The sequence below is a fragment of the Maricaulis sp. ABE4_448 genome, assembly GCF_056160825.1.
Genome location: NZ_JBSWXX010000001.1, coordinates 1,221,901 through 1,276,266 on the forward strand (window position 1 = coordinate 1,221,901; position 54,366 = coordinate 1,276,266).

General features: G+C 65.1%; 60 protein-coding genes and 1 tRNA gene (2 of these 61 cut by a window edge). 22 read left to right on the top strand and 39 right to left on the bottom strand.

Features of this window, described 5'->3' with window-relative positions; translation table 11 throughout:
* Both ACXAJV_RS05950 and sigJ read left to right on the top strand, forming a co-directional pair.
* A protein-coding gene (locus tag ACXAJV_RS05950; protein ID WP_475083014.1) for a hypothetical protein crosses the window boundary here: on the top strand, positions 1-845 show its 3' portion. It extends 85 nt beyond the left edge of the window; the window shows 845 of its 930 coding nt (coding positions 86-930); its start codon lies off the left edge, out of view; it ends in the stop codon at positions 843-845.
* Positions 842-1,717, top strand: coding sequence for an RNA polymerase sigma factor SigJ (gene sigJ / locus ACXAJV_RS05955; protein WP_475083017.1), 876 nt, complete (start codon positions 842-844; stop codon positions 1,715-1,717). Before ACXAJV_RS05950 ends, sigJ begins: the two co-directional genes overlap by 4 nt.
* Here sigJ and ACXAJV_RS05960 read toward each other — a convergent pair.
* From ACXAJV_RS05960 to ACXAJV_RS05970, 3 genes are all read right to left on the bottom strand, one after another.
* Positions 1,714-2,124 (bottom strand): hypothetical protein, encoded by a 411-nt coding sequence (locus ACXAJV_RS05960; RefSeq protein ID WP_475083019.1) that lies wholly within the window; start codon positions 2,122-2,124, stop codon positions 1,714-1,716. The two genes, sigJ and ACXAJV_RS05960, sit on opposite strands and share 4 nt — an antisense overlap.
* Positions 2,125-2,174: 50 nt before the next feature.
* On the bottom strand, positions 2,175-2,600 hold the full coding sequence (locus tag ACXAJV_RS05965; RefSeq protein ID WP_475083021.1) for a hypothetical protein: 426 nt from the start codon (positions 2,598-2,600) through the stop codon (positions 2,175-2,177).
* 112 nt (positions 2,601-2,712) lie between these two features.
* The gene (locus ACXAJV_RS05970; protein ID WP_475083023.1) at positions 2,713-3,936 is read right to left on the bottom strand and encodes an NADP-dependent isocitrate dehydrogenase; all 1,224 of its coding nucleotides are present in this window, start codon (positions 3,934-3,936) and stop codon (positions 2,713-2,715) included.
* A gap of 205 nt (positions 3,937-4,141) precedes the next feature.
* Between ACXAJV_RS05970 and ACXAJV_RS05975 the strand changes: the two genes are divergently transcribed.
* On the top strand, positions 4,142-5,581 hold the full coding sequence (locus ACXAJV_RS05975) for a hypothetical protein (RefSeq protein ID WP_475083025.1): 1,440 nt from the start codon (positions 4,142-4,144) through the stop codon (positions 5,579-5,581).
* Positions 5,578-6,318 (top strand): RNA methyltransferase, encoded by a 741-nt coding sequence (locus ACXAJV_RS05980; protein ID WP_475083028.1) that lies wholly within the window; start codon positions 5,578-5,580, stop codon positions 6,316-6,318. The genes ACXAJV_RS05975 and ACXAJV_RS05980 overlap by 4 nt, the downstream gene beginning before the upstream one ends.
* Here the strand turns inward: ACXAJV_RS05980 and ACXAJV_RS05985 are convergent.
* Complete coding sequence (locus tag ACXAJV_RS05985) at positions 6,315-7,358, bottom strand: serine hydrolase domain-containing protein (protein ID WP_475083030.1); 1,044 nt, start codon at positions 7,356-7,358, stop codon at positions 6,315-6,317. The two genes, ACXAJV_RS05980 and ACXAJV_RS05985, sit on opposite strands and share 4 nt — an antisense overlap.
* A 320-nt stretch (positions 7,359-7,678) precedes the next feature.
* On the opposite strand from ACXAJV_RS05985, the gene rpsD reads away from it, so the two are divergent.
* Complete coding sequence (gene rpsD, locus ACXAJV_RS05990) at positions 7,679-8,296, top strand: 30S ribosomal protein S4 (RefSeq protein ID WP_475083032.1); 618 nt, start codon at positions 7,679-7,681, stop codon at positions 8,294-8,296.
* A gap of 106 nt (positions 8,297-8,402) precedes the next feature.
* On the opposite strand, the gene ACXAJV_RS05995 is transcribed toward rpsD, so the two are convergent.
* A complete protein-coding gene (locus tag ACXAJV_RS05995; protein ID WP_475083034.1) occupies positions 8,403-9,626 on the bottom strand; it encodes a potassium/proton antiporter in 1,224 nt (407 codons plus the stop codon).
* A 415-nt stretch (positions 9,627-10,041) separates the two neighbouring features.
* Here ACXAJV_RS05995 and ACXAJV_RS06000 point away from each other — a divergent pair, with 415 nt between their 5' ends.
* A complete protein-coding gene (locus tag ACXAJV_RS06000) occupies positions 10,042-10,422 on the top strand; it encodes a hypothetical protein (RefSeq protein ID WP_475083037.1) in 381 nt (126 codons plus the stop codon).
* Between the two features lie 30 nt (positions 10,423-10,452).
* On the opposite strand, the gene grxD is transcribed toward ACXAJV_RS06000, so the two are convergent.
* From grxD to ACXAJV_RS06015, 3 genes are read right to left on the bottom strand one after another with little or no spacing between them, the layout of a single operon-like run.
* Positions 10,453-10,782 (bottom strand): Grx4 family monothiol glutaredoxin, encoded by a 330-nt coding sequence (gene grxD / locus ACXAJV_RS06005; RefSeq protein WP_475083039.1) that lies wholly within the window; start codon positions 10,780-10,782, stop codon positions 10,453-10,455.
* Between the two features lie 32 nt (positions 10,783-10,814).
* Positions 10,815-11,636, bottom strand: a complete 822-nt coding sequence (locus ACXAJV_RS06010) for an aldo/keto reductase (RefSeq protein ID WP_475083041.1) — start codon at positions 11,634-11,636, stop codon at positions 10,815-10,817.
* A 6-nt stretch (positions 11,637-11,642) separates the two neighbouring features.
* Positions 11,643-11,879, bottom strand: coding sequence for a BolA family protein (locus ACXAJV_RS06015; RefSeq protein WP_475083044.1), 237 nt, complete (start codon positions 11,877-11,879; stop codon positions 11,643-11,645).
* 121 nt (positions 11,880-12,000) lie between these two features.
* Here ACXAJV_RS06015 and ACXAJV_RS06020 point away from each other — a divergent pair, with 121 nt between their 5' ends.
* Together ACXAJV_RS06020 and ACXAJV_RS06025 are read left to right on the top strand one after the other, a co-directional pair.
* The gene (locus ACXAJV_RS06020) at positions 12,001-12,510 is read left to right on the top strand and encodes a YHS domain-containing (seleno)protein (RefSeq protein ID WP_475083045.1); all 510 of its coding nucleotides are present in this window, start codon (positions 12,001-12,003) and stop codon (positions 12,508-12,510) included.
* Positions 12,511-12,596: 86 nt separating this feature from the next.
* Positions 12,597-13,541: a M20/M25/M40 family metallo-hydrolase gene (locus tag ACXAJV_RS06025; protein ID WP_475083047.1), complete on the top strand. Its 945-nt coding sequence runs from the start codon at positions 12,597-12,599 to the stop codon at positions 13,539-13,541.
* Positions 13,542-13,731: 190 nt separating this feature from the next.
* On the opposite strand, the gene purL is transcribed toward ACXAJV_RS06025, so the two are convergent.
* From purL to purC, 4 genes are all read right to left on the bottom strand, one after another.
* A complete protein-coding gene (gene purL, locus ACXAJV_RS06030; RefSeq protein ID WP_475083050.1) occupies positions 13,732-15,960 on the bottom strand; it encodes a phosphoribosylformylglycinamidine synthase subunit PurL in 2,229 nt (742 codons plus the stop codon).
* A gap of 5 nt (positions 15,961-15,965) precedes the next feature.
* Positions 15,966-16,628 carry a phosphoribosylformylglycinamidine synthase subunit PurQ gene (gene purQ, locus ACXAJV_RS06035; protein WP_475083052.1) on the bottom strand — a complete coding sequence of 221 codons (663 nt, stop codon included), beginning with the start codon at positions 16,626-16,628 and terminating at the stop codon, positions 15,966-15,968.
* A 15-nt stretch (positions 16,629-16,643) separates the two neighbouring features.
* Positions 16,644-16,883, bottom strand: a complete 240-nt coding sequence (purS, locus tag ACXAJV_RS06040; protein ID WP_271185951.1) for a phosphoribosylformylglycinamidine synthase subunit PurS — start codon at positions 16,881-16,883, stop codon at positions 16,644-16,646.
* 456 nt (positions 16,884-17,339) lie between these two features.
* Positions 17,340-18,095 (bottom strand): phosphoribosylaminoimidazolesuccinocarboxamide synthase, encoded by a 756-nt coding sequence (purC, locus tag ACXAJV_RS06045; RefSeq protein ID WP_475083054.1) that lies wholly within the window; start codon positions 18,093-18,095, stop codon positions 17,340-17,342.
* 253 nt (positions 18,096-18,348) lie between these two features.
* Here purC and ACXAJV_RS06050 point away from each other — a divergent pair, with 253 nt between their 5' ends.
* The gene (locus ACXAJV_RS06050) at positions 18,349-18,672 is read left to right on the top strand and encodes a DUF1476 domain-containing protein (RefSeq protein WP_475083056.1); all 324 of its coding nucleotides are present in this window, start codon (positions 18,349-18,351) and stop codon (positions 18,670-18,672) included.
* A gap of 44 nt (positions 18,673-18,716) precedes the next feature.
* Here the strand turns inward: ACXAJV_RS06050 and ACXAJV_RS06055 are convergent, their stop codons facing one another.
* The 12 genes from ACXAJV_RS06055 to sfsA form a co-directional block, all read right to left on the bottom strand.
* Positions 18,717-19,160: a hypothetical protein gene (locus ACXAJV_RS06055; RefSeq protein WP_475083058.1), complete on the bottom strand. Its 444-nt coding sequence runs from the start codon at positions 19,158-19,160 to the stop codon at positions 18,717-18,719.
* A gap of 75 nt (positions 19,161-19,235) precedes the next feature.
* A complete protein-coding gene (locus ACXAJV_RS06060) occupies positions 19,236-19,796 on the bottom strand; it encodes a pyridoxamine 5'-phosphate oxidase family protein (protein ID WP_475083060.1) in 561 nt (186 codons plus the stop codon).
* Positions 19,797-20,028: 232 nt separating this feature from the next.
* A complete protein-coding gene (gene purB, locus ACXAJV_RS06065) occupies positions 20,029-21,330 on the bottom strand; it encodes an adenylosuccinate lyase (protein WP_475083062.1) in 1,302 nt (433 codons plus the stop codon).
* 289 nt (positions 21,331-21,619) lie between these two features.
* On the bottom strand, positions 21,620-22,273 hold the full coding sequence (locus ACXAJV_RS06070) for a hypothetical protein (protein ID WP_475083065.1): 654 nt from the start codon (positions 22,271-22,273) through the stop codon (positions 21,620-21,622).
* 8 nt (positions 22,274-22,281) lie between these two features.
* Entirely contained in the window at positions 22,282-23,505 is a 1,224-nt protein-coding gene (locus tag ACXAJV_RS06075) for a threonine synthase (RefSeq protein ID WP_475083068.1), read from the bottom strand.
* 115 nt (positions 23,506-23,620) lie between these two features.
* Complete coding sequence (locus tag ACXAJV_RS06080; protein WP_475083072.1) at positions 23,621-24,760, bottom strand: alpha/beta hydrolase; 1,140 nt, start codon at positions 24,758-24,760, stop codon at positions 23,621-23,623.
* A gap of 123 nt (positions 24,761-24,883) precedes the next feature.
* Positions 24,884-25,156, bottom strand: coding sequence for a hypothetical protein (locus ACXAJV_RS06085; RefSeq protein WP_475083075.1), 273 nt, complete (start codon positions 25,154-25,156; stop codon positions 24,884-24,886).
* A gap of 36 nt (positions 25,157-25,192) precedes the next feature.
* On the bottom strand, positions 25,193-25,873 hold the full coding sequence (gene radC, locus ACXAJV_RS06090) for a RadC family protein (RefSeq protein WP_475083077.1): 681 nt from the start codon (positions 25,871-25,873) through the stop codon (positions 25,193-25,195).
* 3 nt (positions 25,874-25,876) lie between these two features.
* Positions 25,877-26,716, bottom strand: a complete 840-nt coding sequence (map, locus tag ACXAJV_RS06095; protein WP_291886840.1) for a type I methionyl aminopeptidase — start codon at positions 26,714-26,716, stop codon at positions 25,877-25,879.
* Between the two features lie 87 nt (positions 26,717-26,803).
* A complete protein-coding gene (locus ACXAJV_RS06100) occupies positions 26,804-28,486 on the bottom strand; it encodes a M20/M25/M40 family metallo-hydrolase (protein ID WP_475083080.1) in 1,683 nt (560 codons plus the stop codon).
* Positions 28,487-28,563: 77 nt separating this feature from the next.
* Positions 28,564-29,028 carry an acyl-CoA thioesterase gene (locus ACXAJV_RS06105; RefSeq protein ID WP_475083082.1) on the bottom strand — a complete coding sequence of 155 codons (465 nt, stop codon included), beginning with the start codon at positions 29,026-29,028 and terminating at the stop codon, positions 28,564-28,566.
* Complete coding sequence (gene sfsA, locus ACXAJV_RS06110) at positions 29,025-29,732, bottom strand: DNA/RNA nuclease SfsA (protein ID WP_475083085.1); 708 nt, start codon at positions 29,730-29,732, stop codon at positions 29,025-29,027. The genes ACXAJV_RS06105 and sfsA overlap by 4 nt, the downstream gene beginning before the upstream one ends.
* Positions 29,733-29,797: 65 nt before the next feature.
* On the opposite strand from sfsA, the gene ACXAJV_RS06115 reads away from it, so the two are divergent.
* The 3 genes from ACXAJV_RS06115 (at position 29,798) to ACXAJV_RS06125 (ending at position 32,816) form a co-directional block, all read left to right on the top strand.
* Positions 29,798-30,580 (top strand): competence/damage-inducible protein A, encoded by a 783-nt coding sequence (locus ACXAJV_RS06115; protein ID WP_475083088.1) that lies wholly within the window; start codon positions 29,798-29,800, stop codon positions 30,578-30,580.
* A gap of 390 nt (positions 30,581-30,970) precedes the next feature.
* Complete coding sequence (locus tag ACXAJV_RS06120; RefSeq protein WP_475083091.1) at positions 30,971-32,653, top strand: vWA domain-containing protein; 1,683 nt, start codon at positions 30,971-30,973, stop codon at positions 32,651-32,653.
* A 76-nt stretch (positions 32,654-32,729) separates the two neighbouring features.
* Positions 32,730-32,816, top strand: a tRNA-Leu gene (locus ACXAJV_RS06125).
* A 115-nt stretch (positions 32,817-32,931) separates the two neighbouring features.
* Here ACXAJV_RS06125 and ACXAJV_RS06130 read toward each other — a convergent pair.
* Positions 32,932-33,114, bottom strand: a complete 183-nt coding sequence (locus ACXAJV_RS06130) for a hypothetical protein (protein WP_475083094.1) — start codon at positions 33,112-33,114, stop codon at positions 32,932-32,934.
* A gap of 217 nt (positions 33,115-33,331) precedes the next feature.
* On the opposite strand from ACXAJV_RS06130, the gene ACXAJV_RS06135 reads away from it, so the two are divergent.
* Positions 33,332-34,798: a M61 family metallopeptidase gene (locus ACXAJV_RS06135; protein WP_475083097.1), complete on the top strand. Its 1,467-nt coding sequence runs from the start codon at positions 33,332-33,334 to the stop codon at positions 34,796-34,798.
* 60 nt (positions 34,799-34,858) lie between these two features.
* Here the strand turns inward: ACXAJV_RS06135 and ACXAJV_RS06140 are convergent, their stop codons facing one another.
* Positions 34,859-35,395 carry an SgcJ/EcaC family oxidoreductase gene (locus tag ACXAJV_RS06140; RefSeq protein ID WP_475083100.1) on the bottom strand — a complete coding sequence of 179 codons (537 nt, stop codon included), beginning with the start codon at positions 35,393-35,395 and terminating at the stop codon, positions 34,859-34,861.
* A gap of 112 nt (positions 35,396-35,507) precedes the next feature.
* Here ACXAJV_RS06140 and ACXAJV_RS06145 point away from each other — a divergent pair, with 112 nt between their 5' ends.
* The 3 genes from ACXAJV_RS06145 to ACXAJV_RS06155 all read left to right on the top strand — a co-directional run bounded on the left by ACXAJV_RS06145 (position 35,508) and on the right by ACXAJV_RS06155 (position 38,067).
* Positions 35,508-36,326, top strand: a complete 819-nt coding sequence (locus tag ACXAJV_RS06145; RefSeq protein ID WP_475083103.1) for a LytTR family DNA-binding domain-containing protein — start codon at positions 35,508-35,510, stop codon at positions 36,324-36,326.
* 99 nt (positions 36,327-36,425) lie between these two features.
* Positions 36,426-37,571: a site-2 protease family protein gene (locus ACXAJV_RS06150; RefSeq protein WP_475083105.1), complete on the top strand. Its 1,146-nt coding sequence runs from the start codon at positions 36,426-36,428 to the stop codon at positions 37,569-37,571.
* Positions 37,572-37,614: 43 nt separating this feature from the next.
* Entirely contained in the window at positions 37,615-38,067 is a 453-nt protein-coding gene (locus ACXAJV_RS06155; RefSeq protein WP_475083107.1) for a GFA family protein, read from the top strand.
* Positions 38,068-38,081: 14 nt separating this feature from the next.
* Here ACXAJV_RS06155 and ACXAJV_RS06160 read toward each other — a convergent pair whose 3' ends face one another.
* The 4 genes from ACXAJV_RS06160 to ACXAJV_RS06175 form a co-directional block, all read right to left on the bottom strand.
* Positions 38,082-38,336, bottom strand: coding sequence for a hypothetical protein (locus ACXAJV_RS06160; protein WP_475083109.1), 255 nt, complete (start codon positions 38,334-38,336; stop codon positions 38,082-38,084).
* Positions 38,337-38,382: 46 nt separating this feature from the next.
* Positions 38,383-39,093, bottom strand: coding sequence for a hypothetical protein (locus tag ACXAJV_RS06165; protein WP_475083112.1), 711 nt, complete (start codon positions 39,091-39,093; stop codon positions 38,383-38,385).
* Positions 39,094-39,155: 62 nt separating this feature from the next.
* Positions 39,156-41,282, bottom strand: coding sequence for a TonB-dependent receptor (locus ACXAJV_RS06170; protein WP_475083114.1), 2,127 nt, complete (start codon positions 41,280-41,282; stop codon positions 39,156-39,158).
* A 70-nt stretch (positions 41,283-41,352) separates the two neighbouring features.
* A complete protein-coding gene (locus tag ACXAJV_RS06175) occupies positions 41,353-41,772 on the bottom strand; it encodes a hypothetical protein (RefSeq protein ID WP_475083117.1) in 420 nt (139 codons plus the stop codon).
* Between the two features lie 127 nt (positions 41,773-41,899).
* Between ACXAJV_RS06175 and ACXAJV_RS06180 the strand changes: the two genes are divergently transcribed.
* The 4 genes from ACXAJV_RS06180 to ACXAJV_RS06195 all read left to right on the top strand — a co-directional run bounded on the left by ACXAJV_RS06180 (position 41,900) and on the right by ACXAJV_RS06195 (position 44,557).
* Positions 41,900-42,523 carry a DNA-3-methyladenine glycosylase family protein gene (locus ACXAJV_RS06180; protein WP_475083120.1) on the top strand — a complete coding sequence of 208 codons (624 nt, stop codon included), beginning with the start codon at positions 41,900-41,902 and terminating at the stop codon, positions 42,521-42,523.
* Complete coding sequence (locus tag ACXAJV_RS06185; RefSeq protein WP_475083123.1) at positions 42,520-43,170, top strand: hypothetical protein; 651 nt, start codon at positions 42,520-42,522, stop codon at positions 43,168-43,170. Before ACXAJV_RS06180 ends, ACXAJV_RS06185 begins: the two co-directional genes overlap by 4 nt.
* 92 nt (positions 43,171-43,262) lie before the next feature.
* Complete coding sequence (locus ACXAJV_RS06190) at positions 43,263-43,439, top strand: hypothetical protein (protein ID WP_475083125.1); 177 nt, start codon at positions 43,263-43,265, stop codon at positions 43,437-43,439.
* Between the two features lie 155 nt (positions 43,440-43,594).
* Positions 43,595-44,557, top strand: coding sequence for an NAD(P)H-dependent flavin oxidoreductase (locus ACXAJV_RS06195; protein WP_475083127.1), 963 nt, complete (start codon positions 43,595-43,597; stop codon positions 44,555-44,557).
* A 43-nt stretch (positions 44,558-44,600) separates the two neighbouring features.
* On the opposite strand, the gene ACXAJV_RS06200 is transcribed toward ACXAJV_RS06195, so the two are convergent.
* The 6 genes from ACXAJV_RS06200 to ald all read right to left on the bottom strand — a co-directional run bounded on the left by ACXAJV_RS06200 (position 44,601) and on the right by ald (position 48,570).
* Positions 44,601-44,828 (bottom strand): hypothetical protein, encoded by a 228-nt coding sequence (locus tag ACXAJV_RS06200; protein ID WP_475083129.1) that lies wholly within the window; start codon positions 44,826-44,828, stop codon positions 44,601-44,603.
* Positions 44,829-44,859: 31 nt separating this feature from the next.
* Positions 44,860-45,264, bottom strand: a complete 405-nt coding sequence (locus ACXAJV_RS06205) for an SRPBCC family protein (protein WP_475083131.1) — start codon at positions 45,262-45,264, stop codon at positions 44,860-44,862.
* Positions 45,261-45,584 (bottom strand): ArsR/SmtB family transcription factor, encoded by a 324-nt coding sequence (locus ACXAJV_RS06210; RefSeq protein WP_475083134.1) that lies wholly within the window; start codon positions 45,582-45,584, stop codon positions 45,261-45,263. The genes ACXAJV_RS06205 and ACXAJV_RS06210 overlap by 4 nt, the downstream gene beginning before the upstream one ends.
* A gap of 117 nt (positions 45,585-45,701) precedes the next feature.
* The gene (locus ACXAJV_RS06215; protein ID WP_475083137.1) at positions 45,702-46,367 is read right to left on the bottom strand and encodes an HAD hydrolase-like protein; all 666 of its coding nucleotides are present in this window, start codon (positions 46,365-46,367) and stop codon (positions 45,702-45,704) included.
* 172 nt (positions 46,368-46,539) lie between these two features.
* The gene (locus ACXAJV_RS06220) at positions 46,540-47,331 is read right to left on the bottom strand and encodes a hypothetical protein (RefSeq protein WP_475083140.1); all 792 of its coding nucleotides are present in this window, start codon (positions 47,329-47,331) and stop codon (positions 46,540-46,542) included.
* A gap of 120 nt (positions 47,332-47,451) precedes the next feature.
* A complete protein-coding gene (ald, locus tag ACXAJV_RS06225; protein ID WP_475083142.1) occupies positions 47,452-48,570 on the bottom strand; it encodes an alanine dehydrogenase in 1,119 nt (372 codons plus the stop codon).
* Between the two features lie 205 nt (positions 48,571-48,775).
* Between ald and ACXAJV_RS06230 the strand changes: the two genes are divergently transcribed.
* On the top strand, positions 48,776-49,261 hold the full coding sequence (locus tag ACXAJV_RS06230; RefSeq protein ID WP_271185986.1) for an Lrp/AsnC family transcriptional regulator: 486 nt from the start codon (positions 48,776-48,778) through the stop codon (positions 49,259-49,261).
* Here the strand turns inward: ACXAJV_RS06230 and ACXAJV_RS06235 are convergent.
* Positions 49,258-49,821 (bottom strand): hypothetical protein, encoded by a 564-nt coding sequence (locus ACXAJV_RS06235; RefSeq protein ID WP_475083144.1) that lies wholly within the window; start codon positions 49,819-49,821, stop codon positions 49,258-49,260. The two genes, ACXAJV_RS06230 and ACXAJV_RS06235, sit on opposite strands and share 4 nt — an antisense overlap.
* A 10-nt stretch (positions 49,822-49,831) precedes the next feature.
* Positions 49,832-53,371: an ankyrin repeat domain-containing protein gene (locus ACXAJV_RS06240; RefSeq protein WP_475083146.1), complete on the bottom strand. Its 3,540-nt coding sequence runs from the start codon at positions 53,369-53,371 to the stop codon at positions 49,832-49,834.
* 130 nt (positions 53,372-53,501) lie between these two features.
* Between ACXAJV_RS06240 and queF the strand changes: the two genes are divergently transcribed.
* Positions 53,502-53,963: a preQ(1) synthase gene (queF, locus tag ACXAJV_RS06245; protein ID WP_475083148.1), complete on the top strand. Its 462-nt coding sequence runs from the start codon at positions 53,502-53,504 to the stop codon at positions 53,961-53,963.
* A 251-nt stretch (positions 53,964-54,214) separates the two neighbouring features.
* On the opposite strand, the gene ACXAJV_RS06250 is transcribed toward queF, so the two are convergent.
* A protein-coding gene (locus tag ACXAJV_RS06250) for a nitroreductase family protein (protein ID WP_475083151.1) crosses the window boundary here: on the bottom strand, positions 54,215-54,366 show its end. 475 nt of this gene lie beyond the right edge of the window; 152 of the gene's 627 nt are visible here — the last part of the coding sequence; its start codon lies off the right edge, out of view; its stop codon occupies positions 54,215-54,217.

Below are 54,366 nucleotides of genomic sequence, written 5' to 3' on the forward strand. Positions count from 1 at the left end.
TCGACGGCACGGCAGGTGTCAGTGCGACCGGCGGATACAATCTGCATTTCATCGTCGATATCGGCTTTGCCTTTCTGGTCTCTGCCGGGGCGATGGCGGCCGGCGTCTGGCTGCGACGGCGCAGCCTGATCCTGGCCGGGCTGGCCTGGCCGCTCCTGCATGCCGCTTTCCACCTCGCAGGCCTGGCCATGCACGGAGCGGTGTCGCGCGCCGCCTGGGTGGTCGAGACCGGCGGTGTGATCCTTCCGGCGCTGATCCTGGTGTTTCTTGCCCTCCGGGCTCCGCTTTCGGGACTGGGGACAGGGATGCCGCGCCTGGTGCATACGGCGCTGCGGCGTTTCGAGGCGCAGTGGTCCTACGATGCGACCTATCTGCACCGGCTTGTCGATACGGTGCCCGACAGCGTGCCCTTCCTGACGGCATTGCAGGGCTTGTCGGGTCTTTCCACCGGGCAGGCCCCGTCCGCGCTGCTTCATGGCGCCTCGCTGGCGGCGTCACTACAGGAGGATTGCGGGCCGTGCGCGCAGATCACGATCGACAAGATCTACGCCGATGGCGCCGATCCGGATTCAGTGCGTGCGCTCATCCGGCGGGACTTCGGGCTGGCCGACCCGGTGTCCGCGCTGGGGTTCAGCTATACGGCCGCGGTCCTGGCAGGTGAGGCGGAAGCGATGGAGATGCGTGACGAAATCGTCGAGCGCTACGGCGAGGCTGCCCTGTCGGAACTGGCGCTGGCGGTCGTCGTCTCGCGCACCTATCCGACGATGAAGAAGCTGACGGGCTTCGGCGCGGCCTGCCAGAGGCTTGACGTGGCCGGCCAGACAGAAACAGTGGCAGCCGCATGACCGTCCCTCGAACCGATCTGTCGGCCTTCCAGGCCGAACGTCCCCGCCTGATCTCGATCGCCTATCGGATGCTGGGCGAACGGGCGGCGGCCGAGGACGTGGTACAGGATGTCTGGCTACGCTGGGACCGTGCCGATACCGGCGGTGTTGCCAATCCGCAGGCTTGGCTGACCGCCGTTACCACGCGGCTGGCGATCGATGCCTTGCGCAAGACGCGGGTGCGCCGGGAGGCCTATACGGGGCCCTGGCTACCCGAACCTTGGCTGCACGATCCTGCAGACGATCTGCTGGAGCGCATCGAGACGGCACAGCAGGCTGAACTCGCCCTTCTGTGGGCGATGGAGGCCCTGACGCCGCGCGAGCGCGCGGCCTTCATTCTTCACGAGGCCTTCGACACGGGATACGAGGCGCTCGCCGGGATTCTCGATACGACGGAAGCGGCCTGCCGCCAGCTGGTCTCGCGCGCCCGGCGCAAGACGCGCGGCGGGCCGGCACGCGCGGGAAGTGCGCCGGAGGCCATCATGGAATTGCTGGCCGGTATCATGACGGCTTACGCCAAGGGCGATATCCGGCAGATTGCGGCGCTGCTGTCCGAGGACGTGGTTGCGATCAGCGACGGCGGTGGCAAGGCGCGGGCCGCTCTGCGTCCGCTGATGGGGGCGGCCGAAACCGCGCAGGTCATGCATGCCCTGGCGACGCGAAAGCCCCCAGACCGGGCGCCGGATCTGATCTGGATGAATGGCCGTCCGGCGATCGGTATTCTCGACGGGGGCGCGAGTGACTTCCTGTTGACCGTCACACCGGCAGCGGACGATCCCTCCCGCATCGGCTGGATCTATGTGATGCGAAACCCGCTGAAGCTGCCGCTCTAGGTCGCTGTATTGCTCACGGTGCGGACGGCGGAAAGCCAGGCGCGGGCCTGCGTTTCGTGCTGGAAGACGCGTTGTTCTGTGGTCAGCCTGTTGCGGCTGGAGAACTCCCAATAGGTCAGCGTGGCCTTGGACAGCGGATCGTTGCAGACGATGGCTGCGCGGCGTTTGTGTGCAGGTTTGGCATCGTCATTCTCGCGCATCGTGTCCATCAAGCGGCTCACCGAGTCCGCCCTGATATCGCTGAGCGAGACGTGGTCCAGAATGGTCAGGAAGTCGTAATCGTCTGACCAACCGGGCTGGATCCGGGCCATGGCGAACATGGACAGGAGTTTGTCGGGCGCGAGCTTTCCCGAAATGCGGTAGACGCACAGATCGTTCTCCGCTTCGAAATCGATGCTGAAATTCACCCTGCGTCCCCGATTTTGTCAGCGGGAAGTTCTCTATCAAAACTGTTTGATTATCGGTCCTGGGCGCCCAAAATCAAGGTCGCGCGTTCCTCCTCGACGGTTTCCAGCGCTTCGCTGAATTCTGTCGCCGGGACAACGGGTCGTGACATGGTGAAGCGGCCGGACCATCCGCGCGTCCGCCAGATACCGGCTACCGTATTCCCATCGGCACTCAGTTCGCCCGTATAGGCCACCGAATGGACGGCGCCGCCCGTGCCGTCATACGTCTTGGTGAAGGAGACGACGCCGTCCCTGCACGTACCCTGGACATGGGCAAACAGGCGCATGGCACCGCGCATTGCGAAGGTATTGGGCTCGTCGGTCCGGCCGGTCAGCAGGCCGCCGCAATCATCGATGCTGGCGATGAACGTTACGGGCGCTTCGCCGAGCGGATAACCATACTCGCCGAACCAGACTCCGGTCAGATCGATTGTCATCTTGGCCCCTTGCGCAATCGAGTGGTGTCGGTTGGGGCCACAGCCGTCAAGGGCAATAAAAAAGGGCGAAGCTTTCTGGCTCCGCCCTTTTCCGGTTCGTTCGATCGAAGGATCAGCCCCAGTTGGCCATCGCCTTCTGGAAATTCTCGTCGACCTTGTTGAGGAAGCCCTCGGTGGACAGCCAGCCTTGCTGCTCGCCCACCAGGAGCGCCAGGTCCTTGGTCATGTAGCCGGCTTCCACCGTCTCGATGATCGTGTCCTCCAGCGTCTTGGCAAACTTCTGAAGGTCTTCATTGCCGTCCATACGGCCGCGATGGGTCAGGCCCTGCGTCCAGGCGAAGATGGAGGCGATGGAGTTTGTGGAGGTCTGCTCGCCGCGCTGGTGCTGGCGATAGTGGCGGGTGACCGTGCCGTGGGCGGCTTCCGCTTCCACCGTCTTGCCATCGGGAGACATCAGCACCGACGTCATCAGGCCCAGCGAGCCGAAGCCCTGCGCCACGGTGTCGGACTGCACGTCGCCGTCATAGTTCTTGCAGGCCCAGACGAAGCCGCCGGACCATTTCATGGCCGCGGCAACCATGTCATCGATCAGGCGGTGCTCGTAGGAGATGCCCTTGGACTGGAAGGCGTCCTTGAACTCCGCGTCGAAGACTTCCTGGAACAGGTCCTTGAAGCGGCCGTCATAGGCCTTGAGGATGGTGTTCTTGGTGGACAGGTAAACCGGCCAGCCACGCTGCAGGCCGTAATTGAACGAGGCGCGCGCGAAGTCGCGGATCGACTCGTCCAGATTATACATGCCCATGGCGACGCCGGCGCTCGGGAAGTTGAAAATCTCGTACTCGACCTCGTCACCGCCGTCTTCCGGAGTGAATTTCATGGTCAGTGTGCCCTTGCCCGGCACCAGGAAGTCAGTGGCGCGATACTGGTCGCCGAAGGCGTGACGGCCGATCACCATCGGCTGTTGCCAGCCCGGAACCAGGCGCGGAATATTGGAAATCACGATCGGTTCGCGGAAGACGACGCCGCCGAGGATGTTGCGGATCGTGCCATTCGGCGAGCGCCACATCTTCTTCAGGTCGAATTCCTCGACGCGGGCCTCGTCCGGTGTGATTGTCGCGCATTTCACGCCGACGCCGTATTCCTTGATCGCGTTGGCGGCATCGATGGTGATCTGGTCATCGGTCTCATCGCGCTTGGTGACCGAGAGGTCGTAGTATTTCAGATCAATGTCGAGATAGGGCAGGATCAGCTTGTCCTTGATCATCTGCCAGATGATGCGGGTCATCTCATCGCCGTCGAGCTCGACGACCGGGGTATCGACTTTGATCTTCGCCATGGGTGTTCTGCTTTCTTTTCGGACGTACGGGAGGTGCGCCCGCAGGCGCACGAGAGAATTTGCGCGCTCTCTAGCATCGGTCATTGAGTCAAGGAAGGCCCGGCCTGAAAAAGCGCGCGCCTGTCCGCCACCGTAACTTTCTCTCCGCCTTCGAACATTGTTAACTGCCGCTGGCGCCGGGGGGCGTATCGGCACGGGACGCATAATGACAATCATTCGGATCGGATTTGCACTGGCGCTCGCCATGATCGCTTCGGCCTGCGACGGCGCGGGCGGCGCGGCGGAGGACAGCGCGGCCCTGATCGAGGGCACCGGTGTGACGGCAACGGTTTCGGAACGGGCCGATGGCCGTTTCGACATCGAATACGTCTTCGCGGCGCCGCAGACCGCGATGATCTTCAGCCGGTCTACGGGCGATTATCGCGTGGGCGCCTGGGAGATCGCGGAGGAGGGGGCACGTCTGGAGCGCCTCAACGGTTTCGATACGCTGGTATTCGATGCGCCCGTATCCCGGGTCTCGCTGGTCGCCGAGCCGCGTTTCGTCAATCCGGAGGGCGATTACAGCCCCTTCGTCGACTTCTCCGATGGTGGTCTCGCCCTGTTCACCGGCCAGTTCGACCTGATGCCCGTGGCAGACGCCGACGCTGCCGCTGCGCTGGACGGCCGTCTTGATCGCTGGCGCGGCGAACAGCCTGTGCTCGGTGTCCGGGTCCGCTCCGGCCGGCGGATGGTGTTCGACGGCGCCGTTCGTGAGAGCGCGATAGAAGACGTGTCGCTCGGCGGTGGGAGTTTCGTCTATCTGGGCGATGGCGAGATCGTTGAAGGGCGCAGCTATATCGGCGTCATCGACCGGGGCTTGCCGGACTGGGTGCTCGCATCCATCGATCGGGACATGGAGGCGATCTTTGCGCTCTATGAAGCGCGCTGGCAGCGTCCGCTCGACGAGCGGGCCGTGCTCTATTTCGCCTTTGGCGGCTACGACAATCCGGGCTTTTCCAACAAGGGCGGCGTCTCCGGATCGGTGATCATGCTGGACTCGTCCGGTGAGGCGATGCGGACGGAATCGCCACGCCTGCGCAACTATCTCAACTGGTTCTTCGCCCATGAAGTGGCGCACCAGTTCCAGAATGCCAGCGGCGCCCGCAATGGCGACACGGCGGACAGCTGGATCCATGAGGGTGGCGCCAACACGATGGCGAATGCGCTGGTTGCCGGCATGACCGAAGAGCCTGACACTTATATCGATACCGCCTACGCCCAGGCTTGGACGAATTGCCTTCCGGCCTTGCAGAACGGTCCATTGCGCGGCGCGGGAGCTCGCGGCTATTTCGGCGCATATTACGATTGCGGCGCGCTCGTCTCATTGATCGCAGAAGCGGGCGCACCGGACGGGGACATCTATGCAATCTGGCAGGCGATGCAGTCGGCTGCGCTCGACATGGACGAGCCCGTCAGCGCTGACCTCTTCTTCGCGGCCATGTCGGGGCTGGGAGCTGAAGCGGATCTTGTCCGGCAATTGCGCCGGATCGTGATCGAGGGCGTCGCCGATCCGGCCGGCGAACTGCGCGCAGCGATGGACTTGGCGGGCCTTATGCCGGAGTTCGACGAAAACGGCCAACTGACAGGGTTTGTGCACAATCCATGACTGAGACTCCCGCCTTCATCCTCCACACGCCTCAGCTGGGCGAGAATATCGGCGCGGCGGCGCGCGTAATGGGGAATTTCGGCCTGCCGGAGCTCGTGGTGCTCGATCCGCGCGATGGCTGGCCGAACGACAAGGCGATCACGATGTCAGCGGGCTCACCGGTCCTCGGCAATGCGCGCGTGGAATACCGTTTGACCGATGCCACCCACGACTTCAACCGCCTTTACGCCACCACGGCGCGGCCGCGCGGCATGGAGAAGCCGGTTCTCACTGCCCGCCAGGCGGTTGCCGAGATGCGGGCCGCCATCGCCGCTGGCGAGCGGGTCGGCGTGATGTTCGGCGGCGAGAAGTCCGGACTGCCCAATGAGGCGGTGACCATGGCCGACGCCATCATCACCCTGCCGGTGGATCGCAGCTTCTCCTCGCTCAACCTGGCCCAGGCCATCGCCGTGATCGCCTATGAGTGGAAAGCCGAGGAAGCGACGCCGGCGGAATTCGAGCCGGTCTCGGACATCGCCAAACGCGAAGATCTCGAACGCATGTTCGAGCATTTCGAAAGCGAACTCGACCGTGCCGGCTTCTTCCATCCGCCGTCCAAGACCCCGCTGATGGTCCAGAACCTGCGCAATGCCTTCATCCGCGGCCGCTGGACCGAACAGGAAGTGCGCACCTTCCGTGGCGCCGTGAAGGCCCTGACCCTGGGGCGCGGCAAGGCGCGGATCGTGCGCGAGGACTAATCCTCCGTCAGCGCCCCGAACAGCTCGAAGGCAAAGTCGGGCGCTTCGAAATCCTTGTGATTGCCCTGAACGGCGAGGGTCAGATCCGATCTGCTGTCATGAATGACTGCCGACCGGTAGCCGCCGAAATCGCCGCCATGGGAGATGCGGTAGCCGCCGTCTTCATGGAAGCGCACATAGATGCCCAGCCCGTAGCCGCGTGTGCCGGCCTCGTCGAACGCATTGAGACCGGCCCGCATGATGGCGCCTTCTGCTGCGAAACGGCCCTCATCGCCCAGCGCGCGGTACAGCGTGCCGAGGTCGTCCGGCGTGGTGACCCAGCCGCCGCCTGTCCATTCATGATCGAGATTGGACTTCAATGTGCCGCGACGCGCGGTGGCCTGACGGCCGAACAGGCCGCGTGTATGTCCGGCCGCGAGATGCTCGAAAGTCCGGCCCTGCAGGGGCTCGGTGCTCGTCGTGCCCAGCGGTTCGATCACAAGGCGTTGCGCGAGGTCATAGAACGCTTCGCCGGTTGCGGCCTCGATGGTCAGGCCGACCAGGATGTAGTCGGTATCGGAATAGGAAAAGTGCGCGCCCGGTTCGCCCTCGGCCGCATCGCCCGCGACAAAGCCGACCAGCTCGTCGGGGGAATAGCCGCGATTGCCGCGGGTCAGGCCGGCAAGGAAGAAGTCGACGTCTTCCAGATAGTCCGGCACGCCGGCGGAATGGTTGAGCAGCATGCGCAGAGTGAGGCGGTCTGCATTGGCCAGCCTGTCCCACCAGTCCCGCTCTGCCAGCCAGGTCGAGACCGGCGCGTCGAGGTCAAGCGCGCCTGTTTCGGCGAGCTGAACCGCGACCAGGGCGGTGATCGTCTTGCCGACACTGCCGGACAGGAAACGCGTGTCGCTACCCACGGGGAGGTTTTCGCGCGGGTCGGCGAGGCCAGCGTGCAAGTCGATCCGCTGGCCATGCGCTTGCAGGAGGGTGACCGACAGGCCCGGTGTCTCGCCGTCTTCGACGGCGGCATTCATCTGTGACCGGGCGAGCTCTGCCAACACGGCCGGATCAGCGGCCTCTGCAGGAGTCGCGGCGAGGAAAAAAACAATCGGTATAATCAGGCGCATAGGGGTGCCTAAAACCGGGGGTGGGCGGGGTCAAGGCCAGGTGTCGTTGCCGCAGGCCCGCAGCGGCTTGGCGATCCTGCCGCCGCACCGGCAGCGCACCCATTGACTTCCCTGTCCTGGCAGGTAAAACCCCCGCTTCCCTCGCCGGGGCCTGCCCCCGGATCGTTTCACTTTAACGGGACGATGCGTGGACCGCCGTTTTGATCGCGTGCTGATGGGGGAGAGCGCGCCGGGCCGCATCGAATAGAGAGAACATGTCGAAGCGTCATTCGCAGAAATACAAGATTGACCGCCGCATGGGTGAGAACCTGTGGGGCCGTCCGAAGTCTCCGGTCAATTCGCGTTCCTACGGCCCGGGCCAGCACGGTCAGCGCCGCAAGGGCAAGATGTCCGATTTCGGCCTCCAGCTGCGCGCCAAGCAGAAGCTGAAGGGCTATTATGGTTCCATCACCGAAAAGCAGTTCCGCCGCACCTATGACGAGGCTTCGCGCCGCAAGGGTAACACGACGGAAAACCTGATCGGCCTGCTGGAAAGCCGCCTGGATGCGATCGTCTACCGCGCCAAGTTCGTGCCGACCGTCTTCGCTGCGCGTCAGTTCGTGAACCACGGCCACGTCAAGGTGAACGGCGTGAAGACCAACATCCCGTCCTTCCGCTGCAAGCCGGGTGACGTGATCGAGGTTCGTGACCGCTCGCGTTCCATGGCCCTGGTGCTGGAAGCGCTGGAAAGCGCCGAGCGCGACATCCCGGATTATATCGACCTGGATCCGAAAGCCATGAAGGCCACCTTCGTGCGCATGCCGGAATTCGCCGAAGTGCCGTATCCGGTGCAGATGGAACCGAACCTGGTCATCGAATTCTACTCCTCGTAAGAGGACGAAATCCGACCTGGAAAACAGGCCGCTCCGGTTCGCCGGGGCGGCCTTTTTCTGTTCAGGTGCTGCCGGCCCCGGAAGGGGGCAATATGACGAGGTGTTCCTAGCCGCGCGGGGTATCCGGCCCGCTTGCCGCGTCGGCCTCATCGCTTTCCAGGCCGAGCCATCGCGCCGACAGGCCTGCTGTCAGCCCGTGCACAAGCAATGAGATGACGACGATCACGAATACCAGGTCGAAGAAGACCGGCGTGATCGGGCCCGGGCTGACCACCGGGAAGATTGCCAGGAAGATCGGTACCGAGCCGCGCATGCCCATCCATCCGATATAGGCTTGTTCGCGCCACGGGATACGGGTTGGCAGCAAGCAGGCAAAAACGGCGAGCGGGCGGGCGACGAGGATGAGGGCCGCGGCCAGGATCAGGCCGCTGACGATGACAGCGCCCAGCGTGGTCGGGGTCACGAGAAGCCCCAGCAGGACGAAAAGGCAGATCTGCGCGATCCAGGACAGACCTTCATGGAAATGGATGGCGCGTCGCGGCGGTGCGGCGCCATGATTGGCGACGACGAGGCCGAACAGATAGACCGCCAGGAAACCCGAGCCGCCGGCCAGTCCGGTGCCTGAAAACAGGGCGAGACCGGTGGCAAGCAGAAAGGGGGAGGCGAGCCCGGCCGGCAGGCGCAACCAGGCGAGAAGCTTGGAGGCCAGCCAGCCTCCGCCCAGGCCCAGCAGCGTGCCGAGGCCGAGCTGTGCGGCCAGAACGGGCAGGGTATCGACCAGGGCGCCGGGCGAGAGGCCCGCGCCGGCATCGACGATCTCGACAAAGCTGATTGTCAGAAAGATTGCGACCGGGTCGTTGATCCCGGATTCGACCAGCAAGGTCTGCCGGGGCCGTTGCGGCAGCCGGATACCGCCATGGCGCAGCGACATGAAGGTGGCGGCCGCATCCGTGGAACTGACAACCGCCCCGAACAGGAGCCCTTCCGCGAGCGGGGCTTGCAGCAGGAGGCTGTAGGCCGCACCAACCAGCGTGGCCGTCAGGACGACGCCGGGGCCGGCGAGCAAGCCAGCTGGCAGGGCTGCAGCCTTGACGTCTTCGAAGCGTGTATCGAGCCCGCCGGACAGGAGAATGAGGGCAAGGCAAACCGAGCCGACCGAATAGGTGAGCGCAAAATCTTCGAATTGTATGCCGCCGGGGCCGTCCTCTCCCAATGCCATCCCGACGAGGAGGAAAACCAGGAGGATCGGCGCGCGAAACCGCGAGGACAACGGTATCAGCATGATACTCAAGGCTATGGTGGCACTGATCAGGAGCAGGACTTGCAGCATGCAGCCTCCGTTCAAGGGTTCGACGATGAGTGGAGCGACCCCTGCGGATCACGCCGGTAATCCTATCCGAGCCGCGGCAAAAACCGAAAGACGATCTGTAGGATATGGCACCCTGTCCCGGGCGCGGGCAGGGATGCCACGAAAACGGGCAGGCGCCGACTTCCTTTCGCCTGATAGAAGCAAGGGGTTGATTCTCGCCAAATAACCGGCTTCATGTGATCTCCGTCACGGTCGCTGGGGGTGTTTGCCGGCTGTGCGGAATTCGTGTTGGGCAACACGGACGGGGGCGAGGGTGAAAGCAGTTTGGGGTGTTTTCACAGGCGTGGCGATGATGGCGTCGGCTTGTTCGGCGACCGGGAGTGCGGGCGATGAGGGACGCTCCGCATTCCTGCCGTCACTGCCCCCGATGCCCGCCATGCGCGCGCTTCCGCGTATCCGCTTTTCAGACATGCGCATTCCCGGCTTCGGCCAAGCGCCGGAAGTCGACCCGTCGCTCGAGCCGGTGATGCACTGGCGGGTGATCGACAATGAAATCCTCGTCGTACACGCCGACAGTCATGGCTGTACCGCGCGTTCGGACTTCACTGTTGATGTCGGCAGCTATGAGGGCGATGTCTACGCCGTCAGCCTGTTCCGGGACACACCGGATGCATGCAGCCGCGAAATGCCCTGGGGCGTGCAGCTGGCATTCGCGCTCGAAGAGCTGGGCGTGCCTGCGCAGGGCGAGGTCGTCGTGCTCAATCCGCTTGAAAATGCCCGGCCTGCACCCGGCCGCCGCGCTGTCGCGGCGCGTTGATACAAAGCCGGCCGGAGCCCGGAAAAGGGGTCAGGCCGGTTCGATCAGGCCTTTCTCGCGCAGATAGGTCTGCAGCTCGCCGGTCTCGAACATTTCCTTGATAATGTCGCAGCCACCCACGAACTCACCCTTGATGTAGAGCTGGGGGATTGTCGGCCAGTTCGAGAATTCCTTGATGCCCTGGCGGATGCCATCATCCTCGAGCACGTTGACGCTCTCGAAATCGACCTGGAGATGATCCAGCACCCGCGCCACCACGGAAGAGAAGCCGCATTGCGGAAACACCGGCGTGCCCTTCATGAACAGGACGACGTCATTATTCTCGACGGTGGACTTGATGACGTCATGAGCAGTGGTCATGGCGGGACTCCCTGTTGGATGTGTCCGTTCAGCTAGGAAGCGGAGGCTCGGGCTTCAAGAGCCGCCAGCCGGGCATTCTCGGCCAGATTGGCGTGGCGTGTTGTCAGGCACATTAGCGCATCTGCCGGTCCGTTTTCGAGCGCCCATTTCAGGCTCAGCTGCGGTGTATTGACCGGCGCGGCCGCAGCGTTGCCCGACAGGCTGCGTCTGGCCTGCCGGGCCCAGTACCACAGATCTCCGCGAGAGCGGGGCAGGCGGCGGCGTGACGTGCCGGCCATCACCTCGATACCCAGTACACGCAGTCCGGCCGCGCGGGCCCGCTCCAGCCGGGCCGTCTCGATGTCGGAAAGCCCGGGATTGACCGGCGCCATGATCGCCTGGAACGCCCCGGTATCGATGGCAAAATCCAGCTCGCCGCCGCGTCCGCAAACACCGAGATGGCGCACCATGCCGCGTTCGCGGAAAGCCTGGAGATGGCGGATCAGCTTGTCGCTCATCTCGGTCGCGGCGGGACCGTGCAGCAACAGAAGGTCGACATGGTTCATCGACAACCGGTCCAGCGAGGCGCGCAGGGACATTTCAACCGCGCCGGCGGAAAAGTCGCGGTGCCCACCCGGACCGACACCGGCTTTGGTGGTCACGAAAACCTTGTCGCGGGGAAAGGCCTTCAGAGCGCGGCCCAGGCGGCGTTCCGCTTCGCCCTTGCCATAGGAGGGGGCGGTATCGAAAAGGGTGATCCCCAGGCCCACTGCTTGGCGGATGAGGTTCTCCGTCGCGTGACGCGGCACGCCCCAGCTGGCGTGCGGGCCGGATACGCCGAAGCCGAGACGGGAGAAAGCGGGACTGTCGATCACGATGACTCAGGCGGCCGGGACACGGGTTTCCAGGGCGAGGGCGTGCAGCTCGCCGCCCATCTTCTCGCCCAACGCGGCATAGACCATCTGGTGCTGGGCGACGCGCAGCTTGCCGCGGAAGCTTTCCGACGTGACCACGGCTTTCCAGTGGTCATTATCGCCGGCCAGGTCTTCCATCTCGACATCGGCATCGGGAATGCCGGCCTTGATCAGGGCGATGATATCTTCGGCAGGCATGGGCATGGCGGCTCTCCGGGCGGTGACGGATGTGTGATCCGGCGTGTTGCGTTGTGCCTTTTACCGGACCGGTGTCGGGCGCATATCGGGGGCCAAGCTAATCGCCACGACCGCAAGGGAAAAGACCATGAGCCTGTTGTTGACTGCCAAAACCTGTCTTCGCCTGTCGCTGGGCGCTGCCAATCTCGCACTGGCGGTCTTCCTGCTGGCCGGCGCGGCCTTTGCCGGCGAGCAATATGTCGACCGGGACGGACGGGCCGTCAGCGGTTTCGACGTGGTCTCCTATCACACTGCCGAGACCCCGCAGATGGGCCTGGCCGATATCAGCGCGGAGTATAATGGCGCCGTCTGGCATTTCGCCAGCGAGGCCAATCGCGAGGCCTTCCTGGCCAATCCGCAGCGCTATATCCCGGCTTATGACGGGCATTGCGCCTGGGCGGCCTCGCGCGGCTACAAGGCGCGTACCGATCCGCAGGCCTACCGGATTGTCGATGGCGTGCTTTATCTGAATTACGATGCCGGCATCCAGCGCCGCTGGGAGCGCGATATCGACGGCTTCATCACGCAGGCCGATGCCAACTGGCCGGAGCTGGAAGGTGAGCCCGCCGCCAGCCCGCCGCGCGGCTGGTTCCAGTGATCCGCAGATACTGACCTAGATTTCAGTGGGTTCCCGGCGTGCGCCGTGGCAAGCTCCCCCGGATTGATCAATCCGGGGGAGTTTTCATGCGGTCCATCCTGTTCAGTGCTGCCGTTTCGTTTGCCGTCTTTACCCAGGCGGGTTGTGCCCAGGAGGCGCCGGCGCTCGATCGCGCGCAATTGCTGGAAGACCTGCGCATCCTTGCTGCCGACGAGATGGAAGGCCGCGAAGTAGCGACCGAGGGAAATGCCCGGGCCCGCGCCTACATCATCGAACGGCTCGAGGGTATCGGCGCCGGTCCGGTGAACGGCAGCTATGAGCACAGCTTCACCTTCTCCCTGCCGACCAATCCGGACGAAGACATTACCGGTGTGAACATCCTGGCGCAGATCGCGGGCACGTCGGACAGCGCGCGCACGCTGGTTGTCACGGCGCACTATGATCATGAGGGCATGCGCGACGGGCAGATCTGGAACGGCGCCGACGATAATGCCTCCGGCGTGGCCTCGGTGCTCGCGATTGCCGCGGACTTTGCTGCCAATCCGCCCGAGCATGACGTGATCTTCGCTTTTGTCGATGCTGAGGAGCGGGGCCTGCAGGGCGCGCGCGCCTTCGTCGCCAACCCGCCCATCCCGGTGGAGAACATCACCTTCAATCTCAACATGGACATGGTGGCGATGTCGCAGGATCGCATCCTGTGGGCCGTCGGCACCTATCACTATCCCTTCCTCGTCCCGATGGTCGAGGAGGTCGCGGCGCGCGCGGATGTCTCGATGCCGATGGGGTATGACGAGCCGACCGAGGTGCCGGGCGGTGACTGGACACTGCTGACGGATTCAGGGGCGTTCCACGTCGCCGGCATCCCCTTCATCTATCTCGGTGTCGACTTCCACCCGCACTACCACCAGCCGACCGACACGTATGAGAACATGACGCTGGACTTCTTCCAGGACGCCTCCGCCGCCATCCTCGACTTCGCCCGGGAGGCGGATGAGCGCCTCGACGAGATCGGTGAGGCTGCGGGGCGCTGACAAGGCTTCCCCTGCGAAGCGGGGGAAGTGGCCGAGCCCGGCCTTGGCCGGGCAAGGTCGATGGGGGTGATACATGCGCGCTGGCGCGCTTTGCGCCGCTGGGCGGCGCCCCCTCAGTCCGCTTACGCGGACGGCTCCCCCGCAGGCGGGGCGAGCCCTGATGTGCCGCCGCTTACGACAAAACGGGATACTACTCAGCCGCTTCGACGAGCTGGTCCATCAGGCCGGGCATCCAGCCTTCCCAGGCCGTACGCAGGCGGTCGAGTTCCAGCGGGTGGGCGCCGTTGACGCTGATCGTGGTGCCGCCGGCGAGGCCGACCACCTGGACCGGGATCTCGTCCGCCTTGGCATCCTGCAGGATGGCGATGGCGTCTTCCTTCCGGGCGGCGATCAGATAGCGCGACTGGTCCTCACCGAAGAGGAAGCCGTGCATCGGCGGATTGGCGCCCTCATGGGCCAGCTTGATGCCGCACTCCGAGGCCAGGGCCATGTCAGCTGCGGCGCAGGCGAGGCCGCCATCGGAAATATCGTGACAGGCGGTCAGGCGGCCGGTGCGGATCTGGCCGCGCACGAAATCGCCATTGGCCTTTTCCGCGTCGAGATCGACATGCGGGGCGTCGCCGTCCTCGCGGTCCTCGATGACCTTGAGATAGACCGACGCGCCCATCACGCCCTGGGTCTCGCCGACCAGCAGCAGGATATCGCCTTCCGTCATGCCGCCGAAGCCGGCCCGCTTGCCGATATCCGGGATCAGGCCGACACCGCCGATCGCCGGGGTCGGCGGAATGGCGGCACCATTGGTCTCGTTGTAAAGGCTGACATTGCCGGACACGACCGGGAAGCCGAGCGTGGCGCAGGCCATCGCCATGCCGTCGATACAGCCGACGAACTGGCCCATGATTTCCTCGCGCTCGGGATTGCCGAAATTCAGGCAGTCGGTGATGGCGATCGGGTCGGCACCGGTGGCGGTCAGATTGCGCCAGGCTTCGGCCACGGCCTGCTTGCCGCCCTCGAACGGGTGGGCATAGCAATAGCGCGGCGTGCAGTCGGTGGTGATGGCCAGCGCCTTGGCTGTGCCGTGCACGCGCACGATGGCCGCGTCGGACGGATCCTCGGAGGAGGCCGCCGTATCCGCCATCACGTGGCGGTCATACTGTTTCCAGATCCAGGATTTGGAGGCCATGTCCGGCGAGGCCATCAGCTTCAAGAGCACTTCGCCCATATGATCGGGCTGGGCGATGTCCTTGGCGTGGATCTGGGCACGCACTTCCGGTGCGAAATAGGGGCGCTCGTATTTCGGCGCATCGTCGGCCAGCGGTGCGACCGGGATGTCGCACACGGTCTCGCCCTTGTGGGTCAGCACCATGCGGCCGGTATCGGTCGTCTCGCCGATCACGGCGACATCGAGTTCCCATTTGCGGAAGATCTCGTGCGCGACGTCCTCGCGGCCCGGCTTCATGATAACCAGCATGCGTTCCTGGCTTTCCGAGAGCATCATCTCGTAGGCCGTCATGTTGGCTTCGCGCTGGGGAACCTTGTCCATGTCCAGATGGATGCCGATCCCGCCCTTGTCGGCCATCTCGACCGAGGAGGAGGTGAGGCCGGCGGCGCCCATGTCCTGGATGGCGGCGATGGCGTCGGTCGCCATCAGTTCGAGGCAGGCCTCGATCAGCTTTTTCTCGACGAAGGGGTCGCCGACCTGGACGGTGGGACGCTTCTCCTCGGAGGCATCGTCGAATTCGGCCGAGGCCATGGTGGCACCGTGGATGCCGTCGCGGCCGGTCTTGGAGCCGACATAGACGATCGGCTGGCCCGGCTCGGCGCCGCGGGCGTAGAAGATCTTGTCCGCATCGGCCAGGCCCACCGCCATCGCGTTGACCAGGATATTGCCGTTATAGCCGGCGTGGAAATTCGTCTCGCCGCCGACCGTCGGCACGCCGACGCAATTGCCGTAGCCGCCGATGCCGGCGACCACGCCGGAAACCAGCTGGCGCGTCTTGGGATGGTCCGGCGCGCCGAAGCGCAGCGCATTCATCAGCGCCACCGGGCGCGCGCCCATGGTGAAGACGTCGCGCAGGATGCCGCCCACACCCGTCGCCGCACCCTGATAGGGCTCGATGAAGGAGGGGTGATTGTGGCTTTCCATCTTGAAGATGGCGGCCTGGCCGTCGCCGATATCGATCACGCCGGCATTCTCGCCCGGGCCCTGGATGACCTTCTCGCCATCCGTCGGCAACCGGCCCAGATGGGCGCGCGAGGACTTGTAGGAACAGTGTTCCGACCACATGACCGAGAAAATGCCCAGTTCCACGAGGTTGGGCGCCCGGCCCAGACGGTCGAGGATGATGGCGTATTCTTCGTCATTGATGCCGTGCTCGGCGACGATCTCGGCGGTGATGCCTTCGGCGTATTGGGTCATGTCGCTCACGCGCTCCCGAGAAGGGATTCAAACAGTTTCAGCCCGTCCGTGCCGCCGTGTTTTTCGTCCACGGCGCGTTCCGGGTGGGGCATCATGCCCATGACATTGCCCTGCTCGTTGGTGATGCCGGCGATGTCGCGCTTGGAGCCGTTCGGGTTTCTGCCATAGCGGAAGATCACCTGGCCCTCGCCCTCGATCCGGTCGAGCGTCTCGTCATCGGCGAAATAATTGCCGTCATGGTGCGCGATCGGCACGATCAGTTCGGCACCGCCCTCATAGTGCGAGGTGAAGCGGGTATTGGCGTTCTCCACCGTCAGCTTCGCCTTTTCGCAGACGAATTTCAGGCCGGCATTGCGCATCAGCGCGCCGGGCAGGAGGCCGCTTTCGGTGAGGATCTGGAAGCCGTTGCACACGCCCAGGACCGGCGCACCGGTGGCTGCGTGGGCCACAATCGCCGGCATGATCGCCGAGCGCGAGGCCATGGCGCCGCAGCGCAGATAGTCGCCATAGGAGAACCCGCCCGGCACCATCACGAAATCGGTGCCCTCGGGCAGTTCGCTTTCCTGGTGCCAGACCATGGCGGGGGCGTGGCCCGTGACTTTCGCGATCGCATCATGGGCGTCGCGGTCGCAATTGGAGCCGGGGAAGACGATGACGGCGGATTTCATCTCGGCCGGACCCCGCTATTCCAGCTCGATCGAGTAGCTCTCGATCACCGGGTTGGAGAGGAGTTTGGCGCACATTTCCTCGACCCGGGTGCGGGCCTTTTCGGCATCGTCGCCGGTCAGGTCCAGCTCGATCAGCTTGCCCTGGCGGGCCTCGACGACTTCGTCATAGCCCATATTGTGCAGCGCGCCGGCGACGGCGGCTCCCTGGGGATCGAGGACGCCGGGTTTCAGATAGACGTGGATTTTCGCTTTCACGGGCTCGACTCGCTTTCAAGGCCTGAAATTCGCGCCCTCAATAAAGCGACATGGCCTTGGGCGCAATTGATAGCCCCGTGTGATTCAGCAGGGCAGGGATGCGGGGGCGCGGCTGCGGGCGTCTGCAAGGAGATTTTTCGCGAAATCGCGCCCGCCCTGTCCTGCGGAAATCGGAGTTCGGGGTGGGCATGTTCCGTGCGCTGAGTATCCATTATCCGCTTGCCGAGGAGGGGGCCGTATCCGGTTTTCCAGGTCAAGGGCGCCAAGGCGCCGCTCTGCGGTTTCACCCTTGAGCTGGAAAACCGGATACGGCTGACTGGCCGGCATGCGCCCTATGGATGATTGCGAGCGAGGCTCGACCCTCGCACGTATCAAGCCGTCATTCCGGCGAACGCCGAACAAAAAAGGCGCCGCCCGCGGGCAGCGCCTTGTTCTTTGGCAGAACGCAGAGCGAGCCTATTTCTGGTTTTCGCCGCTGCCCTGGCCGTGTTCCTTCATGATGCCCAGGCGGCGGGCCACGTCGGCATAGGCCTCGGTGACATTGCCCAGATCGCGGCGGAACCGGTCCTTGTCCATCTTCTCGTTGGTTTCCATGTCCCACAGGCGGCAGCTGTCCGGGCTGATCTCGTCAGCCAGCACGGTGCGCACCATGTCGCCCTCGTAGAGACGCCCGAATTCCAGCTTGAAATCCACCAGGCGGATGCCGGCGCCCGAGAACATGCCGGACAGGAAGTCATTCACCCGCAGCGTCATCGCCATCATGTCGTCGATCTCCTGGGTGGAGGCCCAGTTGAACGCCGTGATGTGCTCTTCGGACACCATCGGATCGCCCAGCTCGTCCTTCTTGTAGTAGAATTCGACGATGGAGCGGGGCAATTGCTCACCTTCCGGCACGCCCAGACGCTGGCTGATCGAACCGGCGGCGACATTGCGGCAGACCACTTCCAGCGGAATGATCTCGACCTGGCGCACCAGTTGTTCGCGCATGTTCAGACGCTTGATGAAATGGGTCGGAATGCCGATCCGGCCGAGACCGAGCATGATATACTCGGAAATCCGGTTGTTCAGCACGCCCTTGCCTTCCAGCGTGGCCTTCTTCTGGTTGTTGAAGGCGGTGGCGTCGTCCTTGAAATACTGCACGATCGTGCCCGGTTCGGGGCCTTCATACAGGATCTTGGCCTTGCCTTCGTAGATCATCTTGCGGCGGGACATCGGCGGACGCTCCGTTGGCGGTCGGCCCCGGCCAGCGGGGCGGTCGACCCGAAAAGAGAGACGCGGCCCGAATCGAGAACCGGACCGCGCATCGAAGGGGGAAAATATCCGCGTGCGCGTCCCTCTGCAACGCTTTGCCGCGGTGCGGTAGGATTGTTTCGAGATCGCCGCAGCCTTGTGTGCGGTGAAGATTGATTTAGACCCCTTGCCGAGCTAGTCACTCGGGCAAATGGACATCCTCAAGGAGAGACCCATGTCGGGCATCAACGATCGCGAAAAAGGCTTCGAGAACAAGTTCGCGCACGACCAGGAACTCGAATTCAAGGCGGCCGCCCGCCGCAACAAGCTCCTGGGCCTGTGGGCTGCCGAGCTGATGGGCCTCGACGGCGAAGCCGCGGCCGAATACGCCAAGTCGGTCATCGTTGCCGATTTCGAGGAAGCCGGCGATGACGACGTCTTCCGCAAGGTGCGCGGCGATCTGGACGCGCGCAATGTCGAGCTCTCCGACCACCTGCTGCGCAAGCAGATGGACGATCTTCTCGCCACGGCCCGCCAGCAGATCCAGGCGGAAGGCTAGGTCCGGGATCGATCACGCGCCTCGCCCGTGACCGGGGAGGCGCGTCAGCCCTCGACGCTCTCCAGCCGGTCGACGACGACCAGCCAGCGCTCCAGGGCTTCGCGGATACGGGCACGGTCATAGTCCATCGTGACGATCTCGAAGACCTGCCCGGTCTCGCGATCCATCAGCACGAGGAAACCGGTGCGTCCGGCCAGCTCGTCATAGAGCGGCGCGATGCCCTCTTCCTCGGCCATGCCGCGCAAACCGTCGCGCTCGCCCCAGGTGAAGTTGAAGCGCACCCAGCCGATCGGCTCTCCCGTCAGCGCCTCGCGCACATCCTCGACCCGCGGTTCCAGTACGCGGCAGGCGCTGCACCAGGATGAGCGGAACATTGCGGCCACCAGGCGCGGCTCGTCCGCCGGCGCCGCCTCGTCCCAGGCCGCCCGCACGAAATTCGGTCCGAGAAACAGGGCCAGTCCGGCCAGTGCGGCAGCAATCAGTCGCATGTCGATCTTCCTCCAGGACGTCCCGTTTAGCCGTGGCGTACGCGGCGGTCACTGCACGAAGCGATCACGCTGACGTCATTCCGCCGCATCCGGCTTTACCAGACCCGGCAGGCCGTCGATCGACCGGGCATTGCCGGTATAGCGGCGTTCGCGCCAGACCGCGTCGTCGCGGTGCTCATTATAGCGGATCAGCTGGTCGCGCTCGCCCTTGAAGTCGTAGAAGGGCACGCCCCAGCCGCAGCTGTCGGCGATGCGGTGGATCTTCGCCGTGATGATCGCGCGCACCTTCGGGAAGTCCGGGAAGAGGGCCTTCTTCTCGGCAAAGCCCGGATCGTCGAAACAGGTCGCTTCGCCCGTGCCATAGAGGCGCACTATGTTCGCCGCGCCCTCGAAGGCGCAGAACATGAAGGTGATCCGCCCGTTCTGGCGCAGATGCGCAATCGTCTCCACACCCGACCCGCCCAGATCGAGAAAGGCCACCTCGTTCGGCCCCAGTATGCGGAAACTGTCATAGCCCTTGGGCGAGACATTCACATGCCCCTCATCGCCCGACGGTGCTGTCGCGACGAAGAACATCTTCTGCTTTTCGATGAAGGCCGCGAGGCGATCGTCGATCGAGTCGTAGAGCTTGGACATGAGGGGAATTTAGGGGGCTCTTCCCCGCAAGCCAACAAGCGCATTTGTCATCCCGGCCGAATGCCCCGCGCCGGCGGGGCGCAGAGCCGGGACCCATACGCGCCGATCTAGGCCGTAAGCAGGCTCGATAACGGCGTCAGTGGGATGAACACCGGGATTATGGGTCCCGGATCTTCGCCCGGCTCAGGGCCGGGCATGCGTCCGGGATGACAAGCGTCGATAACTGGAACGCCTACGCCCCGAACACCCGGCGGAAAATCGTGTCGACATGCTTCATGTGGTAGGCCTCGTCGAAACAGGCCTCGATCTGTTCGTTGCCCAGAAGCGCGGTGACCTCGGCGTCGGCCTTGAGGTGGTCGACCAGCATGCCGCCTTCATCCCAGGTTTTCATGCCGTTGCGCTGGACGAGGCGATAGCTCACCTCGCGGCTTGCGCCGGCCTGGGTGAGGGCCAAAAGGACGCGCTGGGAATTGTGGATGCCGCCATAGGCGTTGAGGTTTTCCGCGCAGCGGTCGGCATGCACGATCAGTTTCTCGATCATGCCGGCGGTGCGGTGCAGGGCGAAGTCCAGATGCACATTGGCGTCCGGGCCGATGCCGCGTTCCACGGAGGAGTGGGAGATGTCCCGCTCGTGCCACAGCGCCACATTCTCCATTGCCGGCACCACGGCCGAGCGCACCAGGCGCGCCTGGCCGGTCAGGTTTTCCGTCAGGATCGGATTGCGTTTGTGCGGCATGGCCGACGAGCCCTTCTGGCCCGGCGAGAAATATTCCTGCGCCTCGCGCACTTCGGAGCGCTGGAGATGGCGCACCTCGATGGCGATATTCTCGATCGCCGAGGCGATCAGGCCCAGAACGGCGAAGTAGTTGGCATGGCGGTCGCGCGGGATGACCTGGGTGGAGATCGGCTCCACCGTCAGGCCCATCTGTTCGGCGACATGCTCTTCCACGGCCGGATCGACATTCGCGAACGTGCCGATGGCGCCGGAAATGGCGCAGGTGGCGATCTCGTCACGCGCCCGCACCAGGCGTTCGCGATTGCGGGCAAACTCGGCATGAAAGCGCGCGAATTTCAGGCCCATCGTCATCGGCTCGGCATGGATGCCGTGCGAGCGGCCGATACAGGCGGTGTATTTATGCTCTTCCGCGCGCGCTTTCAGTGCCGCCAGCACGCGGTCCATGCCTTCCAGCAAGAGGTCGGCAGACTGTTTCATCTGCACGGCGAGACAGGTGTCCAGCACGTCCGAGGAGGTCAGGCCCTGGTGGACGAAACGGCTCTCCTCGCCGACATGCTCGGCCAGATGGGTGAGGAAGGCGATGACATCATGCTTCACCTCGGCCTCGATCTCGTTGATCCGGTCGACGTCGAACTCGACGTCTTTCGCTTTCCAGACAGCCTCGACCGCCGATTGCGGCACCACACCCAGCTCCGCCAGCTTCTCCGTCGCATGCGCCTCGATCAGGTACCAGATCCTGTACTTGTTCTGGTCGGCCCAGATGGCGGCCATTTCCGGACGGGTATAGCGGGGGATCATCGGCGGTGCTCCGCGTTTCATTGGCTGAAGCGCGGGGGATGCGATGAAAGGCGCGTGGGGTCAAGTGGCGCGCTTCTTTCCTCCCCACATCGTGGGGAGGGGGACCCGCGAAGCGGGGGAGGGGCCGCCGCGTGAGCGGCGGAAGGGTTGAGCCGAGCGTCTTTCGCGGCCTGAGGCCGCGACCCCTTCGACCCGATGCTGCGCATCGGCCCACTTCCCCATGGAATGGGGAAGAAAGAAGCTACATCGCCCCCCAATCCTCATCATCCGGCTATTCGCGGCAGTTACGCTACTCGATCTTCACCAGCTCAATCTCTGTGAAAGAAAGCGGGGGCCACCGGCGAATGCCGTTTTTTGCCTCGATGGGACGAAGAACAATCAGTGCCGGCAGGAAAGCAACGCCCAGCACGCGGACCCAGGCAGGAATGCTGGCCGGAACCGTGACCTGGAACCGCAGGAGGTATTGTCCGATCGTCGGGCCTTGGCCCAGGCCCCCTCGGCCCAGATACAAGATGATCGGTGCAAAACTGGCGAGAAAGATCAGGACAGTTACAAGGTCGGTGGCACGCACATAGTTGCGTTGAAAAGATCCAGCCCACTGCCCGGTATGCGCGGCCTCGATCAGCAAGGGGACCGCCGCAATCAGCGGCGCCAAGGCCAAAAGGGTCAAGAAGAAATCGACGACCCAGGCGATCAGGACATGGCGCTTCTTGATCGTGCCGGACTGCGCTGGCTGAGCAGGCAGATTGCCCAGAACGAGAATAAGGCTCAGCGCTGATCCCGCTGGTATCAGCGCATACACGCTCCAAGCGGCGCGGACCACGCAGTCTCCATTCGAGCAGATGGTCTGGCTCATCACCTCGGTATCGAGGAAAAGGCTGATCAGGAAGATCGCGGCGAGGCAGGCCCATATGACCAACCGGCTCTCGCGGATCTTTTTCAATCGCCCACTCACATCGCCCCCCAATCCACCTCGCTGTGCCGGTCCAGCGCCACGGCCCCGTCCGGCATCGTGTATTTCAGCCCCGACCCGCAATTGAACAGCACGCATTCCGCGTCCCGCGCCACAAGCCCGTCGCCCATGGCTTTTTCCATGGCCGCCAGCGTTGCCGCGCCTTCGGGGCAGAGCAGGAGGCCGTCCTCCCGCGCACAGCGCGTCCGCGCCGTCTCGATCGCCTCTTCGGTCACCGCCACGGCCGCGCCCTCGCTCTCGCGCACGGCGTCCAGGATCAGGAAATCACCGATGGCCTTGGGGACGCGGATGCCCATGGCGGCGGTCTTGGCGTCGAGCCATTCCTCGGCGTGGCGTTCGCCGGCCTCGTAGGCCTTGACGATGGGGGCGCAGCCCTCGGCCTGGACGGCGAACATTTTCGGGCGTTCCGGGCCGATCCAGCCGAGCTTTTCCATCTCGTCGAAGGCTTTCCACATGCCGATCAGGCCGGTGCCGCCGCCGGTGGGATAGAAGATCGCATCGGGCAGTTTCCAGCCCATCTGGGCGGCCAGTTCCAGGCCCATCGTCTTTTTGCCCTCGATCCTATAGGGCTCCTTGAGGGTGGAGACGTCGAACCAGCCCATCTCGTCCTTGCCGGCCGCGACGAGGGCGCCGCAATGATGGATATAGCCGTTCACCTTGAAGACCCTGGCACCCTGCAGCGCCATTTCGTTGAGGTTGATTTCCGGCGTGTCCTCGGGGGCAAAGCAATAACTCTCCATCCCCATCCGGCTGGCATAGGCCGACATCGCCGCGCCGGCATTGCCATTGGTCGGCATGGCGAGGCGCTTGATGCCGAAAGAGTGCGCCATGGCGACGGCGAGGGCGAGGCCGCGCGCCTTGAACGAGCCCGTGGGCAGGCGGCCCTCATCCTTCACCCACACCTTGCCGGTCGCGCCGGAGGCCTTCGCCGTGGCGGGCACATCGATCAGCGGGGTGTCGATCTCGCCGAGACGGCAGATATCCTCGCTGTCATGGACCGGCAGGAGCTCGCGCCATTTCCAGAAACCGGTGTTGCGTGCCCAGATCGCGCCGCGATCGATCTCACCCTTCATCTTCTCCAGATCATAGCGCGCCAGCAGCGGCTTGCCGGCATCGGAGAGATTGTGCGGCGTGTCGATCTCGTAGCGCTTGCCGGTTTGCGAGCATTCCAGATGGGTGAAGTAGAAGGCGCGATTGTGCATCTGTGTCCTCGAGGTTGCGAAGGCCGATCATAACAGGGACGCGGGACGCGCCCAGCGGTTCCCTCTGCCTGTCAGCGGTTTTGATCAGCCTGTGCTTTTCCCCGGGGTGCTGCAGCTATTCCCAGATAATCTCGCTGCCGGGTGTCGCGGTTCGCAGCCGCTCGTTCGCGATGCGGGCCCGGGCAGGGCCATTGCGCAGGAGATAGGCATCCATCATGTCGAGCACCAGCAGGGTCATGGCCTGGTAGGCCGGTGCCGTCTGCGCGACCGGGCGGCGTGCATCTTCACCCCGGGCGAACCCGTTCAGCATGATGAAGGTCGATCCCAGCTCGCCATGACCGAGTTGCGGCAGGCGCACGACATGACGGTCGGGCGAAGGCGCCGCATCGACAATCTCGCGCGTCTCCGGGAAATTCTCTGCCGGCTCCGAGAAGACATGCATGTGCGGCCGGTCGAAGCGGGCAAGGTCGAACCCGGTGCTCTCGCGCACCGCGCCGATCAGCATGTCGCGCCCTTCCGATCCGTCGAGGGACACAAAGACCCTGACCCGCGGCTCCTGCATCGTCAGCAGCGTGCCGACGGCGCCGCCGCGGCTGTAGCCGACCACGCCGAGGCGGGACGTGTCGGCAAAGGCCAGCGTGTCTGCAACGCGCAGGGAGAGCCGGATATCGGCCAGCTGGTTCTCGATACCCGCCCGGCCGGACGCCTGGGCCCGGGTCCCCATGCCGACCGAGGGCGTGGCGATGACGACGAAACCCTGGCGGGCGAGTGTTTCAAGCAGGACGGTATTCTCATAAGGGTGCGAGGACACGCTGGCGGCATAGACGATCACCGGGAACGGTCCGGCAGCGGGTGTCGCGTCGAGCCGGGTCCGGGTCGGAGCATCCAGGAATGCGTCCAGCCGGCCGGCGTCCGCACCCCGGTCGATGGCATGCTGCACAATGCCGGCGACGCGTTCGGCCCGTGCGGCTGGTGTCCCGTCATCCGCCGAGCGCGCGGCGGCGTCGAAGCCGATGGTTTCGCGGTGGGAGAGGATGCGGCCATCGGCCTCGGCGGGATACCAGACCATGACCTGCACGGTTCGTGGTTCGCCTCCCACCCGCTGTTCTGGGTCGGCGGCATGATGGACGTAGAGACCGGCTTCGTAGCGGGCTGTCAGGGGCGGGGCGAGCAGGCTGTGCGCGGATTCAGCACCGGTGCCGGAGGCGGGGAACAGGATCAGCGCCAGGATGGCGCCGAGCAGGCGGATGGACATGGACAACCTCACACGCAGGCAAACAGGCCCGAAAGGCTAGTGGAGTGCGTGGCGCGCTGCGCCCGAAACGTGCCGAGCGGCCGGAGAGGTGATGCGACGGTCTCAGCTGCCGGTCAGCTGGCCTCAGGCGGTGACAGGGTCACGGTCGAACCAGATAAGGCCGGTGCGCTTGCCCGGTTCCGGTGAACCGATCTCCTGCTCCAGCCGCAGCTGGCGGGCGGCACCGAGCGTCGTCAGTTCCAGCGCGGTTTCCACCGTACCGGCCTCGCCCAGCGTGCGGATCTCGCCATTGAGGAAGACCAGATGCGCCGCCGGCCGCGGCTCGCGCGCCAGTCCGGAGAACAGGCCGGCAGGGTTGAGGATCAGGCCGGCCAGGGCCATGAGAAAACGTTTCATGGCCGCGCGCTTAGCAGGATGTCGCGGCGGGGCGAGCTAGATCAGCCCCAGCGTCTTGAAACTGGCCGTGTTTTCGCGGCCGATCACGAGGTGGTCGTGCAGCACGATGTCGAAGGGTTTGCAGATATCCGCGAGGGTGCGGGTCATCTCGATATCGGCCTGGCTGGGCGTGGCATCGCCGGAGGGATGGTTGTGCACGAGGATGAGGGCGGTGGCCTCATGCGCCAGGGCGCGCTTGACGACTTCGCGCGGATAGACCGGGGCGTGGTCGATCGTGCCTTCGCCCAGCACCTCGTCGGCGATCAGCCGGTTCTTGCGGTCCAGGAAGAGCACGCGGAACTGTTCGGTCGTGGCGTGCTGCATGGCGGTGCGGCAATAGGTGACGAGCGCCGACCAGGAGGCGATGACGGGCCGGCCGATCACCTGTTCGCGGGCCAGCCGTTCGGCCAGCGCCTTGATGAGCTTGAGCTCGGCGGCGGTCTTTTCGCTGACGCCCTTCACGGTGACCAGCTGGTCGACGGAGGCCGAGGCCACGCCGCCCAGATCGCCGAAACGGGCGATCAGGTCTTTCGCGATCGGTTTGACGTCGCGTCGCGGGATGCAGCGGAACAGATAGAGTTCCAGCAATTCATAATCGTGAAGTGCCAGGGAACCCGCTGAGGTTAGTTTTTCGCGCAGCCGGTCCCGATGGCCTGTATGATGCGCGAGATCGGTCATGGATCAGCGGTTATAGGGCGGCCGGTCGAGGCCCTTGGGCGACTTGGTGAAAATCTCCACCCCGTCCTCGGTGACGCCGCAGGAATGCTCGAACTGGGCCGAGAGCGACTTGTCGCGCGTCACGGCGGTCCAGCCATCGGAGAGGACTTTCACGTCCGGACGGCCCAGATTCAGCATCGGCTCGACGGTGAAGAACATGCCCGGTTTCAGCTCGGGGCCTTCGCCATGCTCGCCGAAATGCAGCACATTCGGGCTGTCATGGAAGTTCTGGCCCAGGCCGTGGCCGCAAAAATCGCGCACGATCGAACAGCGGCGGCTCTCGCCATATTCCTGGATGATCGCGCCGATCGTGCCCAGCGTCACGCCCGGCTTGATGGCCTCGATACCCGCCATCATCGCCTCATAGGTCGTGTCGATGAGGATTTCGGCCTTCCGCTTCGGCTCGCCCGCCACATACATGCGGCTGGTATCGCCGTGCCAGCCATCGACGATCACGGTGACGTCGATGTTGAGGATATCGCCATTGCGCAGCGGTTTGGGACCGGGAATGCCATGGCAGACCACATGGTTCAGCGAGGTGCACAGCGAGTGGCGGTAGCCCCGGTAGAACAGGGTTGCCGGCATGGAGCCGTGATCGAAGGCATACTCGCGGGCCAGCTTGTCGAGATGCTCGGTCGTGACACCGGGTGCGACCTCTGCGGTCAGCATGTCGAGGATCTCTGCGGCCAGGCGTCCGGCCTTGCGCATGCCGGCAAAGCCTTCCGGCCCGTGCAGCTTGATCTTGCCGTCGCGCGGTGCGCTGGCGGCGTCCTCGTCGGTCACGATCTCGTAGGCGGTCGTCAAGTCAGCAATCCTCCATCTCGTCCTTATATACAAAAGCGCGCGCCGTTTGGAACGGCGCGCGCCTGCATTTTCCGATTTCCGAAGAAACTAGTTGTCTTCGCCGGCGTAGAGATTGCCGAAGAAGCTGTCCTCGTTCCAGGCCGGCCGCTCGTCGCTGTCGGCGACTTCGCGGGCGATCATGTAGTTGATATTGGCAAACTTGGCGCCCTGTTCGAACAGGACCTCCAGCTCGCCATCCAGCTGATCGGTCGGGCGGTGATAATAGGTGTTCAGGAAACCCATGAAGCCTTCGCCCTGGTCCCAGCGTGGATCCGGCGAGGAAAAGCCGGTCATCAGGAAGAGCGACGGCACGCCTTCGCGCACGAAGTTGTAGTGGTCCGAACGCACGAAGAGCGATTGTTCCGGCAGCGGGTCCGGGCTGATGGCAACATCCAGCTGGGCGGCCGCGCGCGTGGCGATCGGGCCCAGATTGGAGTGGTTGGCACCGAAGGCGATCACGTCGGAGAAATCATAGACGATGACCGGCATGTCCAGATTGACATTGGCAACGATCTGCTCGGCCGGAACCGTGGGATTGCGGGCGAAGTGCTCGGAACCCAGAAGGCCTTTTTCTTCCGCCGCCAGGGCAACGAAGACGATGGTCCGGCGCGGCGTGCCGTCTTCCAGGAAGGTGCGGGCCGTTTCCAGCATGATCGACACGCCCGATGCGTTGTCGACGGCGCCGTTGCAGATCACGTCTTCCTCGTCGGAGGAGCGGCAGGAACCGCTGGCCCGGCCCAGCTGACCATCATTGCCGATATGGTCGAGGTGGGCGGTGAGGACGACGATTTCATCGCCCAGTTCCGGATCGGCGCCGCGGATCATGCCGACGACATTGGGATCGCTGAACGGTTCGGAAATCGTGCGCTGGCGCATGGTGACGGTGTGCGGCAGGTCGAAGCGCGGGAAGCTCGGCTCCTCGGCCTCCAGCGCGGCCGTGACCTCTTCCAGGCTCATTTCCGCGCCCTCGAACAACGCCGCGGCCAGATCGGCGCCGACGCTGGCGGACACCTGGATATTGTCATAGCCGGACGGACCGGTCGCCGGGGTCAGACGGACAGCCGGCAGCGAGGCATAGCCTTCCGCATAGCCCGCCGTGCGTTCATTGTCCCAATCGGTCAGGGTGATCATGCCGATGGCGCCGTGGGCGGCGGCGACATCGCGTTTTGTGGTGGAGGAGTTGTGGTGGGCGCGCTCTTCGCTGATACCATCGAAAACACCGCCGGGAACGCCGCCGAGCACGACCACGATCTTGCCGTCGACATCGACGTCGGCATAGTCGTCATGATCGCGATTGGCAGCCGACACGCCGTGTCCGACAAACACCAGCTCGCCGGTGATTTCGGCTTCCAGCACGGACGGGTTCGACCAGATCACGACACCTTCGCCCTGGGCATATTCGGTGCCGTCTAGGCTGAAGCGGTTGTACTCGCCGTCGGCGTGGACATCCTGCATCGGCACGTCGGCGAAATAGGTGCCGTTCTCGCCGGCCGGCTCGAGGCCCAGAAGGCGCATCTGCGAGGCGACATAATTCGCGGCGATCTCGTAGCCGTCAGACCCGGCATCGCGGCCAGCCATATAGTCTGATGCCAGGAAGCGGATGTGGGCTTCGATATTGCCGGCGCTCACATCGGGCGTGAACGCGGTGGCGGTCTGCGCCTCGTCAGACCCGGTCTCGGTGTTGCACGCGACCAGCGCCAGGCCGGCAATTGCCGGAACCAGATACTTCATCAAAATGGGCCTCCCCCAGAGGTGTTATTCTGCGCGGAATATAGACCGGACAAGCCCGGGCTCAATGTTACGGCGCCTTAATCTGCAGCCGCCAGCGCTTCGGCGACCGAGGGCAGGACGGAGTAGTGATCACGGAAAATCCGGGTCATTCGTGCCGGCCGGCCGGTAGAGAGCTGGAAACACACGACTTTCGTCAGTGCCCGGAAGACCGTCACACCGTCCTTCACGCGTTTGAACTGATAGCGGCGCTCGGCGCGCAGGCGCCCGTCCGACTGGGTGATCCAGACCGCGCAGTCCAGCGCATCGCCAACGCGCACATGGCCCAGATAGTCCGCCTCGGTGCGAATGATGGCGATGCCGCGGTCATCCTCCTGGCAGGCATCCATCGAATAACCCTTCGACCACCAATGGGTCCAGGCAGCCGCATCGGCCCATTCCAGATAGCGCGCATTATTGGCATGGCCGAAGGCGTCCATGTCGGCCTCGGTCACGGCAATGCGGTGAATATAGGGATCGGGCAGGTCCCAGCCGGTCTCGCTCATACACCCAGCTCCACTGTCATCGGGGTGGTGACGGCTATGCCATCCGTCGTCACGTGGCAGGCATAGGCGAGGACTTCAACACCCGCCGCTGCCGCCTGGCGCAGGGTTGCTGCATAGACCGGGTCGATATCGCCGGCCGGGCGCAGGGTGTGGCAGTCGCTGCGCTGGACGATGAAGAGCTGCACGGCGCGATCGCCGGCTGCGACCTGCGCCGCCAGTTCGCCCAGATGCTTGGCGCCCCGGCTGGTCACCCCGTCGGGAAATTCCGCAATTCCTGGACCGCGCTGCCAGTGGACATTCTTCACCTCGACCCAGCAGGGCGGCTGGCCCGCGCTTTCCAGCAGGAGGTCGATGCGCGAATTCTCACCGTATTTCACTTCCCGGCGCAGGCTGTCATGACCGGCCAGTTCGGTAATCACACCGGCATTCACCGCTTCCTCGGCCAGCGCGTTCGCGGTGTTGGGCAGGGCGCCGATAATCGTGCCCTCCGCCTCCACCAGCTCCCAGGTGTATTTCAGCTTGCGCTTGGGATTGTCCGATTGTGACAGCCACACTTTCAGCCCCGGCTCCTTGATGCCTGTCATGGCGCCGGTATTGGCGCAGTGGGCAGTCACCTCCGTACCGTCTTCCAGGGTCACATCGGCGAAGAAACGCTTGTAACGCCTGACAAGATGGCCGGGGATGAGCGGTTGGGGAAATTTCATGGCTTGGACTTCCTGGCGTCTGCCTCATATACCCCCTCGAAGGGCGCGATGAAGGATGGAATCACATGGCGGATACGAAACACGTTACGGCAGCGGTTCTCCTGATCGGCGACGAGGTGCTCTCCGGGCGCACCCAGGACAAGAATCTCCAGCAGATCGCGCAATTCCTGGCGCCGCTGGGGATCAATGTCATCGAGGCGCGCACCGTGCCGGATATCGAAGACGAGATTGTCGAGGCAGTGAACACGCTGCGCGCCAAGGCCGATTATGTCTTCACCACGGGCGGGATCGGCCCGACCCATGACGACATCACCGCCGACAGCATCGCGAAAGCCTTCGGCATGTCGATCGATATCCGCGCCGATGCGCTGGCGATCATCGAGGAATGGTACGACAAGACGAAGACGCCGGTCACCGAGAGCCGCAAGCGCATGGCGCGCATCCCCGAAGGGGCGTCGCTGATCAAGAACCCGGTCACCGGCGCGCCGGGCTTCCAGACCGGCAATGTCTTCACCATGGCCGGCGTGCCCGCCATCTGCCGCGGCATGCTGGAGGATATCGCCCATCGCCTGGAAGGCGGCACGGTCACCCTGTCGCGCTCGGTGAAGGGCGACAATCTGCGTGAGGGCGAAATCGCGGAAAAACTGGGCGAGCTGCAGGAGGAAAATCCCGGCGTCTCGATCGGCTCCTATCCCTACTTCATCGAGGTGAAGGCCGGCGAGGTCCGCCGCGGCACCCATCTCGTCGCCCGCTCCACCGACAAGCGCGCCCTGGCCCGCGTCATCGACGCCATCGCCGACCTCGTCCAGGACCTCGGCTACGACCCGCGCATCGATCCGGAGGATTAGTTTTCCTCCCCATTCCATGGGGAGGGGGACCCGCGAAGCGGGGGAGGGGCCGCAGCCGCAGGCTGCGGAGTTTGGAGGCAAGCGCCTTTCGCGGCTGTGGCCGCGCCCCCCAGAAAAACGTGGCGACCCGATGCTGCGCATCGGCCCATTTCCCCACAATGTGGGGAAGAAAGACCCACTGCTGTTTTCCCCGGACCTGTTCCGGGGCCTGCTGCCGCTTCAGGATAGGCGCAGCTCTTCGCAACGCCCTTTTGCCGGGCCCCGGAACAGGTCCGGGGGAACGGCGGGCGTTGCGCCTGCCCCCAAATTGCCCCGCTTTCGTCTTTTGGTTGCACCGGCTGTCATGGTGCTGCTTGATGTGAGGGACCTGACGGGAAGGGGAGTGCTTCCATGAAACGCGCAATCTTGCTGGCGAGCGCCTTCGGCGTCGCTGTGGCCGGCTGTACGGCAACGACAAGCGAGCCCGGCGAAGTGGCCGAACGGGACGAGGAATACCGGACGCCGCCACCTCCGCCGCCTCCGCCGCCTCCGCCGCCAGGCTCGGCCGACTACATTACCGTCACCGGCGCCCGGCTCGCAGGCGCGCCCGCGCCCATGGTCAGCCCGCGCCCCTGGCCCCAGCCGGCACCGGAAAATCGCGAGCGCTATGACGATACCGAGGCCAATCCGGTCGTCTCCACGGCGGACGAACCCGTCTCCACCTTCTCCATCGATGTCGACACGGCCAGCTATGCCGTGGTGCGCGACTATCTGATCGACAGCCGCGAACTGCCGCCCTCGGATGCGGTGCGGATCGAGGAGATGATCAATTATTTCGACTACGACTACGCCCTGCCGCCGGGACCGGACGAGCCTTTCGCCACCCATGTCACGGTGACGCCCAATCCCTGGAATTCATCCACCCAGCTGATGCATGTCGGCATCCAGGGCTTCGAGATCGTGCCGGACGAGCGGCCGCGGGCCAATCTGGTCTTCCTGATCGACGTCTCCGGCTCGATGAATTCGCCGGACAAGCTGCCGCTCGCCGTACAGGCCATGCACATGCTGGTCGACGAGCTGGAGCCCGAGGACACGGTGTCCCTCGTGGTCTATGCGGGCGCGGCCGGGGCTGTGCTCGAGCCGACCGAGGCGCGCAATGCGCGGCGTATCCACGAGGCGCTCGACCGTCTGCACGCGGGCGGTTCGACCGCCGGCGGGGCCGGTCTGGAACTGGCCTATTCGCTGGCGCGGGAGAATTTCGACGAGGACGCGGTGAACCGCGTCATGCTGCTCACCGATGGCGATTTCAATGTCGGCGTCACGCGTGACGAGAGCCTGGAAGACTATGTCGCCCGCCAGCGCGACAGCGGCATCTACCTTTCCGTGATGGGCTTTGGCCGCGGCAATTACAATGACCGCATGATGCAGCTCATCGCCCAGGCCGGGAACGGCACGGCGGGCTATATCGACAGCCGCCAGGAAGCACGCCGCATGCTGGTCGAGGAGAGCTTCTCCGCGCTCTTCCCGATCGCCAATGATGTGAAGATCCAGGTCGAGTTCAATCCGGCCCGCGTCGCGGAATACCGGCTGATCGGTTACGAGACGCGCCTTCTGGACCGGGCGGACTTCAACAATGATGCCGTCGATGCCGGCGAGGTGGGTTCGGGCCATGCCGTCACCGCGATCTACGAGATCGCCGCGCCGGGATCGGAAGGCGTGCTGATGGACCCGCTGCGCTATGGCGGGGCGTCCCGGCCGGCTGCAGACCTCTCCGGCGAATACGGTCTCCTGCGCCTGCGCTACAAGGAGCCCGGTGAGGATGAGAGCATCCTGATGGAACGCACGGTCACCGATGCCGACGCGGTCGGTGCGTTCGGCGAGGCGGACACTGACGTGCGTTTCTCCATCGCCGTCGCCGGCTTTGCCCAATTGCTGCGCGGCGACCCCTATCTGCAGGACGGATACAGCTGGGAGGCTGTGGCCGAAGAGGCGTCAACGGCCCTCGGCGAAGACGAATTCGGCTACCGCGCCGAATTCCTCGACCTCGTCGACCGCGCCCGCCGCATCGATGAGGGCACAGGCCTGAAGGAGTAGCCAGGGCAGGCCGGAGGGCTGACCGGCCCTCTGGCCTGCCCCGAAAAGCGGTGTAGGATCGCGCCGCACCACCGGCGCGGGCGTGGCGGAATTGGTAGACGCAGCAGACTTAAAATCTGCCGGCCGCAAGGCCGTGCCGGTTCAATCCCGGCCGCCCGCACCAGCTTTTTTGATCTCACGGCAGTCCGCTGCGCGGACGCCTCCGATGGGGCGGGCTGACCGCCCGACGCGCGGTCGCGCTTGCGAACCCTGCGGGTTCGTTTGCTGGGCGCCCCCCCCTAGCGGCAGAGCGTTTGCGAGGTCAGCAGATTGCCGGCGTCGTCATAGGTGTTGCGGATCACGCAGTCATCGGATGACAGGTGCGCGACGGCTTGCTGCACTGCCATGGCGAGCAGGAAGATCGCACCGATCACGATCGCCGCCTGCATGGTGACAGACATCCTGTTGGTTGCATTGAACATTTCACACTCCCCCATACCCCGGCAGGGATCATACGCGGCCGGGCGCCCGGCATCAATTCTTCTGTGGGGACGGTCATGTCCCGTCCATCTTCATGTGGTCCGGCGGTGTCTAGGCTTGCCCTGCGGAGGGATACGCAAAGTGCGCCGTCTGCCGGTCCCTGCATCCGACAGGGCCGGGCGGCGCATCTGTTCGTTCGAACAACGGGGAGACAAACGCGTGAAACTTCATCCAGTTCTGGCCGCGGCCGCCGCCGCGCTGGCCGCCACCATGCCTGCTCTGGCGCAGACGCCGGACACCTGTCCGGCCGAGCCGGTGCGGCTCGATATTGCCCATGCCGGCGGCAACCGGTTCGACGTCACCGTCGAGGCGGACGGTGCCAGCGGCGTACTCGACATTCTCTGGCGTCCGGGCGAGGGCGCGCAGGACGGTACCGCCGACTTCATCGAGGATTTGCGCTTCGGCGACGATCCGCGGCCTGCAACCTATCTGGGCTATGGCACCTGGCAGCATCCCGGCGGCGAAGCGGCCGGCTGGGACGGTTACAGCTATACACTGGTCGCCGATCATGACCGGGCGGTCTGGGAAACGGGCAAGGAGGAGACCGCCTACCGGTTCGACGACGCCTTCTATTTCACCGGCAATCCGGTTCTGGTGCTCAACCATGCCTGGACGGATTGCACGTTCGACATCGGCTTCGACCTGCCCGAGGACTGGCAGGCGGTCGCGGCATGGCCACAGGCAGGCGCGGGCCGCTTCCGGGTCGACGGGGTCGAGGATGTCATGCGCAATATCTTCGTTGTCGGTCCGGGCCTGGCGCCGCAGACGTTCGACATTGACGGCATGGCCGTCACCCTGCTCGCCCAGCAGCCTCTGGCCGATGGTGTGGCGGACTTCCGGCGCGTGCTGGAGGACAGCCTGACGCGCTATGCGCAGACCTTCGGCGGTGTGCCCATGGAGCGCTATCTTGTCGTCTTCGGCGAGGGGCAGATGAATGATGGCGGCGCCTTCGCCCAGAGTTTCGGCCAGCGCATGCCCGCCCCCTTCCGCCCGCACGAGCGCCTGATGTGGGCGCGCACCCTGGCGCACGAGACGCTGCACGCCTGGCTGGGCGTGACGATCCGGCCGGTGCCTTACGCCCAGTCGCAATGGTTCACCGAGGGCGGGGCGGATTACTTCGCCATGAAGACACTCTACCGCGCCGGCCTGGTCGACGAGCACGATGTCATCTTCATGCTGGAAGGTCAGATCCGCCGCTTCCTGCTGGGGCGCATCGCCAGCGGTCCGATCAGCCTGGCCGAGGCCGGCGAGGACAAGCAGGCCAACCGTCAGCTCGTCTATGGCAGCGGGGCGCTGTTCCATTATCTGCTCGATGCCCGCATGACGGATCAGTCCGGCCCCGGCGCCTATGAAGCGGCGCTGGAAAGCCTCTATCAGTCCGCCGATCGCGACTATTCCCAGGCCCGCCTTCTGGCCGCGCTCGATGCGCGATCGGACGGGGCGGCCAGCGAGATCCTTGCGCTTCTGGACGGGCCGTTCGACCCGTTCGGCCTGCTGGACACGCTGGATGAGACCGGTCTCGCCACGGCTGCCTTCGGGCCGGACGAGATTCTGGTGCGTTTTGCGGCCGGCGATTGCGCCGGCTCCCGCGAGAATGCCTGCATGCCGGTCTTCCTGCAGCGTTAGCCGGACGGGGAGACGTCAGCAACACGCCGGGCCGCTGCATGGCGGCCCGGCGTGCGCGGCCTATCGCGCGTCCATGACGGCGGTATGCGCGATGCGCCAGCCATCCGGCGTGTCGGCGAGAACGAGGTGCAAATGGGTCCGGCGGGTATCTTCCCCCGCATTGCGTGAGGCGCCCCGATGGCCGTCCGTATACATGTGGATCACCGCGGCATCGGTGCCGATAAAGCGGATCGAGATCGTGCGCATGTTCTGCGTCTCTTCTACCGAGACTGCCGGATCGAATGCCGGGAAAAGCCGGTCGCGCAGGAAGGTCTCCAGCGGGTCGCGGCCACGGAACATGCGGGCATAGGCATTGATCCATTCCGTGTCGGCCGTGTGCAGGGCTGCCACCGCGGCGGCGTCCTGCGACGACCAGGCCGACTTGAAGTCCGCGATGAAGGCGTCGATTCCGGCTTGGGCGCCGGGCGCGCCCTCGCCGAACACGGTAAATTCGGGAACATCCCGGCGCTCCTGGGCGTCCGCAGAGGGGGCGGCTGTCACGGCGAGGGCCATCATCGGGACGAGGAAAAAGCGGGCAGCGGCCTGGACTGTGATCATGTTTGTTACCTTTCATGGTGTTTGGCTAGGATGCGCCGCGTCCGGCACCGGCCGTCGCGGTGAACCGGGGATAGGACCAGCCGGTCGCGGCCGGCCAGCAAGGGAACGTGAAGTGTCGCACCGTGTCGCGAACCGTCCGGACGGCGGACTTGCCGGCCCGCTCGCCCATCTGGCGGGCGTGCTGGTGCTGGCCGTCCTGTTCTCGCTGGGCGGCGCCTATGACACGGACGAGCTGGGCCTGATGCACCGGCTCGCCCTGTGGCTTCTGGTCTCGGCCCTCCTGGTGGGCCAGACCGTTATGATCGAGCACGCACTGGCACGCATCCTGCCGCCGCGGGGCGCCTTTCGCCTGGTCTCCGGCGCGGGTGCGGCGCTTGTGACCCTGCTTCTCGTCACGCTCGAACTCGACCTTCTGAAACAGACACCGCTCCTGCCCAAGCCGCGGGATCCGTTCTGGGAATTCCTCGTCTTCCTGGCACCGCTCGTGCTGACGCTCAGCGGTTTCGTACTCATGTTGCGGGCGTTGGCGGGCATCGGTCCGGAGCGCCTGGCCGAGGAGGCGGAGGAGACGGTGCGCCTGATCGCCGCCCAGCCGGTGATTGCCGGCCTCCTGCCGGCCCCGTCACCGGCGGCCGGCGCCTTCGGCGACTGGCCGGCCGGGCGCGTGCTCAGCGTGCAGGCGAATGATCATTATCTCGAGGTGAAGGCTGAAACCGGCCGTGTCTTCGTGCGCGGCCGCATGCGTGATGCAGTCGCGCGGCTGCGCGGCGAGGGCGGGGTACAGATCCACCGCTCCTGGTGGGTGGCGCTGGACCGTATCGCCGGGCTCGAGCGCGAAGGGCGCGACTATGTCGCCTGTCTCGTCTCGGGCGAGCGCATACCCGTCGGCCGCTCGCGCGTGCGGGAGATGCGCGGGCGCGGGCTTCTCTAGCCACAATCGCTGCCCACAGTCGCTGCGCCGATATCGCGCAGGCGGGCCGGGCCTTATTCCTCTGGCGCGAAGCCCGCCGGCTCGCCTATCCTGCAGCGCATGAGACCCTATATCTTTTCCTTCCGCATCGGCGGCGTCGTGGTGCGGGCCGAACCGTCTTGGCTGTTCCTGGCGCTGCTGGTCGGCTGGTCGCTGGCCTCGGGCTTCTTCCCCGGTCTGCGCGACGATTTCTCGCTGCCCGCCTATATCGCAATGGCGGTGGCGGGCGTGGCCGGGCTGACCTTTTCCATCATCGCCCACGAGCTGTCGCACACTTTCGTGGGCCGCGCCTTCGGTCTGCCGATCAATCATGTCACCCTCTTCCTGTTCGGCGGCGCGGCCGAGCTGGAGAGCGAGCCGGAAACGCCGATGAGCGAGCTCGTCATGGCGCTCGCCGGCCCGCTGATGAGCCTTGTCCTGGCGGGTGTCTTCATGCTGGCCGGCGGTGCGCTGGGGCCGCAGGCTGCGGGCGACCCTGTTGGCGCGGTGGCACTGGTGCTGGGCTATCTGTCGCTGATCAATCTCCTGCTGGCGATGTTCAACATGATCCCGGCCTTTCCGCTCGATGGCGGACGGGTGCTGCGCGCCATCCTGTGGCTGTTCACCGGCGACCGGCGCCGCGCCACCGGCTGGGCCAGCGGTGCGGGCGAGTTCTTCGCCTATGTCTTCATCGCCACGGGGGCCGGGCTGGCGTTGTTTGCGGGCCAGATGGGCGGCATCTGGTGGGTGTTGATCGGTCTCTTCCTGCGCACCGCGGCCGTCTCGGCTCGCAATGAGCAGGACATGAAACACGCGCTCGCCGGTGTCGCGGTGGGCGAGCTGGCCGGTCCCTTCGAGACGGCGCAGGCCGATATGAGCGTGGCCGATTTCATCGAGGCGGTGCTGGTACGCCATCACCGCGCCTGGGTGCCTGTGGTCGAGGCCGACGGCCAGCTGGTCGGCGGCGCCGGCGTGGAAGAGGCGCGGGCGGTTCCCGCCGCCGAACGCGCGTCGACGCCTGTGCGCCGCATCGCCCTGCCGGTGCGCGAGAGCGAGCGGATCGAGGCGCCGCTGCGGGCCTCCGGCGCTTTTGCCCGCATGCAGCACGACCATCTCGCCCGGCTCTATGTCGTCAAGGACGATCAGCTCGCCGGCGTCGTCAGCCTGTCCGATCTGATGGAATACGCCCGCATGCGCCGCCTGTTCGACGGTGACGCCGCGGGCTGACAGGATCGCCGCACAGCCGATTCAAAGCGACGGAACGCCAACCATGAGCGAAGACCATGAGACCCACACCGGATCCTGCCGTTGCGGCCGGACCCGGATGGAAGTGACGGCACCGGCGCTGATCACCTCGGCATGCCATTGCGATGGCTGCCGCAAGATGACGTCCAGCGCGTTCTCGCTCAGCGCCATGGTCCCGGCGGAGGCTTTCCGCGTCGTCGAGGGCGAGCCGGTGAAGGGCGGGCTGCGCGGTCCCCAGCTCGACCATTATTTCTGTCCGCACTGCATGAGCTGGATGTTCACGCGGATCGTCGGCATGGACGCGCTGGTCAATGTGCGCGCAAGCCTGTTCGACACGCCGGGCTGGTCCACGCCCTTCATCGAGACGATGACGTCAGAAAAACTCGACTGGGCCACAACGCCCGCCGTCCACAGCTATCCGGCCTTCCCGCCGATGGAGGACTTCCAGTCGCTGATGACGGAGTATGCCGGGCGTTAGAGCACCGTCCCCGCCTACAGCGCCCGGCCGAAATCGGCGCTGGCGAGCATGATCGTCACCAGCATGACCGGTGCCAGCGTCAGGGCGAGCGCCATGATGATGACGGGGCCGAAGATCCAGCTGGCCAGGGCGACGCCCATCAGGAGATTGATCAGGAAGGGCAGGAGGGCACGTTCCGGATTACGTGCCACTTCGCGGCACATGCCGCCGAGAAGGGGCACGGCCAGAATGAGGCGGCCGGTCAGTCGAAAGGGAAGCGTGAGCAGCATGCGGGTCTCCGGTGAGGGTCGGGGTTGGGGGTAAAGGCGATCCGCATCAGGCGGGGCGCCGTTTCGGGCGCAGCATCCAGCGGATGCGGTAGACGGTGAGCACGACCCCGGCGAGGCCGAACAGGATGGCGATCACGGACGTCGCCTTGATCCACCAGGAATTGAAGTTCTCGCGCGTCGACCAGTCCATGATGTGCAGGCCCCAGAAGACATCATAGACGCGCCACAGCGTGGTGCGCACGGCGCGCAGCTCGCCGGTCCGGCTGTTGATGTAGAGCGTTGCCGGATCTTCCGGCCCGAACTCGAACCGCCAGGCGGGCACGGCGAGGCCGGCCTCGCGCGGCGGTGTCTCGACCCGCACCTGTCCCGTCAGCGCACCGCGGCCGGAATAGCGGGCGAGGGCGATCTCGCGGGCCAGGCTGTGATCGACCGGTGTCAGATCCTCGCCCGTTCGGGCATCGATCATTTGCGGTCCCTGTGCCGTCTCCAGCCGCCAGACCGGACGTCCGGCCAGCCGGCCGGTGCGCGCCGACAGCACCGCGGTGTCCTGGCTGGCGAGAATACTGGCGAGCGGCAGGGCGTCGTCTGCCCAGTCGATCACGATCTCCGCTTCGGCATGACGCAGATGTTCGCCGCGCACCGTCTCGATCGGCCACAACACCATCACGAAGCCCGAGACCAGCCACAGCATGACCTGGATGCCGACCGCGATGCCCAGCCACAGGTGGATCTGGCTCATCAGTCTGAAAACTCTCATGGAATTATCTCCCCATGCGCATGACCGGCGCGCCGGATCCGGGCCCGGCGCGCCGGTACATGCTAGCCCCGCAGGCTGATCCTGATGCCCGCGGAGATTCCATTGCCCGGAAGACGTTGGCCCGGCGCAATGTCGGACCCGGCATTGCGATTGTAGCCGGCCAGGTGATCGCGCCAGGGCTGGTCGAGGAGATTTTCCACCCCGGCCGCAATCTCGACGCCCGGCCGCACCGCCCAGCGCCCATAGGCATTGAGCAGGACATGGCCCGGCGTTTCCGCCTCGCCCAGGGTCTGCGAGACCCGGTCCTGTTCGGCCACGGCCAGCGTTTCCAGCGTCACCGACCAGTCGGCGGCGTCATAGCTGGCCCCCAGGCGCAGGCTGGGCGGGGCGATGCGGTAGAGATCGTCACCAGTGTCGCGCCGCTCGCCGCGTACCCAGCTCAGCGTACCGTCCAGCCGCCAGTTGGCGTCGATGCGCCAGCCGAAATCCGCGTCGAATCCGTAGAGTTCGGCATCGGTATTGGCAAAGCGCAGCGGCGTCGGATCGCCATTCATGTTCGAGACCATCTCGACCGGCGTGTCGATCACACCCGGCGTGGCGTCGAACGGCGTGCCCTGGATGTAGTCGTCGACGCGGCGGTAGAAGACGGTCGGCCGGGCATAAACAGAGCCGGACTGCCAGTCGAAACCCGCCTCGGCGATCCAGGCGGTTTCCGGCCGCAGATTGACATCGCCGACATAGGTATTGCCGTCGGCCAGCCCGCCGCTCGCCGCCGTCGGCAGCCAGGCAAAGCGCTCCAGATAGGTCGGCACACGGGTCTTGCGGGCCAGGGTGATGCGCAGCGTCGCCGTCTCGCTCACCGGCCGCCACAGACGCGCCACCGCGTCCAGCGTGGTGTCGTCCCAGGCGCGGTCGCCCGCATTGAAGGCCATGGCCAGCATGCCCGGCCCGGTGCTGGCCAGACCGGCGTCCGCCTCGTGATAATCCGCCCGCAGGCCCAGCTCGCCCTGCCATTGCGCAGGCAGGCCGCCGGTCCACTCGATGAAGGCGCCGGTGCGGGCGATGTCGATATCGGGCAGGGAGTTGAGATAGAAGCCGGCATTCGACGGGTTGGTGATGGTGACGTCATGATCGCTGCTTGCCCGGTCGATCCCGGTGCGCAGTTCGCCGCCCATCGCGTCGAAGGCCAGGGCGGCCGAGACTGTCCGCGTCTCCGCAAAGGCCAGGGTCTCGCGCCAGGCCATCATCATCGCCGGGGCCGGACGCAGATCATGATTATTCATGGCATGGGCCACATCCGCCCAGCCGGCCGCCAGTTCGAGACGGATGGTGTCGAAATCGCCGGTATAGGCCAGACGGGCCATGTCGGTATCGATATAGCGGATATCCATGGCGAAGGGCGGATTGCCCGTCGGTCCGGTCTCGTTGCGGCGCAGGTCCAGTGACAGCGTGTGCGCGCCCGAACGCCAGCCGGCGCCGAGCCCCCACACCGAGCGTTCATGCTCCGATCCGCCGATCGTGCCGGAGGCCGTCTCGATATCGCCGCCGCTCTCGTGCGAGGCCAGCATGTGCAGGCGCAACGTGTCGCTGGCGATCCCGGCCATGCCGCCCGCGGCATAGCTGCTGTCGGCCGAGCGGGCGGCAAGGGTGATGTCATAACCGGTGTGGAAGCCGGGCCCGTCATTGAAGGGCATGGATTTGAGCACGGCATCCACACCGCCCGCCAGGCCGGGACCGTCGCTGACCGGGCTGACACCGCGATCGACTTCCATCCGCGCCACCAGCGGCAGCGGGGCGTAGTGCAGGGGCGGGTCCATCAGGTTGGGTCCGCCGGAGGCGAAGTTCTGGCCGTCGATGCGGATATTGATCCGCGCACCCGCCAGGCCGCGATACTGGACCTGGCCGGACAGGGCGCCATTGCTCAACCCCGCCGCACCGGGCAGGCGGGCGACCAGCCGCGTTGCGTCCGGGCCGCTGGCCGGAGGCAGGGTGTCGGGATCGATCCGGTCGGTGCCGGTGGTATCGGGACGCTGGCCGGTGACGGTGATAACATCGGTGAGGGCCGGGGTCAGGGCCGGGGCCGAGACGGGTGCCGTCTCCTGGGCCAGGGCAGGCGAAAGGGCAAGCGCCATGCCGGCCGGCAAAGCGAAGACGGCGCAGCGTGTGCGCGCCAGGAAAATTCGGGTCATGAAAGAACGCTCCAGACCCGCAGGCGGCGCACCGCCGGCGGGGGATCCAGTCAACAGGGTTTTTTGGATTTCAGAGCGTTGCGGGTGGGGCGCGGGCCGGATGACGCGCACGGATGGCCGGCAGGGCCGCCCGCTGATGCGTGTCCGGAACGGGGGAGGCCTGCTGTACGGGCAGCGGTGTCTGCCAAGCATCGATGACCGGCAGCGGACCGGTCGCCGACGCCATGGCGAAGGCACAGGGCTGGGCGGTGCCGGCCGGGGCATTTTCGCCGGTGCCGGCATGATCGCTGATCTCGCCGCTGGCGAGGTCTATCCACAGTGCGGATGGGCCCTGGCCGGTACAGAAAACGACCGACAGGCGGCCCGTCGTCTCGTCGCGGTCGAGCATGTACCCTGACGGGATGCCCGATTGCAGACCGGCCGCGATCAGCGCCAGCGCCGTCAGCCACTGGGCCAGAAGGCCCCGGCCATTTCGGATATCCCCAAGCATGAGCGCGCTGTTACCATCATGCTGTCAGGAGGGCCATGCGACATTTTCAGTCTGTCGCAACAATGGCGCATCTTGGCATTCGGACGTTGCGGCTATGATGCATCAATGTCGCTTCAAGGTTACGCTTATGTCGCACGAAAAAGTCCATGCCCACCTCCTCGAAGCGGCCGAACCGCTCTTCCCGGACCTGCATGGCGCCATCGCCAAACTCGGCCCGCTTGAGTTTCCCAACCGCGAGGGCACGCCCTTTCCCCACTATCTCTGCCGCGCCATTGCCGGCCAGCAGATCTCGGTGAAAGCGGCTGCGAGCATCTGGGGACGCGTCGAGGCGAGCGCCGGCGACGGTCCGCTGCTGGATCATTTCACCGAGGCGAATACCGATATCCTGCGCGGCTGCGGCCTGTCCGGTGCCAAGACGAAAACCATTATCGCCATTGCCGACACGCATCGTACCATCGGGCTGGACGCCGACGAGCTGCGCGCGCTCGGCATTGCGGAACGCGCGGCCCGTTTGACGGCGATGTGGGGTGTCGGGCAATGGACGGCTGACATGATGAACATGTTCTATTTCGGCGAGGCGGACATCTGGCCGGATGGCGATGTCGCCGCGCGCAAGACGCTGGAACGCCTCACCTCCAAACGCCGCAAGACCGTGCGCACCGCCGAGCGTTTCAAACCCTACCGGTCCTGGCTGGCGCTCTACATGTGGGCCCATGTCGACGCTCCGCCGGACGGGGAGGCGGTTGGATGAGGGTACTTGCCGCAATACTGGCTGCCGGTTTGCTGTCGGGATCGGCGTTTGCCTGTGATCGTGTAGAGCCGAGAACCGTGATGTTGGCAGCCAACGCGCGAAATCACGTGCATCAGGCTGAAGTCGTTTTTGAAGGAGTGGCTCTAGGCGACTTGGATTCGTCTAGGCGATCACGAAACTGGGTCGGCCAGTTCGACAGGTATGAGGTAGTGCCCTTTGAGACAGCTTTTCGGGTCGAGACAGTCTGGAAGGGCGACCTGGAGCCGGTTGAAGTGGTCTTTGGAGCACTGAACTTCTACGGATCATCTTGTGAATTTGAGTTTGATCGGTTTGTTCCCGGGGTACGCTATATCGTCGTTGGCTCGCTCAACCCGAACGGCGAAATTGAGTCGGAATATGGAGACTTGGTCGGATGGTTGGAGGCGGATAGAGCCGCGCCCGGACGGGAGACAGTGGACGGCTGGCAAGCTTGGCGGCCTTCTGAAGCAGTGACCAATGCGTGGGAAGCCGAGCGCGAGCGACGGGAGGCTGACTGGTTCGAAGGCGCGGGAGGTTATCGCGGCATTCTGGAACGTATGGTGGTGGAGGGCGCTCTGCCTCAGCCCTATACGCCGCGCCGCTTTGGTGAAGCAGACCGTTTACGATGACTGCTGCTGGCCCATCTGGAACGGTATTCCAAGGGTCACCACAATCACAGTATGCCAGCGGCAATGATTGCGAGACACAAGAAAGGAATGAGATGTCAGAATCCAACAATACTCGGCGCGGGTTGGTGAATGGCGGTGGGTTTCTGCTCGGCCTGGTGATCGGCTGGTTGATATTCGACAATCTGGCGCTGGGGATATTGTTCGGCATTGCCCTGTCGGCCGCCGGTGAGGGGCATCATCGCGCAACCCGGAACAAGGACGCCGAGTGAGCCGCCGCAAATTGCCGTGGACGTCACTTCATCGCCGGCTCGACATCCCATACCCATCCCTCTAACGTCGCCCTGAACACTGTTTATGCATGCACCGACATCAAGAGCGGGCATGCGCTTGGTCGACGAATTTCAAACGACAAGGGGAAGAACCCATGGCCGAACCCGAAGCCCTGAAGGGCAAGCTCCGCCTGCCCGTGATCGGCGCGCCGCTCTTCATCATTTCCAATCCGGATCTCGTCCTGGCCCAGTGCAAGGCCGGCATTGTCGGCTCCTTCCCGGCGCTCAATGCACGCCCCGTCAGCCAGCTGGACGAATGGCTCGACCGGATCACGTCGGAACTGGACAGCTATAACCGCGCCAATCCGGACAAGCCGGCCGCGCCCTTTGCCGTGAACCAGATCGTGCACCGCTCCAACGCTCGCCTCGAAGAGGACATGGCGCTGTGCGAGAAATACAAGGTGCCGGTCGTCATCACCTCGCTGGGGGCCCGCGAGGATGTGAACACGGCGGTGAAGTCCTGGGGCGGCATCACGCTGCACGATGTGATCAACCAGCGCTTTGCCCACAAGGCGATCGAGAAGGGGGCGACCGGCCTCATCTGCGTCTCGGCCGGCGCTGGCGGCCATGCCGGCTCGCTCTCGCCCTTCGGCTTTGTGGCGGAAACGCGGGAATGGTTCGACGGGCCGATCCTGTGCTCCGGCTCGATCGGCACCGGCGGCGGCGTGCTGGCGGCCCAGGCGATGGGCGCCGACTATGCCTATATCGGCTCGGCCTTCATCGCGACGGCCGAGGCCCGCGCTGACGAAGCCTACAAGCAGGGCATTGTCGAAGGCTCGGCCGAGGACATCGTCTACACCAACCTCTTCACCGGCGTGCACGGCAATTATTTGCGCAAGTCGATCGTCGATGCCGGGCTGGATCCGGACGATCTGCCGGAAAGCGATCCGTCCAAGATGGATTTCGGTTCCGGCGGCGGCTCCAAGGCCAAGGCCTGGAAGGATATCTGGGGTTCCGGCCAGGGTATCGGCGCGGTCAAGGCTGTCCGTCCCGCGGGCGAGTTCATCGCCCAGCTCGCCGAGGAATACGAGGCCGCCAAGGCCCGCCTCTGCCGCTAGCCGGATCTATTTGGTGGCGGGCAGGACGCTGCCCGCCACAATCTTATTCAGCCGCCGGACTGCGCCTTCCGCCCAGATAGGGCAGGGCGAACAGGTAGAGGCCGGAGATCATCAACAGGATCAGCGGCACCAGTGTCGTCAAACCGATGGCCAGCGCCAGGCTTTCGCCGCCCATGCCGGTGATGTTGATGACGATGTTCGCGAGCACCAGTGCGGTGAAGGCGATCGACAGCCAGCGATGGCTCTTGCGAATGAACAGGCTGAATTTCATGGGGTTTCCTTCATCGGGTTCGAGGGACAGGTCAGTCGGTACGCGCCAGCACGGCTTCCATTGCATCGAGGAAGCGCGGCCAGCCGGCCGTCGCGCCCATCAGGTAGCGCGGCTGATCTTCCGGGAAGCCGGTCTGTTCCATGCGCAGGCGCGTACCGGATGATGTCGGTTCCAGAGTCCAGGTGACGACACTGTCCAGCGCGCCGGATGTCCAAGTGTAGGACAGCGTCGATTGCGGCTCGATCTCGCGCACGACGCATTCCACCGTGCCCCAGTCGAAGGCGAGTTCGAAACGGTGGTCCGGTACGGGCCTGAAATCATTCTTCATCAGCCATTCCTCGATCAGGTGCGGCTGGGTCAGGGCGCGCCAGATCTTTTCCGGAGCATGGGGAAACTCCCGTTCCACAACGACGGAGCGGGGTCGGGTATCAGTCATTGGTCCATCCTGTTGAGCAGGTCATCGAGATCGTCAAAGCGGGCTTGCCAGAAGCCGGTCATCTGCCGGGTCCAGTCGGTCAGCGGGGCGAGAGCGTCCAGCCGGGCGCTGTAATGCGTCTGACGCCCCGCCGGCCGGTCGTGCACCAGGCCGGCCTGTTTGAGCACGCGCAGATGCTTGGAGACGGCGGGCTGGGACACGCCGGCCTGTGCCGTCAGCGCGCTGACAGTCAGGTCTCCGTCGCGGCACAAGCGTTCGAACAGGGCCCGGCGCGTCGGATCGGCGAGGGTGCGAAAAAGCAGGTCATGCGGTTCGGGCATGCAACATATATCCCACAGGTTATGATTTAATCCATAACTGGATGGATATGAGTTCGTCAAGGGGCGAGCGGGAAAGGGGGGCGGTGCTGGCGGGCCGCAAGGCCGGTAAGCGCGCGATCAGGCTTGCTGGGGTTGCCGTGCGGAGCGGGCGTCGTCCAGAGCGTGCGCGGCAATCTCTTCGGGGCGCTCGAACATCACGTCCGGCGACTGGGCATCGAGAATACCTTGCGTGGCAAAGCCCCAATTGACCGCGCCAGCGATGCAGCCGGTTTCCCGGGCGGCATCGATATCGCGGACCTCGTCGCCCACACTCAGCGTGCGGTCCGCCGTGGTGCCGGCCTTGCGGATCACCTTGCGGAAAATCGAGGCCTTGCCGAACAGGGCCGCGCCGCAGGCGAACAGGTCGATCCGCTCGCACAGGGCTTCGCCCAGAACGGCCCGGACGGCCGTCTCGCCATTGGAGCTGACGACCGCGAGGTTCACACCGGCGTCCGACAACTGCCGGATCAGCCCGTCGATACCGTCGAACAGGTGAATACAGTCCACATGCTCCGCGGCGCGGGAACGTACGTCATTGGCGAGGAAGGGAAGCTTCCAGGAGGGGATGCCCAGCTCGTTCATGATCGCCTTGGGGGGCATATCGCGCAGGGCCTCGGCCTTCTCGTCGTCGATCGGCGGAAGGCCGTGCTTGTCGACCACATCGCCCAGCACGGTGCGGAACCAGGTCAGGCTGTCGGCCAGGGTCCCGTCGAAATCGAAGATGATCAGGTCGTAGCGCGCCAACGTGTTCCGGTCCGGTTATTCGCTCCTGGCAGCCAGGCTGCCCACAATCACAACAGGGTTTTCTGATTCTTGTGACGGTTGCACGTTGTAACCGCCAACCGGCGTGTAAAAAAACGAACGGCGCGCGAACTACTTCGTTCGCGCGCCGTCGGCACCACCCGTCTGCCCGGGGTCAGCCCTCGTTGTCTGGGCGTTCTTCGCCGTCTTCAGCGGCGTTGTCATCGTCGTCCGGAGCCGGTTCGCCGGCAGGCTCGACGCAGACTTCAAGACTGCTGAGCAGGCTGGCCTCGATCGGCAGGAGGCGTGTTTCCTCGCCTTCCAGTCCAATCCCGATCCGGCCCTCGCGGGGTAGATCCTGCAGTATGTCTTCGCTGGCCGGGACCCGCATTTCCATCCAGCCTGCTCGCCCGGTGACAGGGGAAAACACGCCGGTGACGGTACCATCCGGCGTGATCAGCGAGCCGGCGCGCGTGGCGGCATTGTCTTGTGAGGTGGCTGACTCAGCATCGGCCGTATCCGGCTCGGCCGGTTCGCTCGCATCCGGCATGTCGGTCTCGGATGTGTCTTCCGGCTGGGGAAGCGACACAATCAGGGCCGAGCCGTCAGCCGCACAGCGCAGTTCGGCAGCGGCGATCATGGCCTCCTGGCCGTACTCCATGCCGCCGGCGCCAGCCGTGCTCCAGCTGCCTTCGACCAGCGGACCATCGAGCTGCAGGTTGTCGCCTTCACCGGCACGCACTTCCGGCTCGAACGCGTCATCATTCGACGTCGCGACGTGTTCGAGCAGGTCCTGCATCGTGCCGTCGGGATCGCGACGATCTTGCTGCGCCGGGCTGGCCTGCGTGGTGCCAGGCGTGTCCGATTGCTCATTGGCCGGAGCCGGGGCCGGCTCGTCTTCGGGGGCGCCGCAGCCGGCAAGGCCGACCAGGGCGATAGCGGTGTATGTCAGGGCTTGATGTCTCATGCCCCTTCAACGGGCGTGCTGCGCCATTGGTTCCGCCAGGCTTGCCGGCAGGCAAAAGAAAAAGGCCGCCCCGGTACATTCCGGAGCGGCCCATTTTGCGGCTGTCAGTGCGCGATCTGCCTAAATCGAGGTCAGCCAGGACGGCTTGACATAGGGCAGGTCGAGATCGTCGGCGACCGGCTTGTAGCAGATCTCGCCTTCTGCCGTGTTGAGGCCGCGCGCCAGGTGCGGATTGGCGTTCAGCGCCTCCCTCGGCCCCTTGTTGGCGATCTCCAGGCCGAGCGGCAGGGTGGCGTTGTTCAGCGCCAGCGTGGAGGTGCGGGCATAGGCGCCCGGCATGTTGGCGACGCAGTAATGCACGACATTGTCGATGATGTAGGTCGGGTCGTCATGCGTGGTGGCCTTGGAGGTCTCGAAACAGCCGCCCTGGTCGATGGCGATGTCGACGAGCACGGCGCCGTCCTTCATCTCCTTCAACATGGCACGGGTAACCAGTTTCGGTGCGGCGGCACCCGGGATCAGCACGGCGCCGATCACGACGTCGGCTTCACGCACAGCCTGTTCCAGCGCTGCGGCGGTGGAATAGGCCGTCTTCACGGCACCGGCGAACTGTTCGTCCAGTTCCGCCAGGCGGCGGTTGGAGCGGTCGAACACCGTCACGTCGGCGCGGGCGCCGATCGCCATTTCCGCTGCATGGGTGCCGGCGACACCGCCACCGATGATCACGACCTTGGCCGGGAGCACGCCGGGCACACCGCCGAGCATCAGGCCACGGCCGCCCTGGGCCTTCTGCATGCAGTGCGCAGCAACCGAGACCGACATGCGGCCGGCGACCTGGCTCATTGGCGTGAGCAGGGGCAGGCGGCCTTCATTGTCGGTGACGGTCTCATAGGCGATCGACAGGCAGCCGGCCTTGCGCAGGCCTTCCGCCTGCACGGCGTCGGCGGCGAGGTGGAGATAGGTGTAGAGCGTGTGGTGGGGCTTCAGCATCGCCGTTTCGGACGGTTGAGGCTCCTTCACCTTGACGATCAGCTCGCCCTTTTCGAACACCGCAGCGGCATCCGGCAGGATGGTCGCGCCGGCGGCTTCATACATCTCGTCGGAAAAACCGATGCCGTCGCCGGCGGTGGACTGGACGAAGACCTCGTGGCCGTGGCGGACGAACTCCGTGACGCTGTTCGGCGTCAGGCCGACACGGTATTCACGGACCTTGATTTCCTTGGGCACCCCGATACGCATGATTGTTTCTCGTTTTGCTGGATCGCGCCGGGAAAACGCCGAATTCTTCGATTCGATGAGCCCTGCGCGAATAAAATTGACATTCGCCGCCGCGTGGTGTGAATTATCGTGCACCAAACGACATTGGTTGCGTCGTATATACCGAATTTTTGCCCGAATCCAGAATGATCTGCGGGCAATAGGCATAACTTGGGGAGGGTGTCCTGTGCGGCTCGATAGCGTAGATATCTCCATTCTGACGGAACTTCAGGATCATGGCCGCCTGACCAATGCGGAACTGGCCGAGCGTGTCGGCCTGTCTGCCTCTGCCTGCCACCGCCGCGTGAAGGCGCTCGAGCAGGCCGGTGTGATCGATCGTTATGTCGCTATCCTGTCGGAAAAGGCGCTGGGCCGCGGCATCACGGTTTATGTCCAGGTGACGCTGGACAACCAGAAGCGCGAGACGCTCGTTGCTTTCGAGGAAGCCGTCGAGACCGTGCCCGAAGTGATGGAATGCTATCTGATGAGCGGCGATGCGGATTACCTGGTTCGCGTCCTGGTGCGCGACGCCAATGATTATGAGCGTGTCCACCGCGAAGTGCTCTCAGGCCTTCCCGGCGTGGCGCGCCTGGTCTCCAGCTTCACCATCCGCCGCGTCTTCTCCCGCACCACCATGCCGGTGCCGGACGAGGTCGTGGTGAAGGGGGACTAACCGTTCTCCGCCAGCATGGCTTCATAGGCCGCCGCCCAGTCATGGCGCACGAAGCCCGACGCGTCGGGCTCGGCCGTAGAGTCCATGGCATGCACGATGACGGCCATGCGATCACGTGTGCCGCGCAGTCCGCCGCTTTCGCGGGAGAAGGCGATGTCCTCGCCCGGGCGTGTGACGGCGGCATCGAGATAGTAGATCGTCCAGCTGGCCGGCGCCGCCCGGGCCTCCATCAGCGCGAAGGCCCGATAGGCGGCGGCCCGCCAGTCTCCCCCGGCGATCAGCCCCTGCGCCTCGCGTTCGGCGGCATCTTCGGCCAGCGCGATAAGATAGGCATAGCTGTCCTGGCGGCCCTGGGCCTCGACCGGGGCCAGCGGGTCGGCGCCGGCATCCAGCGATATCCGGACCAGGTCGACCACCGGTTCGAGCCCGGTGACGATCGCCACATCGAGCGCGTCGTGCAGGTCCTGGGTGGCCGGGTCAGCCTGACGGGCCAGGGCTGCAGGCGAGACCGCGAGGCAGAGCAGCAGAGTTGCGACAAGCATAAGGGAATTGCGGGGCATGGCAGAACTCCTACATCGGGCCGCGACTGGCGATATCGCGCAGGATGGGCATGAACGGGACCTCTGACGCGCCGACCCGGCAGCCGGCCCCGCCCTCGATATCGTCGGCGTCGATATAGAAGGATGCTTGCGCATTCTGGATGACGTCGACCACTTGCCGCGTGAAACGGCCCCTGTCAGTGAGGGGTGGTCTGTGGGCGAGGTAGCGGACACCGCATACGGTGACATACTCACCGAAATTGCGCGCAGCATCGAAGCGTGAAGAGCCGCGCCGGCAGGGCAGCGTGTCACGGGTAATATCAACGCTGCTGATGTGAACCTGCCTGTCATCGGGCGTATAGCCGAATATGCGAAGCATCCCGAAACTCTCGCATCGGGGAAGCTCGGCCGTTGCGGGGCGTTGCGCGGAGGACGCGTCGGAGCCTGGCGAGGATTGCTGCGCGGCATAGGGCGAAGGCAGGCCGGCATCTGATGGCGTGGCGTAGGGCGGCGGATTGCCGATGGCGTTCAGGGGCCGTCCCAGGCGGTCGGCATCCCGGAAGGCCTGGGCCATCGCCTGGTCGTAATTGCTGTTGGCGGCGGCGACACCCGCATTGTACTGGCTCTGCGCGGTCTGGATCTCGCCCATCGTCTGTTCCAGGGCCGGTTGCATGCGGCGGGCGAATTCGGCCCAGTCGAAACCGGGCTCGTTGCGACGCCGTTCGCGTTCGGCATAGCCGCGCGCATCGCCATAGCCCAGGCGCACGGCCAGATTTTCGTCCTGGTGAAGCCAGAAGGCATAATAGCCCGGCGCATGACCGGACCCGTCCGGACCCGGCCGGGCCCCGGCATTCAGCAGCGCATCGATCATGGCGCGGTTATTGTGGATGGCGGCGTGGTGTAGCGCACTCGTGCCGCCCTGCAATGTGCCGCGATCGGGATTGGCTCCCGCGGCGAGGAGGCGCTGCACCAGGGCCAGATTGTTGCGGGCGGCGGCGACCACGATGGCTGAGTTTCCGCTCGGCGTCAGGGCGTCGGGATCCAGCCCCTGGCCGATAAGAAAGTCGACTGCAGCGCCATGCCCGTTGGTCACCGCGCCGATCAGCGTGTTCAGCGTGCCGTCGTTCGACACATAGTCCAGGCTCGCCCCGGTGCGTGCCAAGGCCGCCAGCGTCTCCACATCGCCCGCATAGGCCATGTGCATGGCCGCGAAACCGCCCATGAAGGCGTCACAATCCGGCCAGGCACCGCGGGCGCAGGTCTCGAGAATGAAACGCTGCGTCTCCGCGTCCTGGCCGGCGAGGATGCGGCGGATACGGTCTCCGTCATAAGCGCGCGCGGCGTCAGCGATATCGTCTCCGAGCTCGCGCGGTGAACGGCTGACGCGGACCTGTGTACGGGCGGTGACGGTCTGCCCCGTCCGCGTCCGGGCTTGCACATCCAGGCTTGCTTCGCCCTCTGCCACGGCATCGAAGCTGAAGGACACGCCCTGGCCTTCAATGCCCTGCAGCATCGGCCGCAGCTGGAACATGTCGGGCTGGCGCGTGATGACGACGACGCCGGGATTGCTGCTGCTGACCTCGATCGCCTCGACGGCATCCCAGCCTTCGCGGATCACGATCGTTGCCGTTTGCGTATCGGAGACCGAAAAGGTCGAGGGGATCTGGGCGAGATCGAGCGAGACGGCGGTATCGCCCGCCAGCCCGTCCAGATAGTCGGCAATCTCCACATGTCCGTTGGCGCGGGCATAGTCGGCGGCCGTGCCGCGACTGGCGCGGATGGCGGGGTCGGCACCGGACGCGACGAGTGCGCGGACGGCATCGAACCGGCCCTGCATGGCGGCGATCATCAGGGGCGAATAGGGCCGCGTGCCCGGCGTCATGATCTCGTCGATCCGCGCACCGGCGGCAACCAGCAGCGAGATGAGATCGGCATAGCCGCGATTGGCAGCCAGGTGCAGGGCTGCGCCCTCGACCGTTCCACGCTCATTGGGATCGGCACCGGCATCGAGCAGGGCGCCGACAATATCCGCGCGTCCGCGATTGACGGCCGACAGGAGGAGGGGTGTGCCGTCCGGGCCTGCCACATTGACCGCATGCCCCTCGGCAATCAGTCGCCGGACCAGTACCGGCATGTCGGCCAGGACGGCCCGGCGAATGATCGTATCGCCCTCCGATACGCTGAAATGCGAGCGATAGCCCGCGTCGAGCAGTGCGAGGGCGCCGGCTTCGTGGCCTTCCCCGATCGGCACGGCTATGGGCTCCGGCGTGCCGGGCGGCACCGCCGGCTGCACGGACCCGCCGCCGTCACGGAGGGCTGCGATGACTGGAGCCAGTTCAGGATTGCGCGACAGGTAGATGCCCGCGCCGTACATCAGCGGCATGGCGGGTTGGGTGTCGAGCATCTGATTGGGATCGAAGCCGGCGGCGAGCGCTTCGCGGATTGTGGCGACATCGTTTTCGAACACGGCATCGAGGACGGTATCGGCGTCGGGCTCTGCGGTGTCGGCGGCGGCGAGCAGGGCGAGGGCGGCATCGATCGCGCGGGCCTCTTCCAGCGCGTCCTCGCAGGCATCCTCGAATTGCGCCATGGCATCGTCGAGCAGGCGGTCGGCCTGCTGGGTGAAGCCCTGCATGATGCGCGGCTCGACCACCTCGATCATGTAGCGGGCGGCAAAGACGCGCTGGTATTCCGCTTCCGCATAGGCCGAACGGGCGATGGTCAGGTGGTCGCCGGCATTGGGATTATAGAGCACGCCCAGCGCATCGACCGTGTCTTCCGGATCGTTCCAGAAGGCATTCAGCCGGGCTTCGATACCGGCGCGGCCCTCGCGCTGGTAGAGCTCGGCCCATTCGATCGCCGACAGGGCGTGGCGTTCGCGCGCATAGCCGACATAGGCCTGCCACCAATAGTCCTCATAGCGCGACCAGGCATCCGTGGCGAACGTGTTGATCGAATATTCCAGCAGGCCCGCCATCCCCATCATCGGTCCCATGCTGCCGCCCCAGTATCCGGACAGGCGCGAGCGGGCGAGGGACATGGCGGCCTGGATCGCCAGCGCCTTGGACAGGCGATCGCCGGTCCGCACGGCATTGGTGGAATGGTAGAGAATGTTCACCCCGTCGATCATCTGGCTGGCCGTACCCAGGGCCGGTCCCAGCCGCGACATGATGCTGACGCCGTCTTCCAGCGAAGCGAGCACCCGGTTGAGCCGGCCGACGGTGAAGCTGCGGCCGGCCAGGGCGGCGCTGCGTTCGGCAGCCGACATTGCCAGGGCCCGCTCGATCGCGGTGCGGGAAGTGGCGAGGCCGCCGGAAAAGTCCGTCGCGGCCTGGGCATTGGCGAGGTTGGCGACGGTGGGCGTGACATTGCCCCAGAGCTGCACCAGGGCATTGGTGCGGAAACGGTCGCGTTCAGCTTCTGTGGCCAGGCCGAGATACTGTTCGGCTGAATAGAAGAGTTCGCCCGACTGGCAGGTTAATTCCTGTGCCGCTGCTGGCGTGCTGGCCAGCAGGCTGAAGGCCGCAAGGCCCGCTGCAAGCCGCGCGGGCCTGGATCCGAAAACTGGCATCATGTCTCCCCGTCGGAAAGGGCTTCCCTTCGCAGCGGGAGAATTCGACGGAATCTCCTATCCGTCAATTGGTACAAACGTACCAGCGCGCCCGCTTGCCAGCCTGCGCGGGAGCGACTAATCCCGCGCCATGACCGATCAGCGCTACGACAATCTGGGCCAGCTGGGCGCTTTCACCCCGCTGCCTGACAATCCGGACACCGCCGAGCTCGAGCGCGTCGCCAATCCGTGCGACGCGCCCTACATGACGCGCTTCGTGTGTCCGGAATTTACCTCGCTCTGCCCGGTGACCGGCGCGCCGGACTTCGCCCACCTGGTGATCGACTACGTGCCGCGCGACTGGATCGTCGAATCCAAGTCGTTGAAGCTCTATCTGGGCAGTTTCCGCAATCACGGCGCCTTCCATGAAGCCTGCACGACGGGGATCGGCCAGCGCCTGGTCAAGGAGCTGGAACCGGTCTGGCTGCGTATCGGCGGCTACTGGTATCCGCGCGGCGGCATCCCGATCGACGTCTTCTTTGCTACGGGCGAGCCGCCCAAGGGCGTGTGGATCCCCGATCAGGACGTGCCGGGCTATCGCGGCCGCGGCTAGCGGGCGTTACCCGTCCGGCGGCGACATGGTTTGCCGTGAAGCGGACATGGTCCGGCGGATACCGTTTCACACCCAGCGTCGCGCGATCGAGTGCGCCCTTTGACTCCTTGTCGGCGCGGGTTGTTGTCCGACAGTGCGCGAAAACAGGAAATACAAAAGTGTGTCGGCCGCGCTGTGAGGGCGCTGATGCAGCCGATCACCGGCGCCCCAAACCGTCAAGGAAACGGCTCCGCAGGCGGAGGGAAGGATGGTCAGGCCTTCCAGCGTCCGGTCTGCGGCTTCGGCCGTACCCGCTCGACCGGTTCATCCGGTGCGGAACCGACATAGACAAAGCCGGCGATGCGTTCACCCGACCGAAGGCCCAACGCGTCCTTCACGAACGGGTCATACGCATACCACTCTG

Excerpts from the sequence above, each read along its gene's own strand:
- purC (WP_475083054.1), bottom strand. The coding sequence starts at position 18,095 with ATGTCCCGCCGCAAGATGATCTACGAAGGCAAGGCCAAGATCCTGTAT.
- sfsA (WP_475083085.1), bottom strand. The coding sequence starts at position 29,732 with ATGAAATTTCCCCAACCGCTCATCCCCGGCCATCTTGTCAGGCGTTAC.
- ACXAJV_RS06165 (WP_475083112.1), bottom strand. The coding sequence starts at position 39,093 with ATGAGAGTTTTCAGACTGATGAGCCAGATCCACCTGTGGCTGGGCATC.
- ACXAJV_RS06240 (WP_475083146.1), bottom strand. The coding sequence starts at position 53,371 with ATGCCAGTTTTCGGATCCAGGCCCGCGCGGCTTGCAGCGGGCCTTGCG.
- rpsD (WP_475083032.1), top strand. The coding sequence starts at position 7,679 with ATGTCGAAGCGTCATTCGCAGAAATACAAGATTGACCGCCGCATGGGT.
- purB (WP_475083062.1), bottom strand. The coding sequence starts at position 21,330 with ATGATCCCCCGCTATACCCGTCCGGAAATGGCCGCCATCTGGGCCGAC.
- purQ (WP_475083052.1), bottom strand. The coding sequence starts at position 16,628 with ATGAAATCCGCCGTCATCGTCTTCCCCGGCTCCAATTGCGACCGCGAC.
- ACXAJV_RS06130 (WP_475083094.1), bottom strand. The coding sequence starts at position 33,114 with ATGTTCAATGCAACCAACAGGATGTCTGTCACCATGCAGGCGGCGATC.
- ACXAJV_RS06055 (WP_475083058.1), bottom strand. The coding sequence starts at position 19,160 with ATGCGACTGATTGCTGCCGCACTGGCCGGACTGGCCCTGTTTCTCGGA.
- ACXAJV_RS06075 (WP_475083068.1), bottom strand. The coding sequence starts at position 23,505 with ATGCACAATCGCGCCTTCTACTTCACCCATCTGGAATGCTCGCAAACC.
- ACXAJV_RS06150 (WP_475083105.1), top strand. The coding sequence starts at position 36,426 with ATGAGACCCTATATCTTTTCCTTCCGCATCGGCGGCGTCGTGGTGCGG.
- queF (WP_475083148.1), top strand. The coding sequence starts at position 53,502 with ATGACCGATCAGCGCTACGACAATCTGGGCCAGCTGGGCGCTTTCACC.
- sigJ (WP_475083017.1), top strand. The coding sequence starts at position 842 with ATGACCGTCCCTCGAACCGATCTGTCGGCCTTCCAGGCCGAACGTCCC.
- ACXAJV_RS06210 (WP_475083134.1), bottom strand. The coding sequence starts at position 45,584 with ATGCCCGAACCGCATGACCTGCTTTTTCGCACCCTCGCCGATCCGACG.
- ACXAJV_RS06175 (WP_475083117.1), bottom strand. The coding sequence starts at position 41,772 with ATGCTTGGGGATATCCGAAATGGCCGGGGCCTTCTGGCCCAGTGGCTG.
- ACXAJV_RS06235 (WP_475083144.1), bottom strand. The coding sequence starts at position 49,821 with ATGCCCCGCAATTCCCTTATGCTTGTCGCAACTCTGCTGCTCTGCCTC.
- ACXAJV_RS06115 (WP_475083088.1), top strand. The coding sequence starts at position 29,798 with ATGGCGGATACGAAACACGTTACGGCAGCGGTTCTCCTGATCGGCGAC.
- purL (WP_475083050.1), bottom strand. The coding sequence starts at position 15,960 with ATGACCCAATACGCCGAAGGCATCACCGCCGAGATCGTCGCCGAGCAC.
- ACXAJV_RS06020 (WP_475083045.1), top strand. The coding sequence starts at position 12,001 with ATGAGCCTGTTGTTGACTGCCAAAACCTGTCTTCGCCTGTCGCTGGGC.
- grxD (WP_475083039.1), bottom strand. The coding sequence starts at position 10,782 with ATGACCACTGCTCATGACGTCATCAAGTCCACCGTCGAGAATAATGAC.
- ACXAJV_RS06180 (WP_475083120.1), top strand. The coding sequence starts at position 41,900 with ATGTCGCACGAAAAAGTCCATGCCCACCTCCTCGAAGCGGCCGAACCG.
- ACXAJV_RS06085 (WP_475083075.1), bottom strand. The coding sequence starts at position 25,156 with ATGAAACGTTTTCTCATGGCCCTGGCCGGCCTGATCCTCAACCCTGCC.
- ACXAJV_RS06120 (WP_475083091.1), top strand. The coding sequence starts at position 30,971 with ATGAAACGCGCAATCTTGCTGGCGAGCGCCTTCGGCGTCGCTGTGGCC.
- ACXAJV_RS06050 (WP_475083056.1), top strand. The coding sequence starts at position 18,349 with ATGTCGGGCATCAACGATCGCGAAAAAGGCTTCGAGAACAAGTTCGCG.
- ACXAJV_RS06160 (WP_475083109.1), bottom strand. The coding sequence starts at position 38,336 with ATGCTGCTCACGCTTCCCTTTCGACTGACCGGCCGCCTCATTCTGGCC.
- ACXAJV_RS05995 (WP_475083034.1), bottom strand. The coding sequence starts at position 9,626 with ATGCTGCAAGTCCTGCTCCTGATCAGTGCCACCATAGCCTTGAGTATC.
- ACXAJV_RS06200 (WP_475083129.1), bottom strand. The coding sequence starts at position 44,828 with ATGAAATTCAGCCTGTTCATTCGCAAGAGCCATCGCTGGCTGTCGATC.
- ACXAJV_RS06205 (WP_475083131.1), bottom strand. The coding sequence starts at position 45,264 with ATGACTGATACCCGACCCCGCTCCGTCGTTGTGGAACGGGAGTTTCCC.
- ACXAJV_RS05980 (WP_475083028.1), top strand. The coding sequence starts at position 5,578 with ATGACTGAGACTCCCGCCTTCATCCTCCACACGCCTCAGCTGGGCGAG.
- ACXAJV_RS05965 (WP_475083021.1), bottom strand. The coding sequence starts at position 2,600 with ATGACAATCGATCTGACCGGAGTCTGGTTCGGCGAGTATGGTTATCCG.
- ACXAJV_RS06060 (WP_475083060.1), bottom strand. The coding sequence starts at position 19,796 with ATGTCCAAGCTCTACGACTCGATCGACGATCGCCTCGCGGCCTTCATC.
- ACXAJV_RS05970 (WP_475083023.1), bottom strand. The coding sequence starts at position 3,936 with ATGGCGAAGATCAAAGTCGATACCCCGGTCGTCGAGCTCGACGGCGAT.
- radC (WP_475083077.1), bottom strand. The coding sequence starts at position 25,873 with ATGACCGATCTCGCGCATCATACAGGCCATCGGGACCGGCTGCGCGAA.
- ACXAJV_RS06195 (WP_475083127.1), top strand. The coding sequence starts at position 43,595 with ATGGCCGAACCCGAAGCCCTGAAGGGCAAGCTCCGCCTGCCCGTGATC.
- ACXAJV_RS06220 (WP_475083140.1), bottom strand. The coding sequence starts at position 47,331 with ATGAGACATCAAGCCCTGACATACACCGCTATCGCCCTGGTCGGCCTT.
- ACXAJV_RS06025 (WP_475083047.1), top strand. The coding sequence starts at position 12,597 with ATGCGGTCCATCCTGTTCAGTGCTGCCGTTTCGTTTGCCGTCTTTACC.
- ACXAJV_RS05975 (WP_475083025.1), top strand. The coding sequence starts at position 4,142 with ATGACAATCATTCGGATCGGATTTGCACTGGCGCTCGCCATGATCGCT.
- ACXAJV_RS06140 (WP_475083100.1), bottom strand. The coding sequence starts at position 35,395 with ATGATCACAGTCCAGGCCGCTGCCCGCTTTTTCCTCGTCCCGATGATG.
- ACXAJV_RS06105 (WP_475083082.1), bottom strand. The coding sequence starts at position 29,028 with ATGAGCGAGACCGGCTGGGACCTGCCCGATCCCTATATTCACCGCATT.
- ACXAJV_RS06015 (WP_475083044.1), bottom strand. The coding sequence starts at position 11,879 with ATGCCCATGCCTGCCGAAGATATCATCGCCCTGATCAAGGCCGGCATT.
- ald (WP_475083142.1), bottom strand. The coding sequence starts at position 48,570 with ATGCGTATCGGGGTGCCCAAGGAAATCAAGGTCCGTGAATACCGTGTC.
- ACXAJV_RS06155 (WP_475083107.1), top strand. The coding sequence starts at position 37,615 with ATGAGCGAAGACCATGAGACCCACACCGGATCCTGCCGTTGCGGCCGG.
- ACXAJV_RS06100 (WP_475083080.1), bottom strand. The coding sequence starts at position 28,486 with ATGAAGTATCTGGTTCCGGCAATTGCCGGCCTGGCGCTGGTCGCGTGC.
- ACXAJV_RS06170 (WP_475083114.1), bottom strand. The coding sequence starts at position 41,282 with ATGACCCGAATTTTCCTGGCGCGCACACGCTGCGCCGTCTTCGCTTTG.
- ACXAJV_RS06190 (WP_475083125.1), top strand. The coding sequence starts at position 43,263 with ATGTCAGAATCCAACAATACTCGGCGCGGGTTGGTGAATGGCGGTGGG.
- ACXAJV_RS06185 (WP_475083123.1), top strand. The coding sequence starts at position 42,520 with ATGAGGGTACTTGCCGCAATACTGGCTGCCGGTTTGCTGTCGGGATCG.
- ACXAJV_RS06000 (WP_475083037.1), top strand. The coding sequence starts at position 10,042 with ATGCGCGCGCTTCCGCGTATCCGCTTTTCAGACATGCGCATTCCCGGC.
- ACXAJV_RS06080 (WP_475083072.1), bottom strand. The coding sequence starts at position 24,760 with ATGTCCATCCGCCTGCTCGGCGCCATCCTGGCGCTGATCCTGTTCCCC.